Source organism: Pseudoalteromonas sp. CST2 (assembly GCF_028599385.1).
GTDB lineage: Bacteria > Pseudomonadota > Gammaproteobacteria > Enterobacterales > Alteromonadaceae > Pseudoalteromonas > Pseudoalteromonas atlantica.
Genome location: NZ_JAQREO010000003.1, coordinates 403,699 through 461,369, shown reverse-complemented (window position 1 = coordinate 461,369; position 57,671 = coordinate 403,699). Strand labels below are relative to the sequence as shown.

Genomic DNA, 57,671 nt, shown 5'->3' with positions numbered 1-57,671 from the left:
TTCTACCTGCCATTTATCGGGCTGAATATAATATTGTATGTCATTTGCATAAAGTAAAATGGCGCCGCTAATACTGAGTATTAACAAAAAAAGGCCACTTAGTAAGGCAAGGTATAAGTGAATTCGACGTAACCAGATTTTCAAAAGTAATCTCTATAATAAGCAGTTACAGCGATTGTAAGTGATAGAACAGGTGTTTATCAATTTATAAAATGTGACCCTTTGTGTAAGCAAACTACTGTATATAAAACAGCGAACAACACGCCAAGCTTTAGACCCTTAAATAAAGTTTAAAAATTTAGTGGCTTTAAGTCAGTAAAAGTTCGTATTAGTAATGCGCTTTAATTTTTATAATAATGAAATAAATACCAGCTAAAAATTAAAATATTCACGGTTTGCGTTCTTGCTTATTTTTGCGTGTAAATTTTAATTGCAACTTATTGATGTTTAAACTGTAATTAAGTGATGTATTTTAAACGCTTTGCGGGCTAAAACTTGCGTCTTTTAGGTTTTAGTGCATTAATATAGATAATAAATAATACAATTACAGTTATTGGATATATAGCATGGTTGAAGGAAAAAAGTATGGGCTGCTAAATGGCACAGCTCAGTCTGTGCGTAGTAAGCTGATCATTACTTTTTTAGTTATTGCTATTGTTCCACTTTGCTTGCTGACCTGGTTTAGCTTACAGCACGTTAATAATACCTTGCAAAAAAATGCAAATGCAGAGCTTCATGAATTAAGTTCTATCGCTTCAGAGTTTGCTAATTTATGGTTTGATGATCACCTTACTGATTTATATACCTTTAAAAATCAGCTTTCTAACTTCCCGCTTGAACAAAGCAAATTAATAAATCATTTCGTTAATCAATATGACTTTGTAAACAGTATAGAAATTATCGCTGCATCGGCACTTAAGCAGCCCTTTGATTCGCCTTACGGGCAGATAAAAAAAGGTGAGCTTAGTACGCTAATTAATTCGGTTAATACCTCAACGCCAGCCGCTTTTGGCTCTGTTATGTTAAATGGCAAACAGTTTAATATTGTGGCTATGCCTTTGCTTAATTCGGCGCAACAACTAGAGGGTGTAATTCTCACAGAAGTAAATATTAATGGCCTTTTAAAAAGCTTAAACACCATTCACAACATGCACAATGAAGTGAGTTTTTTTGTACTACATAATAATAAAATAGAGCGCTCTTCAGTAACAAATGCAGATGAGGCGCCTGTTTTTTCGCAAACGGCCCTTACCAGTAAGCAAGTGTTTGATTACGCCAGTGCCAACGGCACGACATACCATGCATATATTAGTGATTTAAATTTTTTAGGTGTGCAAGGGTGGCAACTTTTAGCAGCAAAACCTTTGCATATTATGCTCAAAGACTCTACTTATTATAAGCAGTTGGCTATTTTTACAAATGCAGTCTCTTTACTTCTCATTTTATGCGCAGCGTGGTGGTTAAGCCGGCGCTTAGCTAAGCCTTTAATTCAGCTTACCTCCGTAATGGCCAGAATTACCGATGGCGAGAAAGTAAAGGTGCCTACTTTAACTGATAGCCACGAGTTAAATAGGTTATCAGTAGATCTTCAAAAAATGGTGGCAGTTAAAGAAGAGCAGCAGAGCATATTGCAAAAGCAGCGCTCTGCTTTGCAAACTGCGTTTAAACAATTGGATGAGCAAAAAAGTGCCCTCGATGAGCATGCCATTGTTGCGGTAACAGATTTAGCGGGCACCATCACTTTTGTAAATAAGAAGTTTTGTGAAATTAGCGGCTATGAAGAACATGAGCTTATAGGCCAAAATCACCGCTTACTTAACTCAGGAAGGCACGACAAAGGCTTTTTTAAAAGCATGTATAAAACCCTTAAACGGGGTGAAGTATGGAACGGCCAAATATGTAATAAAGCAAAACATGGCGGCTTTTATTGGGTAGACACCACCATAGCGCCATTTTTTGATGAGCACGGAAAACCGCAAAGCTATATAGCCATTCGTACTGATGTCACGCCATTAAAATTACAAGAGCTTGAACTTGAGCAGCACAAAACCCAGCTTCAGTTAGTCATAGATACCACTGCCGTAGGAATATGGGATTGGTTTATAGATACCAGCAAAGTGACTTTTAATAATCGCTGGGCAGAAATAATAGGCTATAAACTCAGCGAGTTAGAACCTACTACTATTAATACTTGGTATAAGTTTGCACACCCCGATGATTTGGTTGTTTCAGAGCAAAAGTTAAAAGCGCACTTTAATGGGGACACTGATTACTATGTCAGCGAAGCGCGAATGAAACACAAAGATGGCCACTGGGTTTGGGTACTCGATACTGCAAAAGTAGTCGACTGGAACCTAGATGGGTCGCCTCGTCGTATGATTGGAACACATTTAGATATTACCGAGCGCAAGCAAATAGAGTCTGAGCTACAGTATAGCCGCGATCGCTTTGCTTCTTTGGTGGAAAATATTCCAGGGGTTATTTATCGATGTAAGTTCGATAAAGCCTGGACCATGTTGTACATGAGTGACCAAGTAAAAGACATAACAGGTTATACGCCTGATGACTTTATCAATAATAAAACTCTAAGCTTTGCCGCTATTATTCACGATGGCGATCAAGATGTTGAGCAGCAGGTAAGTACCTGTATTGCACAAAAGCTGCCTTGGACTATTGAATACAGAGTAAAAAGAAATGATGGCAGTATTCGTTGGGTACACGAAAAAGGCCAAGCAATTTATGGCGAAGACAACGAAGTTCTTTATTTAGATGGCTTTATTTTAGACATTACTGAGCGCCATAATACTCAAGTAGAAATTACCCGCCAACAAAACCTGCTTGAAGCAATGAGTAAACAAGGCCAAATTGGCGCATGGGAAATAAACCTTGAAAACCAAACCATGTATTGGTCAGACGAAGTAAAAGTAATACACGAAGTTCCCGATGGGTTTGAGCCTAGCATTGATACTGCCATTAACTTTTATAAGCCAGGAGAGCACCGCGATAAAATTAGTACGTTGTTTGAATGTGCGGTGACTTTAGGCGAAAGCTGGAGTGTTGAGCTGATAATTTTAACTTATTCCGGTAAAGAGCGCTGGGTTAAGTCGATGGGGCAGGCGGAATTTAAAGACGGCAAATGTGTGCGTGTTTTTGGCTCGTTCCAAAGTATTGATGCACATAAACGCCTAGAGTTAGAAAGCGAAAAAGCAAACGCCTATAACAAAAATTTAGCGTCATTAACGGTTTCGCCTGAGGTACAAAATAGCGATGTTGCGCAAGTTAAAAAGCTGACGATAAAGTCGATGGTAGAGGTATTAAATGTTGAGCGTGCCTCTATTTGGATACTTAACAAGCAGTGCGACGAAATGGCGTGCCATGGTTTATATACTCGACAAGATGGATTTGTAGATTTTGACGGCGTTCTTAAAAAGGCTGATTTTCCAAGCTACTATGAGGCTATTTTTGAGCAAAACCTAGTGGCAATTGAAGATGTATATACGCATAAAGCAACCATGGAATTTACGCAAAGTTATACTCAGCCATTAAATATTCAGTCGATGCTGGATGCGGTTATTTCAACAGGCGATGGAAATTTAGGTATTTTATGTGCAGAAACTGTAGGGGCTAAGCACACTTGGACGCAAAGTGAAGAAACCTACTTGCGTTCTTTGGCTACGTTAGTCGGTAGCACCTTGGTCTCGCAAAAGCGTAAAGAAACCGCTGAAAAGCTAAAGGTTGCTTTAGTGCAAGCACAAGATGCTGCTACAGCAAAAAGCCAGTTTTTAGCAACCATGAGCCACGAAATTCGTACACCGATGAATGGCGTATTAGGCATGTTAGAGCTGGTAGAGTTAGAGCCATTAAGTAAACCAATAGAAAAAAAGGTCGCTATTGCTAAAAGCAGTGCTCATTCTTTACTTGGCGTTATTAACGATATTTTAGATTTTTCTAAGGCGGAAGCAGGTAAAGTTGAGCTTGAGCATATACATTTTAATGCGCGCGACTTAATTGGCGAAATAGCCGAGGCACAGGCCTTTACCGCACAAGAAAAAGGCATTGAGATTATTTTAGATTTAGTCTCCTTGGAGCCTTCACATTTAATGGGCGACCCCGGGCGCATACGCCAAGTGGTAACCAACTTAATTAGTAATGCAGTTAAATTTACCAGTCAGGGTGAAGTGGTGCTGAGTGCATCTATAGAAAAAACCGACCAAGATCTACTGCTAAATATAAAAGTAAAAGACTCAGGAATAGGCATAACCAAAGCAAAACAACAGCAATTATTTACCCCTTTTTCGCAAGTGGATGCATCTACCACGCGAGAATACGGAGGCACGGGGCTGGGGCTTGCTATATGTAAACAGTTATGTGAGCTAATGAATGGTAAAATTTCACTGGAGAGCGAACCTGGCAAAGGCAGCGAATTTACTGCAACCATGCAAGTGGCTGAAGGCATCGAAAAAGAACGCACTATCCCTAATATAAATATGAGTTCGTTAAATGTACTCGTGGTTGATGATAACGAGACAAACCGCTTAGTTATCTCTCAGCAATTAGGGCATTGGGGGGCTAATGTTACGCTTGCTAGTAGTGCAAAACAGGCGCTTGAACTATGTGCACAGCGCATAGAAAATAATCAGCCTATGTTTGATATTGCTGTGCTAGACATGCAAATGCCAGAAATGGATGGAATGGAGCTGTGTAAAGTGCTTAAAGCACATGATGACTATAAAGCCATGCCATTAGTAATGATGACCAGTATTGCAGGTATGGAAGGCGCTCAGCGCTACTCAAAAATTGGTTTTCAGGCTTATTTTCCTAAGCCGGTTACAACCGCCGATTTAATTTCTGCGTTATCGGTTATTACAAGTTCAGACAGCACCGAGCCCCTTCCTTTGGTGACCCCAGGGTATATTTCGTCACTAAGAAAAGAAAAATCAGACACACCTGCAAAAATTTTATTAGTTGAGGATAACCCCGTTAATCAGCATGTTTCTACACTGATGCTTAAAAAGCTAAATTGCGAAGTGATACTGGCGCAAAATGGTCAAGAAGCCATAAATACCTTAAGCGAGCATAACGAGGGGTATTTTGATTTAGTGTTAATGGATTGCCAAATGCCGGTAATGGATGGCTTTGACGCCACGGCTAATATACGAGACGGTATGGCAGGGGATGAGCACAAAGCAATAAAAATAATTGCCCTAACCGCCAATGCAATGGACTCAGATAAAGAGCGTTGTATTAATGCCGGTATGGACGACTACTTAACTAAACCCATTCAGCTTGATATTTTAAAAGAAAAAATAGAGCAGTACTTTTAGGATTAATAACATGAGTAAGCAAATACAAATACGCGACGCTAAAAAAAGCGATGCGCCAACCATTTTACAGTTTATTACCGAACTGGCCATTTACGAAAAAGAACCCGATGCAGTAAAAACAGATGAGCAGGCAATTATAAAAACGCTGTTTAGTGAGGGGGCAACTGCACACAGTGTTATTTGCCTTGAAGATGATGAGCCTATTGGCTTTGCGGTGTATTTTTATAATTACTCTACCTGGCTGGGTAAAAATGGCTTATATCTGGAAGATTTATACGTAAGCCCCGATAGCCGTGGCAATGGTGCGGGCAAACTAATAATGAAACACCTTGCTAATAAAGCCATAAAAAACGACTGTGGACGTTTTGAGTGGGTAGTACTGGATTGGAATCAACCCGCTATAGATTTTTATAATAGCATTGGGGCAAAAGCCCAAAACGAATGGATAATCTACCGCCTAGCAGGCCAAGACTTGCTCGATTTTGCAGAGCAATAGTGATACTAAAACGCTTAATTAAGTGGGTTGGTATAATACTTTTTTAAAAGCAGATGAGTGCCGAAAACGGCCAGTATCTGCTTTAAAAATTGTTATGCTGAGGTACGTTTTATTGATTAAGACCCTACATGAATAATCAGTATTGGCAAAAAGCACGGCAAAGCCGCGATGCACGATTTGATGGCTTATTTTACGTTGCGGTAAAAAGCACCGGTATTTATTGTCGGCCAATTTGCCCCGCGCCCACCGCTCAAGAAAAAAATGTGGTGTATTATCAATATGCGCACAACGCAGCGCAAGCAGGCTTTAGACCGTGTATACGCTGCAGACCCGATAGTGCTCCGGGCAGCGCTGCTTGGCAGGGGGTAAAAACGACCGCGCTTAGAGCTAAGCAGTTAATTGATTTAGGTGATAGCTGTAATTGCGAAATGCTAGCTACTCGTTTGGGTATTACCAGTCGTTATTTGCGACGCATATTTAATCAGCATTTTGGTGTGTCTGTTACTCAGTATCGGTTATTTAACCAATGTCAGTTTGCTAAAAAGCTCATTCAAGAAACCACATTACCCATAACCGATATTGCATTTGCCGCTGGGTTTAAAAGTGTGCGACGTTTTAACGATGCTTTTTTACAACAATTAAATATAGCCCCATCAAAGCTCAGAAAATCAAAAAAAGAGGCAACCCCTGTGATTGTATTAACTCTCCCTTTTAGACCTCCTTACAATTGGCTGGCTTTGCACAGCTTTTTGTCAAAGCGGTTAATAGAGCCTATGGAGTGGATAACCCCAACCAGTTACGGGCGAACATTTAAGCTAAAAGGGGCGGTAGGTTATTTTAATGCGCACTTTAAGGCGCAACATAACCATTTTAAAGTTGAAATAGTAATAAATAATACCGAGCACTTACAAAAAGTAATTAATAATATACGCCGTGTACTTGATGTAGATGCCGATATAAACCCTATTGAAAGCCACTTAAAAAGCAGTATTAATGGGGCATTTACATTAAGTGAAGGGCTACGCTTACCTGGGATATGGTCAAGCTTTGAAGCGGGGAACCGGGCTGTATTGGGCCAACAAGTTAGCGTGGGGGCAGCGCACACTTTAGTAACAAAGCTGGTCGCAGAGCGAGGCGATAAACACGCAGATAAAGTGTATTTTCCACAGCCTGAGGATTTAGCGACATGCGACTTTGAATTTTTTAAAATGCCGCAAGCGCGCAAAAATGCATTAAAAAATTTATCTAAGTACTGCGCTGATAACCCAGATAACAGGGTTTTGGATAATTGGCTCGATATAAAAGGCATAGGCCCATGGACTGTTAACTACGCCAAACTGCGCGGGCAAAGTAACCCAGATATACTATTAGCCGGCGATCTCGGGGTAAAAAAGGCGCTGATCAATGCTAAGCAATTTAACCCAGAGCTGAGCGCTCCATTTCGCTCGTACTTAACGTTTCAACTATGGCAGCAACTTTCATGATTATACAGACCGCAATTTCGAGCCCGATTGACGATGTTATTATTCAAGCGACTGAAAACGGGGTGAGCTATGTTGGTTTTTACCCAAAAACACACTACACCCATACACCCGTTGAGCAAGTAACAAATGAAGCGGTTTTAATCTGCGTAAAGCAATTAAACGAATACTTTAATGGTCAGCGCAAAACCTTTAATGTGCCATTAGATACGCAAGGTACGCCTTTTCAAAATGGTGTGTGGCAAGCGTTGCTCAGCGTCCCTTTTGGCAAAACCATGACCTACGGCGATATAGCTAAAAAATTAAATAACCCTAAGGCGGTAAGAGCGGTAGGGGCTGCAAATGGCAAAAACCCCATTAGTATTATTGTGCCATGCCATCGAATTATTGGTGCAAACTCAAAGCTTACTGGGTACGCTGGTGGCCTTGAGAGAAAAAGTTGGTTACTAAAGCATGAAGGAATAATTTAACAGTTACAGTACTGGCAGCTTTATTATCACAAGCTACAATTTACATTATTTACTAATAAAAATTATTATGAGTATCAGCAGCTTAAATTATTTATTTATAATTGGTTTGATGTTTTCTTCAGCAGTGTTTGCTAACCCTCAAACACTTATATTTTGCTACGAAGATAAAGACGTTGCCCCTATGTTTTTGGGCATTGGGCAAGAGGTACCTATAGATAACCCTGGCGCCTCAATTGAAATTTTAAAGCAACTGGATGCCGACATACCCAATGTGGCTATTTCATTTGTTAGAAAACCATGGCGCAGATGCCTAAACGATTTAGAACTTAACCGTGTTAATGCCGTTATTGCCAGCTATCGTGATGGGCGTGAACGTTTTGCTGTGTACCCTACAAACGAAAAAGGGGTGTTGCTAGAAAAATTTGCAGTGAGTCGTTTTAGTAGCTGTTTAATAGGGCGGGCTCGTTTTCATAAACAATGGCAAACGCGTGAAGTATTTCAAAATAAAGCGTTCACTATCGCCATTCCTAATGGCTATGGCTTAAACAGGGCGCTAAAAGAAGAGCCTTTTTATATTCATAATACTTTTTCAAAAGACAAAGCTTTTGAATTACTTGATAAAGGAGTGGTGCAGGCAAGTGTTGATTTATGCCAAGTAGATGACTTAAAAGTGTCGAGCTATCAACATAAAGGGAGCGATGTAAAACCCCTTTACCCACCTTATGAAACAACAGACGGTTATTTAATTTTTTCAAAGCAGTTTTACCAGCAAAATAGCCAGCTTAGTAAAGAGATATGGCAGTGGTTAGCGCGCTTTGACAGTGCACAAATTTATATAAAATACTTGCAAGCTGTTGAGTAATAAGAAAATAAAAGCGCTTATTAACTAAAATAGCGATATGAAATTGGTATTAATCGCATATTAAGGTAGCATAAGCGCACTTTTTATCTTAAGGCACGGCAATGGCTCAATTATACTTTTACTACTCTGCGATGAATGCGGGTAAATCAACCACCTTATTACAATCTGCGTTTAACTATCGTGAGCGCGGTATGGAGCCAGTTATTTTAACGGCTGCAATTGATAACCGCTCTGGTGTAGGAAAAGTATCGTCTCGTATCGGGCTGCAAGCTGATGCGCATATATTTGATGCGTCAAAAAATGTTTTTGAGCTGATCCAAAATCTGCAAAACGAAAAAAAGCGCCACTGTGTGTTGGTTGACGAATGCCAGTTTTTATCTAAAGAACAAGTTATGCAGCTGACTGATGTGGTTGATGAACTTGGTATTCCGGTATTGTGTTATGGCCTGCGAAGCGACTTTAGAGGTGAGTTATTTATTGGCTCTCAGTACTTGCTAGCATGGGCCGATAAACTGGTTGAGCTTAAAACAGTGTGCCATTGCGGCCGTAAAGCCAATCATGTGTTGCGTACAGATGAAAACGGCAATGCTATTGCCGATGGTAACCAAGTAGAAATTGGCGGCAACGACCGTTATCTGTCGGTGTGCCGCAAGCACTATAAGGCTGAGTTAAATATGGGCCGCTAAGGCTCGTATAAAAGTATCTATATCATCTTGGTTTATATCAAGATGAGTGACTAGCCTAAGCTGTTTGCTTGGGCTAATTAATATGCCTTGTTGTGCTAATTGCTCGCTAATATGCGCTATATTTAACTCCCTTGAATAGCGCGCATACACCATGTTGGTGGTGTTACTCATATCAACGCTAAACCCATTGAGCTCATTAAGCTTACTTGCTAAATAACGCGCATTAGCGTGATCGTCTTTTAAGCGAGAGACGTTATTTTCAAGTGCGTATTGCCCCGCGGCTGCCAGCATTCCGGCTTGGCGCATGCCACCACCGAGTACTTTTCTCCAGCGCCGTGCTTTTGTGATAAGCTCTTTTGTGCCCAGTAATAGCGAGCCAACGGGAGCACCTAGCCCTTTTGATAAGCAAATTGAAACAGAGTCAAAGTGCTGGGTAATATCTGTAATATCAACGTTTAATTCAACCGCTGCATTAAACGCACGTGCGCCATCTAAGTGCAGAGCTAACGAGTGCTCATTTACAAAATGACGTGCTTTGGCTAAGTAGCTAAGGGGGAGTACTTTTCCGCCTATGGTGTTTTCAAGGCTAAGTAAGCGGGTGTTGGCAAAATGGCTATCATCTGGTTTTATTGCGGCGGCAATTTTATCAAAGCAGAGGCTGCCATCGGGTTCATTCTCAATCGGTTGTGGTTGAATAGAGCCTAATACTGCAGCGCCACCGCCTTCAAATTTATAGTTATGGGCATTTTGCCCGCAAATATATTCATCTCCGCGTTCGCAATGAGCCATAAGCGCAAGTAAATTAGCTTGCGTGCCGGAGCTGCAATAAAGTGCAGCTTCAAAGCTAAAACGCTCACATGCATAGGCTTCTAATTGGTTTATGCTAGGATCATCCCCGTACACATCATCGCCTACTGGCGCGCTATACATTACATCGCGCATGGCTTTTGAAGGTTTAGTAACCGTGTCTGAGCGAAAATCTATCATGGTTGTTATTCCTTTATTAAGTACTACAGGCTTTATTGTTTTATGGGTTTAAACAAGCTCTTCAAAAATTTGTTCACGGGTGGCTTTATCAAAATAACTCCAGGCAATAAAGCGACTTACTTTTTGCCCTTGTGCCATGTCTATAATTTTATATTCGGCAATAGGGAGGGGGCTTAATTTATTTTCTAACACTTTAAGTGTTTCTTTTTTTGAAACCAAGGAGGTAAACCATATTACTTGCTCTGCAAATTGCTCACTTTGAGTAATCATATTGCTAATAAACTGTGCTTCGCCGCCCTCGCACCATAGCTCATTATTTTGCCCGCCAAAATTAAGGGTGTTTTTAGGCGATTTCCCTAAGTTTTTCCATTTGCGCTGCGACCCTTTATTGGCGTCTTCTGCGCTTGCGTGAAACGGTGGGTTACACAGGGTTAAATGAAATAAATCTTTTTGATTTATAATGTTTTCAAAAATAGATGATGCGTTTTTTTGGTGTTTAAGGGTTATTTTTAAACCATTAAATTGGGCGATTTGTTTTGCTATTTTTATTGAATTTGCATCGATGTCGCTACCAGTAAAGTGCCAGTTGTATTCATGATTACCCGTTAACGGGTAGACCAAATTGGCCCCTGTGCCAATATCGAGCACTTTAATTTGCCTGCCCGTTGGAATATTTTTTTGGTTGTCGTCGCTTAATAAGTCTGCCAAGTAATGAATGTAATCAACGCGACCAGGAATAGCAGGGCAAAGATTATGCTCAGGAATATCCCAAAAATCTATTTTATAATGCGCTTTTAAAAGCGCTTGATTAAGCGTTTTTACTGCTGTGTTATTGGTAAAGTCAATGCTCTTACTCCCCGAAGGGGTGACGATGATGAAAGGGGTTAACGCATCATGCTTATCGCATAGCATGTCTAAATCGTAGCCATGTAAATGTTGGTTGCGTGGGTGGAGCTTGTTAGAGACTTGTTTTGATTTCATAGCATTAATTTAGCAATTAAATAATGGCGCAATTGTATCAAATGCACCACTAAAAAGTGCAACCATTTACTTTAGAATTAACAGCTGTACTGGTAGGATGAGTGGCTAAAAATAATAAAGGAAAATTTGTGGCAATTACACAGCACTCTCATTTTGTTCAACTAGGCAATCAGCAAACGCTGCATTTACGCCGTATAGCAAACGACAAGCAAGCGGGCCCCGTGGTGTTTTTTATGCACGGCGCAGTAGAAAATGGCAAAATTTTTTATACTCATAGCAATAAAGGGCTAGCCCCTTATTTGGCTGAGCAAGGCTACTGCTGTTATGTAGCAGACCTGCGCGGACGTGGAGAGAGCAAGCCGCTTATTTCGCCGCAGGCTAAATATGGTCAAACAGAGGCAATAGTAGAAGATATCCCCGCCTTTATTAATTACATTGAACAATTCGAGGGTAAAAAGCCAGACTATTGGGTTGCTCACTCTTGGGGGGGCGTTTTAATGAATAGCGTTTTTGCACGTTTTCCTAAGTATTTAAAAGAGGTTAAAGCGTGTGCTTATTTTGGCTCTAAACGCTCTTTGTTTAACAATCACCCTAAAAAGTTACTACAAGCAAATGTAATTTGGTACTTTATGGCGCCCATATTGGCTAAAAAACAGGGATACTTAAACGCTAAAGGCTATAAGTGGGGCAGCGATAACGAATCGCAAAAGTCGCATTATCAAAGCATGCAGTGGGCTAAAAAAAGGCCATGGATAGATAGCGATGATGGTTTTGACTATGCAAAAGCCTTAGCTAAAGTGCAGGTGCCTCCTACACTACATATTGGCGCTGTAAACGATAAGGCTCTTGCGCAGCCTATTGATATTAAAAAGTTTATGGCAGAGTCCGGACCTGGAAAACAAACCCTTAAAATTTATGGCAAGCGCCATGGTCATAGTGTGGATTACGATCATATTAATATGCTTACTCACCCGCAGGCACGGGATGAACAATTTAAAGATGTTGTAAGCTGGTTTAACGAGCACAGTTAGGCAATTAGGCTCATTCAAATTGTTTTAAAAGCGGTGTTTTATAGCGCTCCCAATGCGCGAGTGCCTGTGTATTAATTGGCTGCCTAATGGCTTGTTTGCTTAATGTGCTAACAGCAGCCTTACGCTTATAAAATGCTAAGCATTGCGGTTCATACTCACACCCTAAAAACGAAAATAAAGCACTTAGCTGCGACTCAGGCTCGGCAACTATTTGCTCATAATGAATATCGTATAGCGGTAATGAGGGCAGGCTGCGCCAATGGTTCATTAATTTTGCATACAACGCATGATAAAGTTTAAATTCTTTTAAATCACAAAAGTACGGCTCATTTTCGGCAAAGTAGTTACTGAACACCGAAAAAGCAGTGGCGTTAAAATCTCTACTTAAATTAATAAATTTAGTATTAGGGAACAGCAAGTAAATTAAGCCAATAGACTGATAGTTACTCGGTAGCTTATTAATAATGAAAGGGCGTATAGGCTGTGCTTTTTTTAACTCTTCAATATAAATATTGCGAGCTTTAGCGATTAAATCGTTACTAAGTGTGCTTAAGCATTGCGGGTAAGGGGTTTGCGTTTGCTGCTCTATAAACGCCACCACTTGGTTAGCGATACTGGTGTTTTCACCTAATGTGGCAAACTGTGAGTGGCAGGCCATCATTTGCTCAAGTAAGGTTGAGCCGCTGCGGGGCATACCAATAATAAACACGGGCGTAATAGTGCCGGTAAAAGTGTGATCGGCAAATGCAATTAGCTGTTGTGTATTATGCGTTATAATTGCTTCATAAAAAGGCACTAAGTCACTGGTTTTAAAGTGAGTAAGCTTTTTTTGAAGTTTGTTGGCAAGCACATAGTAGTTAAATGCTTGCTCTGTATCTTCTAGTTTGTCGTAGCTTTTACCTAACGCGTAGTAACACACCATTTTTAAACGCACGTTATTCGTTTGCGTTAAAAAGTGGTGCAGGTTGCTCACATAATTATGTTCTTTATTGAAACGGCCTAATTGTACTAGTTCAAATAAAATATAGGCAGTTACGGGGTATAGCCCCATGCTTAGTGCATACGCAAATGTGGTGTGTGCTTTGTCTAATTCGCCGTAGCTTAAATAATGCTGAGCTAAATAATAATGAGGCTCTGGGTTATGGCTTGCGAGACTTTTAGCATATTCGAGTACTTTAAGCGCATCATTAGGGGAATTAACACCGTTAAATGCATCGGCAAGGGCGTGCAGTGGCTCAAGCATATGGGGTAAACGTTCGCATGCTTTTTGTAATAAGTATACCGCTGCATCATAGCGCTCTAACCTAAGTGCTATCCTGCCTAAACCAAATAATGCTTCGCCGCTTTGCGGGTTACTATTTAAAATTGCTTTAAAATGAAACTCGGCTTCTTTAAGTTTATTTTCTTGTAGTAATTGATTGGCTTTTTTAATTAGCATGATGAGGCATTATTGTTTTTTAATTAATATAAAATAAAAAAGGCGAAATGTCTTAACATTTCGCCTTGGTTTATCATGAAAAAATATTAGAAAGTATAGGTTGCTTTCGCGTAGTAGAAGCCACCGTTAATACCGTATGGAGATGTTTCGTAGTATTGGCCACCCCAGTTATTGTTAGGGATACCCGTACGGTCTTCAAAATCAAGTTTTTCAGCGTCTTGGTCAAAGATGTTTTGTGCACCTACCGAGAAGCTAATAGACTCATTTAAGAAGTACGTTATTTCAGCGTCAATAGTTACTGCTGCATCAGCTGTTTTTGCTGTTGCATCGTAATCTACGTGAACACCTTGGTATTCGCCGTAGTAATTAGCACGGGTAAACATTGAAAAAGATTCCCACTGCTGTGCCCAAGTAAGCGTTGCACGGTGGTTAGGTAAATCTTCTTCTAAACGCTTAACTTTAAACTCACCGGTAATGTCGCTGAACTTAGTTACCTCAGTTTCATTCCAGTTGTAAGCAAGGCTAAATGTAGAGCTTCCGCCTAGCATGTCAGCTGTGTAGTTTGCTACTAAGTCAATACCTTGCGTTGTTGTATCAAAGTCATTAGTGAAAAAGCTTACTTGTGCATAGCTTTGCGCATTTGGTACGCCTGCTGCTTCTAACGTGTCTTTATCATCTTGGCTAAGTACAATTTTTTCAGATTGGCTGATACGGTCATCAACTTCAATATTGTAGTAATCAAGTGTTACAAATAAATCCCCAATAGTGTAAACCGCACCTAATGTGTAGCTTTGCGATTCTTCTGGCTCAAGCTCTGTACCACCTAATTGCACTGCAATTGGGTTTGTTGGTGGTAAAAGTGCTGAATCTTGTAGCACACCGTCACTTAAGTTGGTTTGTACGTTACTTACGTTAGCTTGGCCAACAGTAGGGGCACGGAAACCTGTGCTTACTGAGCCACGAATATTTAGATCTTCAGTTACGTGGTACTGCGCCATTACTTTGTAGTTTGTTGTTGTACCAAAGCTGTCGTAATCTTCAAAACGTACCGCAAGGCCCATTAAGAATTCTTCTGTAAATGGTGCTTCAATATCTACATAAGCTGCGTAGTTACGGCGTGTATATTCGCCTGCATCAGAAGGTTTGAAACCAGGGAAACCATTAGAGCCAATACCAAAACCTTGCTCTGTTAAAGGACCTGCAGTGAATGATGCTTCATCACCCGAAATTACAGTAAATGTTTCTTCGTGCCACTCTAAACCACCGGCAATATTTACATCGTACGCTAGGTCAAAATCAAAGCCTTTAGAAAGGTCAAAGTTAAAGTTTTTCTCTAGTTGCTCATATTTACCTGGGCTAAAATCACGTGGGCTGTCTGCACCTAACGACGCATTAACCGTGTCGTAAATAAAGTAGCGAGATTCGTTTAAACCCACCGTACCACTTAAATCGTAAAATGCATCTTTAAGGAAACCACCCGTAAACATACCCTTTGTACCAATAGTTAAAGAGGTATCTGTGATGTTGCCACCAAAGTTAGGTGTAAAACCACCAGGAATGGTTTCGTTAAATGCAAAACAATCAGGGTTATTAGCAACACCGCTAATGTAGTCTGGGTTATCTAGTACGTTGTCATCAATTGCGATAGTTGGACAGTTACCGCTCATGTCTTCTGTTAAATCGGCAACAAGTAGTGTTTCACCGCCGTCATTTGAGTATACACCTGGGCGAGTATGCGGGTTACGGTAGTAAAAACCACCACGTACGTCACGCTCAGAGTAGTTACCAAACATATAAAATTCTGAGTCGTTTGTTAGTTCTAAACCAAAGTTACCAAAAATTGAAATGTCGTCATCAACCTCTGGGGCACCCCAAACTTGCGCAAGCGAAGACACTTCTGGTACACCTGCAGCAGAAAGTGCGGCTGCATCAGGGCGTTGCTCTGAGCGACTTGTTGCATCTGCTGTTTTATATTGAAAACTTAAGTTAGCAAAACCGTTGTCTGTAAATGGTAGGCCTACGTTACCCGATATCTGTGTTGTATCACCGTCGCCTTCGTAGTATTGACCATGGCGTACTTCAAATTTACCGCCTTCAGAGGCATCTTTAAGTTGGAAGTTCATTACACCTGCGATTGCATCTGAGCCGTATTGTGCTGCTGCGCCATCACGTAGTACTTCTACTTGCTTAAGTGCAATGCTAGGAATAACTGAAATATCAGCGCCTTGTGCACCATCGTTAATACCACCACCTAAAAATGCAATAACAGAAGCACGGTGACGGCGTTTACCGTTTAAAAGGATTAATGTGCTGTCTGAAGGTAAGCCACGTAAATTAGCTGGGCGTACTAGTGATGCAGCATCACTGATTGGGTTTTGGTGAACATTAAAAGAAGGAACAGAGCCTTTAAGTAGCTCTAGCATGTCTGTGTTACCAGACTTTTCTAGCTCTTCACCGCCAATAATATCAATAGGAACCGGTGAATCACCAATAGAGCGCGGCGCTGAGCGAGTACCCACTACGGCAATTTTTTCAACGTTTTTATTAACTTTAGTTTCACTTTCTTCTGCTGCAACAGCAGAACCTGAAATAAACAAACCTGCGGTGGTTGTTGTTGCTAATGCAAATTTAATTGCTTGATTTAGCGCATTGCTTTTAATTTTCATTCTAATTTTCCCCAGTTAGAATATATTTTGTACGTAATGCAGTAATTAACATTACTTATTTATAATTTTGGACGTATTCACATGGGGATAAAGAGTCAACCTACTCGACTTCTTAAAGCTAAAAGCCCACCTCATGTGAAGTCCTATGTACAGCCTATACATAAAAAACTTTCAGGGCAATTAATAATTAACTCTTTAATAACAAAAAGTTCAAAATAAAATATATTTGCAACAATGGTGCAGTATGTAACTAATTTGAACTAATAAAGTGCGATTTTAACGCTTTTTCGAAGATTTAATGCGCGAAGTGGGTGGGTGAATGTTATCAACTTGTTTCTTTTGGTGAGGCCGGTGGTGTGTTTTGCGCTTGCCAATCACGATATTTTTGTCTGTATTCGTCCCACACGCAAGGGCTACAGCTACCTCCGCCGCAGCATTCATCAGGCTGTGGTTTTTGGGGTTTGGGGAGTACTATTATTTGTTTGTTTTGCATAAAAATGAGCTTGTGAGCACTGTTATGGTGCAAAAGAGTAAAGTATAGGGCGTATTAAGTAAATTATTCTTGTGTAAAACCCCTTATGTGTGAAAATAAAGGGTATGCGATTATATAAAGTTATTCACCGTGCGCCTTGGCGGGTAGTTAAAATTAGTAAAAAGCGCCAACAGCTTCGCTTTCGTCGTGCAATGGTGGCGCTAAAAATTGCTCTTGCGCAAGAAAGGCAAGAAACCATAGAAATGCTCACCATTTATAGGCGTTACACGCAAGGGCAAACCAGCAAAGAAGAGTTAAAGCGTGCTAATGAGCAGTTTGTAGATATTTTAAAAGGGCTTGGCTTAGGTGTATTTGCCGTACTGCCATTTGCCCCTATTACTATTCCATTGGTTGTAAAGCTAGGCAGAATGGTAGGTGTAGATGTATTGCCTAGCTCGTTTAACATTAATAAACCAGTTAAAGAGCTAGACGCCGAAATAGTTAAAGAGGATTTAAAACAACACACTAAAGCGCCAAATAAAGAATAAATCGGGCTAAAATTAGCTATACCTTTTAGCCGGTCTTATTGGTATGCTTTGAGCTACCATTTTTTATTATATGAGCTTTTCAATGAGTGCATTACTTCGTCATACTTCTTCTGGTATTCCTTTATCTTTTATTCTTAAAAACGAGTTAACTGACTGGCAATCACAACAACCGGCTTTTATCCAAACATGGTTAACAAATAGCGGCTTTGAAAAGCAAGGTTTAGCGCTTGTGCCTGACGCGCAAACCGGTGAGCTAAGCCACGTTTATTGTTTATTACAAAGCCAAAATGATTTTTGGGCTGCAGGCGAGCTTGCCAATAAATTACCGCTGGGCACGTATCAAATTCAAGGCGATGATGCCTTTATAGAGCAAGTCGCGCTTGGTTTTGTGTTAGGCGGCTATGAATTTAGTGAATATAAAGAAAAACCAACTGCCAAAGCACAATTAGCCATTGCCGATGAAGCGCTGTATCAGCGTATTAAGCAACAAGCTGATGCCATTTATTTAGCGCGTGATTTAGTAAACACACCTGCGGTAGATATGATGCCGCAGCATTTATCGCAAGTAATGGAAGATTTAGCCAATAATTACAACGGTGGATTTACCCAGTGGATTGGCGATGAGCTACTTGAGCAAAATTACCCAACAATACACATGGTCGGGCGCGCGAGCGAAAACAAACCGCGTTTACTTGATTTAAAATGGGGCGATGAAAACGCACCACTTATTACCTTAGTTGGTAAAGGGGTATGTTTTGACTCTGGCGGGCTTGATTTAAAACCAAGCTCGGGCATGCGTAACATGAAAAAAGACATGGGCGGGGCAGCGCACGTTATTGCTTTAGCACAGCTAATTATGGCGGCTAATTTACCAATTAGACTGCGCGTTTTAGTGCCTGCGGTCGAAAACGCGGTATCGCGAAATGCATTTCGCCCAGGTGATGTAATTAAAACGCGTAAAGGCATTATGGTTGAAATAGACAATACCGATGCAGAAGGGCGTTTAGTATTGTGTGATGCGCTTAGCGAGGCACAAAACGATAACCCTGAGCTAATTATTGACTTTGCGACCCTTACCGGTGCTTGTCGTGTTGCTTTAGGTACTGAGCTACCGGGCTTTTTCTCAACAGAGCGCGATGTAGCAAATGGTATTATTGATGCCGGTATGGATGTAAGCGACCCTGTATGGCAATTGCCTTTATTTGATCAGTACAAAAGCTTTTTAAAGAGCGATGTAGCTGATATGGCAAACTGTGCCAGCACACCATTTGGTGGTGCAATTACCGCGGCGCTTTATTTAAAAGAGTTTGTAGAGCCAAGCACACCCTGGGTACATTTTGATGTAATGGCGTGGAATTTACGTGCTTTACCTGGGCGCCCAACCGGCGGCGAAGCGTTAGGTATTCGTGCGGTATTTAATTACTTGCAAAGCCGTTTTAAATAAACCTTGTTATACGAGGGTTATACCTCGTATAACTCAAGCGGTAAGTTATCTGGATCGGCAAAAAAGGTGAATTTTTTGCCGGTTATTTCATCCACTCTTATCTCTTCCACAGTTATATTTTGTGACTCTAAATACTGCTTTGCTTGGGCAACGTTTTTAACTTTAAATGCTAAATGCCTTAAGCCTTGCGCTTCTGGGTAGCTTGGTCTTGCAGGTGCTCCATCAAACGAAAATAACTCTATTTGGCTGCCATCAGGCATCGCTAAATCTAATTTATACGAATTACGCGCGGCCCTAAAATGCTCGTTAATAACTTTAAGTTTAAGTACGTTACTATAAAAGTGCTTAGAGCGGGCGTAGTCACTGCAAATAATAGCAGCATGATGAATGCCTAATAGTTCCATGTAGATAGCTCCATGTAATTAGCTCCATAAGTTTGTTCTTCTAAAAAACAAAAACGCACTAAAAAGTGCGTTTAATTTTTATGTGCTTTAAAAACGTTTAGCTAGGCTCAGCGTCTTTGCAGGCTTTAACTGCGGGGGCTACAAGCTCAAGGCCTGTTAGCTCACACGGTGGCAAAGTTGCATCACTTACTTTAATCGGCGTAACACGCTCGCCCCATTTTATATAGCTTGCTGCCCACGTTAAACCTGCGCCAAACGCTGCCGACATAATATTTGAATGCGGCTTAATTAAGCCTTGCTCTACGGCTTCACATAACGCAATAGCAATCGTTGCGGCTGAGGTATTACCGTAGTCAGCAATGTTTACCATTACTTTTTCATCCGGCACTTTTAAACGATGCTGAATTGCTTGAATAATACGTAAATTAGCTTGATGTGGCACTAATACGTTTATGTCATCGAGGCTTAGGTTGGCTTGCGTTAATACATCATCACACGCTTCGCTCATACCTTTAACGGCACGTTTGAAAATTTCACGGCCTTCAAATAATAAGTCCGATGGGCCAATTGGCTCATATTTATTTAAATCACTACCAAAGTTGGTGATATGCAAAATGTCTCTGTCTTCGCTGTCGCAACCGGTTTTAGTACCTAGCAGGCCTGCGGGTGTGTCTGCGGCTTCTAGTACTACTGCGCCTGCGCCATCACCAAATAATACAGCGCTGTCACGGCGTGCCCAGTTTACATACCAGGTCATGCGCTCTGCAGCAATAACCACGGCCTTTTTAATCATACCCGCCTGAATTTGAGCGGTAGCTGCCTGAAGAGCATATAAAAAACCAGAACACGCAGCATTGGTATCCATAGCTGCAGCGCCGGTAGCACCAATGTTTTTTTGTACTAAAGAGGCGGTATTGGCCACTACGGTAGAAGGGGTACACGTTGCTAAAATAACTAAATCGATATCTTTTGCGTCAATCCCTGCACAATCGATGGCGTGCTTTGCGGCAACGGTTGCAAGTTCTGCAGTGCTAACATGGCTAACCCTACGAGATTTAATACCAGTACGTGTGGTGATCCACTCATCGTTGGTATCAACTATTTCGCTAATTTCATCGTTGCTAATGCTTGCTGGTGGAATACATTTACCCCAACCAGTAATATGTGCGTAGGCCATAGTGTGTTCTCTTAAAAAGGTGGTCTGACGTGTATTGCTAATGGGTGAGTTATATCAAAAATTGCCCTTTAAGAGAAGTTATTAACCTGTTTTGTCTCGTAAATAATAGTAATTGTGGGCAATTTAACGTAAAGCTTGTTTAAAGAGTAAGCAAGTATTAAAACTATACGTAGTGATGTGTTAAACAGCATATAATTGAATAGTGCATGATTTTGCGGCTTTACTTCAACGTAAGTGGCTTGCGTTTATGGCACTGCGTTCAAGCTGTTAGCTTAAGTGCATTAAAGTAAGCCGATATTATTAATTACTGCCCGTTTAACGTATAAACACATAAACACGTGGCAATTGCATACATAATAAGGAAGCCCATGAGCAATAAAATAAAAGTGTCGTTGTTTAATCACTTGATTGAGGCCGAACGACAGTTGCTCGACCCCGATGTCCGTCAATCAAGCCATGCATTAAATGCCTTACTTGATGATGAGTTTATTGAAATTGCAGCTAATGGCACCGTATTTGATAAGCAGCACGTACTCACACGTTTACCTACCGAGGTTGTTCCGCAGTTTTATTATCAGCACTTTAAAGGGCGAATGCTTAGCGATGATGTTGCGCAAATTAGTTACCAAGCGGCTTATAGGCGCTCAGCCCGAAGTGAGTTTAATTACTCCTTACGTATGTCGCTTTGGCGTAAAAGTAATGAGCAATGGAAAATGGTATTTCATCAAGGGACCCCGTGCGCGCTGTTTACTATATCAATGGATGAAGATTAACTTTTTTAACGTATTAAATTTTATAGGTACATCACACCTTGTTTATGCAAACCGACCCGACCATTAGCCGCCTTTTAATGCTGCGAAGTGCTGCTATTGCTGTGCAGTTAATTGCTGTACTGAGCGTGTATTTTTTATTAGAACACCAAATAGCGTTACTCCCTTTATTAGTGGTAATAGCTATAGAGGCGATATTTCAATTAGTAAGCGTATTCGCCTATCGAAATGTTAGCCAAGCGCGCCCTATAGGGATGTTAATGCAGCTCACTGCGGATGTCCTGTTTTTAACTATTTTGCTCTCATTAAGTGGCGGCGCAACCAATGCGTTTGTATCGCTATTATTACTACCTATCATGATTGCAGCGGTCACCCTTCGTGAAAAAGGACTCGCTTATATCGCCGTACTGGCAATTGCCGCTTATAGCTTTTTACTCATTAGGATGCCCGATCACAGTATGCATCAAATGAATATGAGCGGGCATTTTATAGGCATGTGGGTTAACTTTGTTTTAAGTGCAAGCGTTATCGCTTTGGTTATTGGTGCTATGAGCCGGGCATTAAAGGAGCGAGAGCGCACAATAGCTAAAGCTCGCGAGCAGCAATTGCGTAACGAGCAACTGGTAACTCTAGATGGCGCTGCTGCGCAAATAACCCATCAACTAGCCAGTCCTATCGCTAACTTACAATTATTATTTGAAGAGCTTTTAGAAGAGCAGCCAAATAACCCTGTCGTTGTGCAAATGCAAACGCCGCTTGAGCAATGTGCTAGGCAATTAAATGACTTTAGAAAGCTCTCTGCTCAGCTTCGTAATAAAAATACCACCGAGCACATTACAGTAAACCAGCTACAAAAGCAGATCACCGATACTTTATTACTGCAATACCCTGATCAGCACATTAATTGGTTAAGTGAGCCAATAGCAGTCATCTTAAAAAGTGATGCAATGCTATTGCCTGCTATTCTCAATTTGCTACAAAATGCATGCATTGCTAATCAAAAAAATAACCAAACCCAGTTAGAGCTAAGCTGGCAGCAAGATAATCAACACAGTGAAAGTATATATTTGCTAATTCGTGATTTTGGTAGCGGTTTTAGCCAATCACAATTAGCAGAGCTTGGCGGGCAACTTATGCCTAGCAGCCAAGGTATGGGGCTTGCGGTTTTACTTTCTAATGTAACGTTTGAGCGACTAAACGGCTCGTTAACTTTGTATAATCACGCTGGTGGCGGGGCAGTGGCTAAAGTAAAATTAGCCATAGCAAATAATGAGCAATCACTTTCATGAAATTACTTATAATTGAAGACGATATAAACCTAGCCAGTACACTTGCTCGGCGTTTAACAAAACAAGGCTTTAGTTGTGAAGTTGCGCATAACCAAAGTGATGCATTACTCAGTGCACATAAACACTTACCAGATTTTATTTTGCTCGATATGAAACTAGGTGACGACAACGGCCTTGCCTTAATTAAGCCACTTCGCAGCTTATTACCGCAAGCGTATATTGTATTATTAACAGGGTTTGCAAGCATAGCCACCGCTGTAGAGGCCATGCGTTTAGGCGCTAACGATTACCTTACTAAACCCGTTGATATGGCCACGTTATTAAAGGCCCTAAACGCAGATTTAAATACACAAAATGTTAGTGATGTTGCCACACCAGTTATGTCACCAGAGCGTTTAGAGTGGGAGCATATTCAGCAAGTGCTACATAGTAATAACGGTAATGTGTCGGCCACTGCGCGGCAACTCAATATGCACAGGCGCACATTGCAGCGTAAGTTACAAAAAAAGCCGGTTCAGCAGTAACCGCTTAAGGGGTATAAAATGAGTGATGATGCGGCTACATTAATGCGTAATCAAAAAATTATATTATTTGATGCACAGTGCAAATTATGTAGTGCGTGGTGTAATTTTATTATTAGGGCCTGTTTATTTTTCGAGGTTAAATTTACAGCAGCCTGTTTGGTAATTAGGCAAGACAGAGCCTATGTAGTGTGGTTGTTCCCCATAAATAGGAGATAACGTAGCATAAATGCCAAACAGGCGCTGCCCGAAGGGGTTCTGCCTAGGGGTCATTTACTCTTTGTTGCTCGGTTTTTACTTAGCCCACTAGGTTACAAACCTCGCGCCGCGATTAAATGGCCCCTAGATTGAACAAATTTTAATCCTGAAAGGTCAACAGGCCCTAGTAACGATGCCACTGCCATTTTTAAACTGTGCAGCGTGCAATCCCCAAAAGGTGTACTGCTATTAACTAATTTTGGTTTTTCAACCACACAATACGCCTCAATGGTTTACCTACAAAACGGCAAAGCGTACACGCAAAGCCATGCTTTTTTTGAAGTGGTTAAGCAGCTAGGTTACCCCTACAAACTAGCCACTGTATTTAGTGTTTTACCCAATACATTTAATAATTGGCTGTACGATAAAATTGCTTTAAACCGCTATACCTTATTTGGCAAATATCAGTATTGCAGAGTACCCAACCCAGAGGACGCAAAACATTATTTATAATTGGCTAAGTTAACTTAGCTATAAGTAGATGCTAGGTTTAGGTGGCTGTGCTAAAATCGCCGCGTTTTAAATTATCAGGGCTTTGAAATGGCAAGTACAGCGCACGCACTCCACATATTGGTTAAACACAAAGAAATAGCAGAAGACATTATTAAGCAATTAGGTAAAGGTGCCAAGTTTCAAACCTTAGCTAAAAAATACTCGTCGTGCCCATCAGGTAAAAAAGGCGGTGACCTTGGCGAATTTAGACGAGGGCAAATGGTTCCACAGTTTGACAAAATAGCCTTTAATGGCGCTATTTTAGAGCCACATTTAGTTAAAACTAAATTTGGCTGGCATGTAATTAAAGTGCTTTATCGTACTTAATAAGCTCGCTGACAAATAGTAAAAAGGCTGCACACTGCAGCCTTTTTAGTATTCAGTTTTTTTATTTAACAAACATCCAGATACCCGCAGCAATCATAAACAGGTTTTCGGTCAGAGAGACAAACCCCAGCGGTACATTACTATCTCCGCCAACACAGGCACATTTAAGCTCTCGTTTGTCTATGTAAACAGCCTTAATCACCGACACGGCGCCAACCCCCCCAATAAATAAAGAAATTGGTGCAACAATATAAGCTGAAATCCCTGCAATCATGCCAATACTTACAAATGCTTCTAAAAAGGGGTAAACATACGCATACCTAACAACTTTCATAGCCAATAGGTCGTAGGTGATAAACGAGTTTGTGAAGCTAAATAAATCGCGCAACTTTTGTATCGCCAGTACGCCCATTGTTAGCGCGACAAACAGCATAACTGTATGCATAGAAAAAAGTGCAAAGCCAGTCGAGTAGCTAAATGCAAAGGCAAGCAATAAGGTAACAGCAAAAATGGCCGTTACGGGAGTATAAGTAGTACCTTGTTGGCCAGGCTCTGATTTATTAAAGTAAGCGCGCAGGTCGTCATACCCGCCAATGCGTTCGTTATCGATAAATGTTTGTGGTGTGGTATCAACATTGTGCTTTTGTTGAAATGCATCGGTTTCTTCGCGCGAAGTCAGCGGCTTATCATCTACCTTATAGCCCTTTCGCTTAAGTAAATCTTTTGATTTGAGTCCAAATGGGCAAATATGCTCATCGGTTGCCATTCTATATAATGTTGCTGACTTAGCCATGCTTGCTCCTTATGCGTAATTAGTTACTCGATAGCCTTTAAGTAATAGTGAGTGAATGGCGGTCTGAAATAATTTAATGGCACGTTGTAATATTTACGTGGCACTTGAAATAAAATAGCGCGCAGCACACTCATTAAGAACACAAAATAGACAATGCACGTATAGTGCCAGCACTTTTATAAAAGCGCAGAGGGTGAAGTTTGAGTAGCAGAGGGTTTTTGTTAAAAGCTTATAGAAATATCGGCTCACGTAGGCAGTAAAGTTACACTGCACCCTTAATAATCATATAAGACTGCATTGCGCAGCCTTATATATGTTAAACAGCAGCTTACTTGCTAAGCGTCTTGCTTGGCTTCTTCTTCACTAATTTGTTTAAGTGCTTGAATAAACGAATCGCTTGGTTGTCCGCCACTGATTGCGTATTTATCGTTGATAATAAATGTAGGGACTGAAGTAATACCGAGTTGCTTAAAGCGGTCTTGCTCTTGGCGTACTGTTTGAACGTATTTATCTGAGTGTAAAATACTACGCGCCTGTTCTTTATCAAGGCCAACACTTTCTACTACATCAAGCAGAGCGTCTTCCTGATTTAAGTATTTTAAATCGGTGAAGTGTGCTTCAAACATGGCAAGCTTTAATTCGGTTTGCTTATCTTCTTCACGCGCCCAAGTAAGTAGGCGGTGTAAATCAAAGCTGTTGATCATGATGCGCTCACCATCAAAATTAAAGGTAAACCCGGCACGCTGACCTGCTTCGAACATGTTTTTGCGATTTTCATCGCCTTGCTCTTCAGTCAGGTTGTACTTTTGCATTAGGTGCTCGTTTAAATTTTGACCTTCAAGCGGCATGTCAGGGTTTAGCTCAAAAGGATGCCATGTAATATCTGCACTCATCTCGTCTTTAAGTTGGCCAAGCGCTGTTTCTAGGTTTTTATAACCTATTACGCACCATGGGCACATTACGTCTGACACGATATCAATTTTAAAGTTTTTCATATTCATCCTTTTGCGGATTGCTTTTGTATAACAGAGGATATTGGGATGATCTGTACTTTATCAACGAATAAACTAAAAAGAGCAGCTAATTGCTGCTCTTTATAAAGGGTTTAAGCGTTAAGCCCAAACGGGTCGTCAATACTATAACTTGGTTGTGTAAACCAATGCGGACCGTTGTCGGTCATATAAAAGTGATCCTCTAAACGTACACCAAACTCATCAGGTATAACTAGCATTGGCTCGTTACTAAAACACATGCCAGGTGCAAGTGGGGTTTTGTCTCCACCGACTAAATAAGGCCATTCGTGAATGTCTAAGCCAATACCATGGCCCGTACGATGCGGGCAGCCGGGTGTTTGGTACTGTGGCCCCAATCCTTGAGCCGCTAAATAGTGACGAGCGCCGGCATCAACTGCTTCACACGTAGCGCCAATTTTTGCAGCACTAAAGGCGGCGAGTTGCGCTGCTTTTTCATGATCCCAAAACATGCGCTGGCGCACTGTTGGCTCACCAAATACATAGGTGCGGGTTATATCTGAAAGGTAATCATGCACTTTGCAACCGGTATCTATTAATACCATATCGCCTTTTTTAAGCACTTGCGCATCTTTAACGCCATGTGGAAATGAGGTCGCCACACCAAATAAAACAATACAAAAATAGTTACCGGGGGCACCTACTTTTTGATGCGCTTTTTTAATGAAGGCTTCTACCTCTGTGGTGGTAATACCTTCGTAAAGCATGCTTGCAGTTGCTTGATGTACAGCTAAAGTCATATCCATTGCGCATTGCATGAGCGCTAATTCGTTTACCGACTTATGCATGCGGCAATGTGCAGTAACGCTCTGTGCATTAACTATATTTAGGCCTTTTTGCGCTTTGTTTATACCGTCGAATATAAAAAATTGGGCACTTTCATCAATGCCTATTGTGGCATTGTCATTAATGTTGAGCTGCTTGAGTACACTTACAAATAACGCATATGGACTTTCGTGTTCTTGCCATCCATGAATGGGGCCTTCAATCACTTTAAAGCCGTTTAGGGTGCCAATTTCAAAATAAGGGGCTATGTATTGTACATCGCCTATAGCGGGTAAAATGGCGCCAACCATGCGCTCACTTGCATACCATTTCATACCTGTGAAGTAAGTGAGGTTTGTACCTGCATTTAAATAAATTGCATCAATATTATTTGCTTGCATATAAGCTTGTGCTTTTGCAATGCGCTGTAAATATTCATCTGCTTGAATAGGGGTTACATTGGCGGTCATATTGCTTAATCCCGCTAATGCTTGCTCGCTTGTGTGTGTACCAACGCCTAGTGTGGCCATAAAAGTCTCCTTGGTTTCAATACCAAGCTGCATAAATACTTGAGCAATTGAACAAATTAAATTTCACTAAAATGTTAAAAAGCCCCAATAAGCAGATTGGTGTTAGGCATTGTGTTTAATGTAAAACCATAATTCAATAATATGCGACAACATGCATGCTAAGGTTTTTTAGCGTAAGGTAAACGCGATAATTTATTGCTAGTGTGGTAACTATCAAGCCCAGTTACAGCCACAGTCTCAATAGCTTGTAAATCTAAAAAGCCATCACTTTGTAGCGCCGCTTCATCTAAATACACATCAGTAATTTCACCTATAACCAGCTCGGTGCCATTAACGGCTAAGTGTTGGTGCTCAACGTATTTCACAGAGTATTTTAATCGCGACTCTTGAACAAAAGGGGCTGTAAATTCATTTAGGTATTCTGGCGTTAAACCTGTTGCGTCAAATTCTGACTCGCCTTTATCGTAGCGAGCTGATGTTTGATGAGCTTGCTTATATATGGCCTTATTAACTTGGTTAATGGTGTAACAGCCGGTTTCTATGATGTTTTCAAAAGTATGGCGAGGCACGCTATTAGGGCGCATTATCATGCCAACCAATGGCGGGTGAGCCCCTAAATGAATAACCGAGCTAACAATAGCTACATTTGTATTGCCTTGCTTGTCTTGCGTGCCAATTAAGTTGGCGCTTTTAAAACCCGAAAGTGAATTAATTAAATGAGTACGAGTGTGTTTTTCAAGTGCGTTTATGCGCTCTTTAGTAAAATGCATTAAAGGTCCTTACCAGGGTATGGCTTCGCCTTGCCAATCTAAATAGGCGGGCTCACCGTTAAGTTCTAAATGAGGGTTATTAAACGTAAGTGTAAAAAGCTGTTTAGCTACAAATTCAGCGCTAAAAAGCTTATCCGCAGGTACGTTTTTTTGAAATGGTTTTGAAAGCGCAGTATCGGTAGTGCCCGGATGAAATAACACCAGTTTAGTATTTTTAGCTCGGCGCGCCAGTTCTACCGCTGCGGTTTTAAATAGCATGTTTAAGGCCGCTTTAGATGCGCGGTATGTATACCAACCGCCTAATTTATTATCGTTAATACTGCCCACACGCGCACTGAGCGCCGTTATAGTGCACTGCGTTTTATGTGTTAACAGCGGTAAAATGCTTTGTAAGCATAGTAAGGGAGTGAGTGTGTTGGAATTAAATAATTCGTTAAAATAGTCTGCGTTTAGCTCTTCTAGCTTTTTTTCTGGCATGTGGGTTTTGTTGTGTAAAGTGCCATTAAACATAACGACTTGTAGAATATCGGCATTTTGCTCTTTTAAGTAAGTTGTAACCTTGGCTAAGCTTTGCGCTGTGTAATGGCTCTTTAGGTAAACAACATTACTATTTGTATCTGCCTTTTTTGAGCTGACACATATAACTTGCACTGTGGGGGCATTTATTTGTAGGTGCTCAATATAAGCTTGTGCTATTGCGCTGCTGGCACCAAATAAAACAATTGTTTTCATTGTTTGTCCTTTGTATTAACAGTGCATTGGCCGTTTAAACAGGAGGCGTTTGGCATGAGCAAACGGCTTATTTTTTGTCTGTGTTTTGCAAAAAACACATAGGCGGCATCAGCGAAGTAGCGAATTATTGGCAAGCGAAAAATTTTCAACCAGCGGTATTTTCCTACCGTTTTCCACGCTTGATAGGTAACATCTAAGCCGTAAATCATCTCGCCAGTTGGTAACTGTGCATGCAATATAGCCATGGCCTTGTTTTTATTAACACTTGGGTAACGTGCGCTAAAATCGTGGCTATTAAGGTCTTCTAAAACAATTTTATGTTTAGTATCAGCATCTTTAAGGTGCTGCATTTCGGTATTGCAAAGCGGGCAGCTGGCGTCGTAAAAAATGATCATAAAAGCCGTTTTCTAATAATTTACATATAGCTAATTACGATTCACCATTGCAAATGGATCTATTAAATCTGCGCTCATGATGATATTAATAGCATTCCATGAAACAAAGGAGACTGAGAAATGAGTGAACAATATGCCGCCTTGCGAGGTAATGTTAATTTACTTGGGCAGCTACTAGGACAAACTATTAAAGATGCCCAAGGCCAAGCGATTTTAGATAAAGTAGAGGAAATTCGTGCTTTATCAAAGTCATCTCGCAGTGGTAACGAAGACGACAGACAAGCGCTAATTGAGGTACTACATGCGCTTAGTGATGAAGAGCTTTTACCGGTTGCCCGTTCATTTAATCATTTTTTAAATTTAGCTAATGTAGCAGAGCAGTTCCACACTGTTTCGCGTTTTAATGATGTTGGTTTTTGCCAACTAAACCCTCTCACTCAAACATTAAAAACGTTAACTGCAAAAGCAAAAGAAGGCCAATTAGATAGTAATCATCTGGCCGAAACACTCTCAAAACTCCACATAAACTTAGTATTAACCGCTCACCCAACCGAGGTGACGCGCCGTACCATTATTAATAAGCACGTAGAATTAAGTGATTGTTTAGCCTCGCTTGAGCGCAAAGACAATTTACCACAAGAGCGTGAAGCTATTTTAAACCGTATCGCTCAACTTATCAGCCAAGCATGGCACACCGATGATATTCGTCGTTCTCGCCCAAGCCCAGTTGATGAAGCTAAATGGGGATACGCTGTTATTGAAAACAGCTTATGGCACGCTGTGCCACGCTTTTTACGTGAGTTTTCAGATCAAGTTAAAGAGCATTTAAGTTTAGAGCTCCCAATTGATTACAGCCCCATTGAGTTTACCTCTTGGATGGGCGGAGACCGTGACGGTAACCCATTTGTAACTGCACAGGTAACACAGCAAGTACTTGATCATGGTCGTTGGATGGCGCTTGATTTATACAGCCGTGATATTGACACGCTAAGCGCAGAGCTGAGCATGTCAGATGCAAGCGATGAGCTAATTGAGCTGGCAGGACAAGACTTTGAACCTTATCGCGCTGTACTTAAAAAGCTTAAAAACCAAGTCTCTGAAACAGTGGTGCATTTAGGTGCAAAAATCAAGAATAAGCGCAGCGATTCAGAAGACTTAATCACTGATATAAATCAAATCAAGCACCCAGTAGAAGTGTGCTATCGCTCTTTATTAAAGTGCAACATGAAAGTTGTCGCCGATGGTTTATTACTTGATTTACTGCACCGTATAAATAGCTTTGGCCTGCGTTTGGCAAAACTTGATGTACGCCAAGATTCAGACCGCCACAGCGATGTGTTTTCTGAGCTTACACGCCACCTAGGTTTAGGCGATTACAACCAATGGCAAGAGCAGGACAAACAAGCATTTTTGCTTACCGAGCTTAATTCTCGCCGTCCGCTTATTCCTAAAAACTGGCAACCAAGTCCAGAGGTGCAAGAAGTACTCGACACCTTTGATGTAATAGCTAAGCAAGATGAAAAAACATTTGGCTTGTACATTATTTCAATGGCGCGTACCGCCTCTGACATTTTAGCTGTACAACTGCTTTTAAAAGAAAGTGGCTGTCAGTTTAATTTACCAGTAGCGCCTTTGTTTGAAACGCTTGACGATTTAAACGCCGGTAGCGATGTAATTACCACGTTGCTTGATAACGTATGGTACCGCGGGCATATTAAAAATACCCAAAATGTCATGATTGGTTATTCTGATTCAGCTAAAGACGCCGGCATGATGGCCGCAGGCTGGGCACAGTACGAAGCAATGGATAAACTAGTGCAGCTTGCCGATAAGCGCGGCATTGAACTTGTTTTATTCCATGGTCGTGGTGGTACGGTAGGGCGCGGTGGGGCACCTGCTGCACAAGCACTGCATTCACAACCGCCTGGTTCATTAAAAGGCGGCTTGCGAGTAACTGAGCAAGGCGAAATGATCCGCTTTAAGTTTGGTTTACCTGATGTAGCACTGCAAAGTTTAAATATTTACGCGGGTGCCGTACTGCAAAGTAACTTATTACCACCGCCAGAGCCTAAGCAAGAGTGGCGTGAAGTGATGAAGTTGATAAGCGAGCAGTCGTGCGATCACTACCGTAATGTGGTTCGCCATGATGAAAACTTTGTTCCTTACTTTAGAATGGCAACGCCTGAGCTAGAGCTGTCTAAATTACCATTGGGCTCGCGTCCTGCTAAACGTAATCCAAATGGTGGGGTTGAGAGCTTACGTGCTATTCCATGGATTTTTGCATGGAGTCAAAACCGTTTAATGTTACCTGCATGGCTTGGCGCATTAACAGGCTTAAAAGCGGCACTTGATAAATACGGCATAGAAACACTGCACGAAATGAGCCTGCAATGGCCATTTTTCAGAGCACGTCTTGAAATGCTAGAAATGGTATTTAGTAAAGCCGATAGCTGGTTAAGTGAGCATTACGATAACGCGCTGGTGGAAGACATGTACAAACCACTGGGTACCTCGTTACGTAAAGAGCTAGAAGAAGCAATTAGCTTAGTGCAATCGCTTAGCCCGCAAAATAGCTTATTGGCAGATCAACCATGGATAAAAGAGTCGATTGCGCTGCGTAATCCGTACACCGATCCGCTTAATGTACTGCAAGTTGAGCTGCTGCGTCGTTCGCGCTCAAGCGATAAAGTAAGTGAAGGTGATATTGATAATGCATTAATGATCACCATGACAGGTATTGCTGCAGGTATGCGCAATACTGGTTAGTCTACTTTAACTTAAAAATAGGGGAGCACAGTGTGCTCCCTTTTTTTGCTGGCATTTAGGCGCCTAACCTTTTAAACTACTTAGCCATTAAATAATTATAATATGTTATGGCATCAGCAACTTTTACTGTGCAACAAGACACAGCACTCACAAATTCATATATCTCACTAAGCGTTACGCAAACTCAAGCATTACGCAGCCAATTAAAAGCCCAGCGTGGTATTTTACATCCTAACGATATTAGCCAATTGTGCGCGCAACTTAATGTATCTGATGACGCGTTATTACAAGGTTTGGTGCCTTTAGCGTCTGAATTTTCGGTGGCTCCTGTTTCTCACTTTCATGTGGGAGCTATTGTTAAAGCACTTGATGAGCAAGGTGATATAAATTTTTATTTTGGTGCTAATGTCGAATTTGATCACCAAGCGCTTAGTTTAGTCGTGCATGCAGAGCAGTCGGCGATTAACAATGCGTGGTTAAATGGCGCAAAAAAAATACTAAAAATAGCAATTAGCGATGCCCCATGTGGTTATTGCAGGCAGTTTATGAACGAACTGGCTGATGCAAAAGAGTTTGATATTTTACTGCCAGAGCAACATTTTAAATTAGCTGATTTATTACCGCATTCATTTGGCCCCACTGATTTAGGCAACGATTTTAGCCTGTTTAACCCAAAACAGCAGCAACACACATTTGCAGATACAGCCCTTGATGAAAAGCTAGCAGCCATGGCGCTAATGGCCTACGTACCTTACAGTAACAACTTTAGCGCAGTTAAAATAAGTACCTTTAATAATGGTGACTTTTACGGCAGTTACGCAGAAAACGCGGCTTACAGCCCAAGCCTTTCGCCACTTCAAAGTGCGCTTAGTCAATTGTTTTTAGCGGGTCTTAGCTTTAACGATAAAACGATTAAAGCAATTACACTGTTAGAAACCCAAGGTCATGAAAACCAAGGGGGAGTAGCACGTGCGGTACTTGCAAGCTTTAGCAATTTGCCAGAAATAGAAGTGATTAGCGCAAAGCTAAGGTAACCAGAATTTAGGGTAAGCTAAAAACAATAAAGCACAGCAATTGCTGTGCTTTATGCGTTTTATTAAAGCGCTAAAAAGGCATTAGCCTAATAGTACTTTTGCAGCTTCTAATACCACAGCCACTGATTTTTTCTCAATTTCACCGTGATCAACGTTTGGAATTTCTTGGCGAGTACGGTTAACCAATACACCGGCAACACACGCCGCTTTAAGGCCTAGCGCTGCACACATGGTAAATAAGGTAGCAGACTCCATTTCGTAGTTCATCACGCCTAGGTTTTGCCACTCTTCACAGCTACCTTGTAATGACTTAGGTACATAACCCGAATGCGTATCGTAACGCTCTTGCCCTGGGTAGAATGTGTCGCTTGAGGCAGTAATACCAATGTGGAAGTCGATATCTAGGTTTTTACACGCTTGCACCATAGCTTGAGTCGCAAAAAAGTCAGATACCGCAGGGTAGCTAAGTGGTGCAAAGTGTTGGCTTGCGCCATCTAAACGCACAGACGCTTGGCTTACTAAAATATCACCTTCATTAATATGTGGCTGAATTGCCCCAGTAGTACCAATACGTAAGAAAGTACGTACGCCAAGCTGTGCCAGCTCCTCTACAGCAATAGAGGTTGAAGGGCCGCCAATACCGGTTGAACAAATCACCACAGAGTGACCATTTAACTGGCCTAAATAAACATGAAACTCACGTGTTTGAGCAAGGCAGGTTGGGTTGTCTAGGAATTGAGAAATGCGTGCAGCACGATCTGGGTCACCAGGGACAATAGCAAGCTCAGCCCCTTTTAAATCGTCAATACATAATCCTAAGTGAAATACCTTTTCCATAACTAAGCCTTTTTATAAAAATTTGTTGTCAATCTAGCATCATTACGGCAAATGTAAACTAAGTACAGGACGTATGTCCGATGTTGAAAAATACTTATAAATGATGGCTTTATTCATTCACATTGAATATTAAATCAAAGGCTTAAAGTTCGTTAAAAGGCGGGTGGTTGACTTGTTTATTGAGAGTCTATATGTATTGATTATGGTGATAACTTAAATTTATCAATACGTGGTTTAAAGCGTTTTTAGTTATTTAATAACAAACAGTTACGGCTTTATTTTAGCTTTTTTTAACGGCTTTTATATAAGCGCATAAATAATGCTTGAGCAATAAGTGAGCGCATTGCGCGATATTTGCAAATAGGCCGATAATTTTAGTTTTTGCATAACTAATCAAAACCACATGAATAAAACACACAAGTATAGGATTTATTATGAGCACACAATTTGACGCGTTTAAACGTAAAGTAGAGCACTGTTTATGTGCACCTGGCGATGGTGTATTTACAGTTAATACCGCGAAAGAGCGTAAAGCGGCATTACGTAATAAATTGTATGGGCAAAGCGAAAATGTTGATGTTTTGTGGCGCGATTCTTTAACACAATTACCCGAATCTCCTCACAAAGCGGTTATGTTAGGTATTAGCTCAGATTGTGGCGGCGGTATTTTACGTGGCGCAAACTGGGGGCCATTATTTTTACGCTCAGCCTTGATTGATCAGCAAACCCAGTGCCGCTCTTTTGATTTAGGTGATGTACGCGTTATCCCGCATTTATTACATGATAAATACTTAAACGACGCCACAATTTCAAACTGCCAAAAAGCCCTATACGGCGATAAAAACGATGATTACTACGTAAGCCCGCTTTCTATTACCGAAGATGTGTGTGACAGCTTTTACGCCACATTTAAAGATAAAGGCATATTTGGCATTGGGGGCGATCACTCAATCAGCTACCCGCTAACTAAAGCGTATTTAAAAGCTAAGCGCGAGCAAGGCAAACGTACCGCTATTATTCATTTTGATGCGCATACCGATTTATTAGTAGAGCGCTTAGGGATAGATTTATGTTTTGGCTCGTGGTGTACGCATATATTAGAGTTTTTACCTGCACCTCATCATTTAATCCAGTTTGGTATTCGCTCAAGCGGTAAACCTAAATCGCACTGGGAAAGCACCTTTGGTGTAAAACAACATTGGGCTAATGAAATAATAGAGCGTGGTGCAAAAGCGGTTGCTGATGAAACCATTGCGCAGCTTAAAGCCGATAACGTAGATGAAGTGTATGTAAGCTTTGACATAGATGCACTCGATGCCGAATTTGCCTCAGCTACGGGCACACCAGAAGATAACGGCTTAACCCCGCAACATGCACTGGATATTTTACAAGCTATTGCCGATCAGTTTCCAATTACTGGCGCCGACATGATGGAAATAGCGCCATTTACCGACAGCTCATTAGTGGGCCAAGCAAGTTCAGAAACAACATTACGTGAAGGCGCTAAAATTTCAGCGTTCTTAATTAGTGCAATGAATAAATAGCAAGTTAGTCTTTAAAAAATCTAGTCCTATCAGCGTATAGGGCTAGGTTAAAAACTAGCGGTTCGGTTACCCTCGGCTATAGTTGGTGTATATCTGTTTTAGTTTTGAGGCGAAGCTAAATGAAGCTGTACTTATTTTTGTTGTGTTTTGCATGCATAAGGCTCAATGCAGCTGAAATTACAATAGTGACCGAAGTATTCCCCGATTTTCAATACATTGACGAAAACAACCAACTTGCAGGGCGCTCTGTAGATAAAGTGAGAAACGCGCTCGCCAATACAGATATTAAATACACTATGTTAGCGCACAGTTGGGCTGTGTCTTATAACGCAGTATTAAGAGATACGAATACCTGTATATTTTCTATTGTAAGGTTACCTAAGCGAGAAGATAAGTTTAGCTGGGTGGCTGAGCTTGAAAGTTTTGACTCTGCTATTTATGCCCTTAAATCACGTAACATTCGCTTAAAAACGCTTAACGATGCTAAAAAATATAAAACAGCGGTGCTTAGGGATAATTTTAGCCACCATTATTTGCTAGAGCGTGGCTTTAGTGAAGCTAAAAACTTATTGATAATTGATAGCTTCGACAAAATAGATAAATTAATAAGCACTCGGCACGATATTCTCGACTTTGTTATTTTAAGTAAAAAACAATTTAACTACCGCGCACAGTTTGAGCCAAAGCTTAAATTATTAGAGCCTATATTTACGCTCAATACACAACACTCCCCCCTTTACTTTGCCTGTAATAAAAACATGCCGCAAAGCCTACAAGATAGACTCGCGCTGGCATTCGATGAAGCAAAAAAGAAAAATAAACAACGCTAATTCAATGGCTTATTAATTAATCCTGTAAAAGCATAAATATAAATTGCCGCGTTTAAAAAAGCGTCTATAATCAGCTGCTTTTTATTGAAAAAGCGCTAACTTTTGGAGCGTTAAATGGGTGATTTAATCGGGATTAGCTTATTGATCTTGATCAGTGCGTTGTTTGCCATGTCGGAAATTGCTATTGCAGCATCGCGTAAAATTAAACTGCGGGTAATGGCCGATGAAGGCAGTGATAACGCGGCCGCGGTATTAAAACTGCAAGAAAACCCTGGGGCGTTTTTTGCGATGATCCAAATTGCCTTAAACGCGATTGCTATTTTAGGCGGAATAGTGGGCGAACAAGCGCTATCGCCTTATGTACAAAGTATCTTGGTGCTTTTTTATCAAGGTGTGCACCTCGAAAAAATTAGCTTTTTATTTTCGTTTTTTACCATTACCTCGCTGTTTATATTATTTGCTGATTTAATGCCAAAGCGTTTAGCGATGATCATGCCTGAAGCGGTGGCTTTGCGTGTGGTAACAATAATGCGATGGGTTACTTTTGCACTTACGCCATTAGTAATGTTTTTTAATGGTTTAACTAATTTTGTACTGCGTTTATTTAAAGTACCCGCAGAGCGAGAAGATATTGTTACCACCGAAGACATTGTGGCGATGATGGATGCGGGCGCAGAATACGGCAGCTTACAACAACAAGAGTATGAGCTAATTGGCAATGTGTTTGAACTAGAAGCACGCTTTTTATCAAGTGTAATGACCCCACGCGACCAAATAGTTTATTTTGACTTAAATGAAAGCAGCCACGATATAGCCACCAAAATTATTGAAAACCCCCATAATCATTTTTTAGTGGTCTCGGGTAATTTAGATAAATTACGCGGCTCTGTTGAGTCAAAAGATATACTACGACAAGTACTAAAAGGTGAGCCAGCTAATATTAAGCAAGAGCTGATTGAAACAGACGTGTTTTATTTACCAGAAACCCTAAGCCTGTCTGAGGCGCTAAATGCATTTAAAAGTGCTGCAAAACCGTTTGCTGTGGTAGTAAATGAATATGCCTTGTTAGTCGGTATTGTTACCGTAAAAGATTTAATGAAAGGGTTTATGGGGGATTTAATTACCCACCAAGGCGATGAACTTATTATTGCCCGCGATGAGCACTCGTGGTTAGTGGATGGTTTAACCCCGATTTCTGATTTAGCAAAAGTATTAGACATTGAAGAATTTCCCGATCAAATGCACTTTGAAACCGTGGCTGGCTTTTTAATATACACAATGAAGCGTATACCTAAACGTGCTGAGCACTTTACCTTTAATGGCTTTAAATTTGAGGTGGTTGATGTTGAGGGGATAAGGGTAGAGCAATTATTGGTGTCTCGTATAAGTAAATAGTTATAAATTTGTATTAAAGCCAAGCTTAGCTTGGCTTTTTTGTTGCAGGTTAATAAATAACGCACCGCAATAAAGTTTATTTTTCATACTTATCCGTTTTATTTTTCATCAAATTAACACCTTCTACAACCTATGGCGTAGTTTAATTTTGCAACTGTAAGTTAGTGTAAATTTGCACCCGTTTTAATTTATTCTCGTTTAGATTTACTTTAGAATGATCGTTCACTCTAGACATAAATAGACTAAAAGGTATTTAACATGCAGCGTTCTCGCATCGCTTTATTTGTATTAACAGCCCTCGTTGGATCTGTTGCTTTAACAGGTTGCGACCAAGCAGCTGACTCGCAACAAGCTTCAGCTCCACAAGCAGTACCTGTTGGTGTAATTACATTAAAAAGCCAAGCGCTTACACTAAAAAAGGAGCTTCCCGGTCGCATTAGTGCTTTTCAAATTGCAGAAATCCGCCCGCAAGTAAGTGGCATTGTGCAATCGCGTTTATTTACAGAAGGTGCTCAAGTTAAGCAAGGCCAAGCGCTTTATCAAATTGACCCCGCTACGTTTGAAGCTGACCTAGCAGCAAGCGAAGCAGCTGTTGCCCGCGCTGAGGCAAGTATTGCCAGCACTAAATCAAAAGCGTCGCGTTATAGCGAGCTTTTAAAAATTAAAGCCGTAAGTCAGCAAGACTTTGACGAAGCAGATGCAGCGCAAAAGCAAGCACAAGCAGAGCTATTAACGGCGAAAGCACAGCTTAAATCGGCGCAAATTAACCTAGACTACAGCCATGTATCTTCTCCAATCAGTGGCCAAATTAGTAAATCGAGCGTTACTGTTGGTGCGCTTGTTAGCGCTAATCAAACAACAGCACTGGCAACAGTGACCCAGCTTGACCCTATTTATGTTGATTTAACCCAATCAAGCAACGAGCTAACTCAACTTAAAAAAGCTATTTCTTCAGGTTCATTGAGCGTTGATTCACAATCGCAAACAGATGTTGAACTGCAAATGGAAGATGGCTCAACTTACCCACTTAAAGGCACGTTACAGTTCTCTGAAGTGACAGTAGACCCAAGCACAGGGTCGGTTACCTTACGCGCTAAATTCCCAAATCCTGATAAGTTATTATTACCGGGTATGTATGCACGTGCCTCTGTAGTTGAGGGCGTAAAACAAGACGCTATTTTAGTGCCGCAACGTGGGGTTAGCCGTAATACAAAAGGCGAGCCAACAGCCATGGTTGTTAGCAAAGAAAACACCGTTGAAAGCCGCGTTTTAAAAGTAGACAGAACGATTGGTTCAAACTGGTTAGTAACCGACGGGCTAAGCGATGGCGATAAAGTGATTATTGAAGGGTTACAAAAAATTCGCCCTGGAGCGCCGGTAACACCGACTGAAGTTTCACCATCAGCAACAGCTGACAAAGCGCAATAACGGAGAGTTTTAATGTCACGATTTTTTATCGACAGACCCATCTTTGCATGGGTACTTGCTATCGTGGTTATGCTTGCAGGTGTTTTAGCTATTCAAAGTTTACCAATAGCTCAGTACCCGTCAATTGCCCCGCCGGCAATTAGTATTACTGCAACATACCCGGGCGCATCAGCACGTACCCTAGAGGATACGGTTACCCAAGTTATTGAGCAAAAAATGAAAGGCCTTGATGGTTTGCTATATATGTCATCGACTTCTGAGTCGAGTGGTTCAGCAACCCTTACGCTTTCATTTAGCGCCGAAACTGACCCGGATATTGCACAGGTACAAGTGCAAAACAAGTTAGCCACAGCCACCCCTTTGCTACCTGAAGAAGTGCAAAGGCAAGGTGTATCGGTGGCTAAGTCTGCACGTAACTTTTTAATGGTACTGGGTTTTGTATCAAAAGATGGCAGCATGACGAATATCGATATTGGTGATTATGTGTCATCTAATGTTCAAGATATTGTTTCGCGTGTTGAAGGGGTAGGTGAGGTTCAGCTGTTTGGTTCTCAGTATGCTATGCGTATTTGGTTAGACCCAGCTAAGCTGCAAAACTACAAGTTAACCCCTGCTGATATTAGTGCATCAATCAGTGCTCAAAACGCCCAAGTGTCTGCTGGGCAATTAGGCGGCATGCCTGCGGTTGAAGGGCAGCAACTTAATGCTACCGTTACTGCACAAAGCCGTTTACAAACAGCAAAAGAGTTTGAAGACATTATAGTTAAGGCAAACGCCGATGGCTCGTTTGTACGCCTTGAAGATGTAGCCCGTGTAGAGCTTGGTGGTGAAAGCTATCGTGTTGTAGCGCGTTACGATGGACAACCAGCATCGGGCTTAGGTATTAAGCTTGCCAGTGGGGCAAATGCACTCGATACCGCAGAAGGTGTAAAAGCTGCTATTGAAGAGTTAAAAGCGTTTTTTCCTGAAGGCTTAGATGTTGTTGTTCCTTATGATACTACTCCGTTTGTTTCGTTATCGATTGAAAAGGTAGTGCATACGTTAATAGAAGCGGTCGTGCTGGTATTTGTTGTTATGTATCTGTTTTTACAGAACTTCCGCGCTACGCTTATTCCAACTATAGCTGTACCTGTGGTGTTGTTAGGTACTTTTGGTATTTTGTACGCGTTTGGCTATTCAATAAATACATTAACCATGTTTGCGATGGTACTTGCCATAGGTCTACTGGTTGATGATGCGATTGTTGTAGTAGAAAACGTTGAGCGTGTAATGAGTGAAGAAAAACTCTCTGCGCTTGAAGCAACACGTAAATCGATGGATGAAATTAAAGGCGCACTAGTAGGTATTGCCATGGTGCTGTCGGCTGTATTTATTCCGATGGCGTTCTTTAGTGGCTCTACCGGTGTTATTTATCGTCAGTTTTCTATTACGCTGGTATCAGCAATGGGGCTCTCGGTATTAGTAGCACTTATTTTAACACCTGCATTGTGTGCCACGCTTTTAAAGCCTAGCCACGTGCATGATAATAGCTCGTTGTTTGGCCGTTTTTTCAGTGGCTTTAACCGCGGGTTTGATAAAACAAATGCCGGCGCGCAAAGTTTTGTAAGCCGTATGATCCGCTTATCTAAGCGCTACCTTTTATGTTATGGCCTTATTGTTGCGGGCATGGTGTATATCTTTTCAAGCCTACCTACAGCGTTTTTACCTGATGAAGACCAAGGTATTTTGTTTAACCAGGTTTCACTGCCTGCAGGCTCAACTACCGAAGAAACATTAGAAGTGGTTAAAAAAGTAGAAAACCACTATTTAAACGATCAATCTGAAGCTGTTAACGGTATTTTTACGGTAACCGGATTTAGCTTTGCAGGTTCTGGTCAAAACTCAGCAATAGGGTTTGTAAACTTTAAGCATTGGGATGAGCGCGAACGTGATGATTTATCTGTGCAAGGTGTGGCAGGTAAAGCAATGGGCTATTTCTCAACGATTAAAGAAGCGTTTGTGTTTGCTTTCCCGCCGCCAGCCATTGTTGAGCTAGGTACTGCAAATGGTTTTAATATTTTCTTACAAGACAGGGTTGGACTTGGCCACGATGCTTTATTAGCAGCGCGTAATCAATTACTTGGTTTAGCGAGTCAAAGCCCAATTTTGGCGGGTGTACGCCCTAACGGACAAGAAGATATGCCCGAGCTGCAACTTGATGTTGACCTTGCTAAAGCACAAGCACTCGGAGTGTCTCAGGCAGATATTAACAGCACGCTATCAACTGCGTGGGGTAGTAGTTACGTTAATGACTTTATTGACCGTGGCCGCGTTAAAAAGGTCTACCTACAAGGTGAAGCGCAAGGACGTATGGTGCCAGAGGATTTAAACAAGTGGTATGTACGTAATGACAGCGGCGATATGGTGCCATTTTCAGCCTTTGCAAGTTCGTATTGGACCTATGGTTCACCACGTCTTGAGCGTTATAACGGCTTTTCAGCAATGGAAATTCAAGGTACTGCTGCACCAGGTTACAGTACTGGTCAAGCAATGGATGAAATGGAGCGCTTAGTTAAACAACTTCCTAATGGAATTGCCTCTGAGTGGACGGGTATTTCGTTTCAAGAGCGCTCTAGCAGTGGCCAAGCACCGTTACTTTACGGTTTATCGCTATTGTTTGTATTTTTATGTTTAGCAGCGCTTTATGAAAGCTGGTCTGTACCGTTTGCGGTTATGCTTATTGTGCCATTAGGTATATTTGGTGCGACGGTTGCCGCGGTAATGGCAGGTTTATCTAACGATATTTATCTTCAGGTAGGTTTATTAACCACCATAGGATTAGCCTCTAAAAATGCAATATTAATCGTAGAATTTGCGATTCATAAAATGCAAGAAGGCTTAGGGTTGGTCGATGCGGCTATTGCAGCAGTACGCTTACGCTTACGTCCAATATTAATGACCTCAATGGCCTTTATTTGTGGTGTTATACCGCTTGCTATTGCCTCAAGTGCCGGTTCAGGTGCGCAAAATGCACTGGGTATTTCGATTATAGGTGGTACGCTTGCCTCTTCTATTTTAGTGGTGGTATTTGTGCCGTTATTCTTTGTTTTAGTTCGTCGTGTATTTCCAATGAAAAACAGCGACGATAAAAAGGAGAGCGCACAATGAGCATTAAACGCTTCACTTTAAGCGCAATTACATTAGTTGTTTTAAGTGGCTGCCAACTAGCCCCTGAGCAACAAGACCTTGCTTTACCAGTGCCAGATACTTATGTATCTGACACTGAGCAAGCAGCAGCGCAGCAGTTACATTGGCAGCAATTTTTTAATGATGAAAAATTGCAAACCTTGATTAGCTTAAGCCTTGAGCATAATAAAGATATGCAAATCGCGGTATTAAATGTGCAGCGTGTACGAGGTTTATATCAAATTGAAGATTCGGGTTTATACCCTTCATTAGATTTTAATGGTGGGGCTACGCGCCAACGTTTACCGGCTGATTTAACCAGTACGGGTGAAGCAGGTATTAGCTCACAATACAGCGCAACGGTTGGTATTACCTCTTATGAATTAGATATTTGGGGTAAGGTACGTAACCAGTCTGAGCAAGCCCTGCAAAACCTCTATAACACTGAGCTTACGCAATACAGCACGCAAATTTCACTCATTGCTGAGCTTGCCAATGCTTGGTTAAACTACGCAACTGACTTACAGCTATTAGAGCTTGCTAAAGAAACATTAAGCTCGCAGCAGGAGTCGCTCTCGCTTACGCAAAAAAGCTTTGATTTAGGCGCTACATCGGCAATTACGCTTGAGCAGCTTAAAAGTACGGTTGCCACTGCAAAAGTAGATATAGCAACATATAAACGCTTGTTAAAGCGTGATAAAAGCGCGTTAGATTTACTGGTAGGGCGTCCTGTATCGAGTGATTTATTACCGACTAACTCGTTAACTAATTTACTGGATTTACCAGAAGTACCTGTTGGTTTACCCTCTGATTTATTAACGCAGCGCCCTGATATTAAAGCCGCTGAGCACGCTTTATTAGCCGCTAACGCGAATATAGGTATAGCGCGTGCGGCGTTTTACCCAAGCATTAGCTTAACCGCGACTGCGGGCAGTACGTCTAGCGATTTAAGTGGCTTGTTTGATTCAGGCTCAGGGACGTGGAGCTTTGTACCGTCAATCAACTTACCAATTTTTACTATGGGACGTAACCAGGCAAACCTTGATGTGGCAAAGGCCGAACAAGAAATTGCGGTGGCGACGTACCAGCAAAAAATTCAAAATGCGTTTCGTGAAACTGCCGATGCATTAGCAGATAGAGAAGGCTACAAAGAGCAACTTGATGCCCTCGATATGCTAATTAGTTCGCGTCAGCTAACGTACGATTTATCAAAAATGCGTTACGAAAAAGGCGCTGATAGCTACCTACAGGTACTTGATGCACAGCGTACGTGGTACTCGGCTCAACAGCAGTTAATAACAGGTCAGCAGGCTTACCTTGCCAGCCAAATTAATTTGTATAAAGCTTTAGGTGGCGGCTGGAATATAGCTAAAACACCTGTGCAAGAGCAGTAAATGAAAGGTGTTGTTAAGTTAAGCTATGCAATGAGCTTACGCTGTATTAAGTATACGCTTAATACCGGAGTAGGGTTATGAGCACGAAAGCTAAAAGGCATATAGACCCAGCATTAGCACAAGCTAGGCGAGAGCAGGTGCTTAGTGCTGCCTCAGAGTGTTTTAAACGCAAGGGATACCATGGCGCAGGCATGGCCGAAATATCCCGTACTGCAGGCATGAGCGCTGGGCATATATATAACTACTTTGAAAGCAAAGAGGCAATAATTGAAAGTATTATTGCTAAAGACATGGAAGAAATGTTTTCTATCTTTCAGGAGTTTGAAGATCACCCAGGTGATGTTCTGCAAGCGCTTATAGATGGCTTAAACATTGGTGTACAAAGGCATATGGATACCGGTGCCTGTGTGGTTGATTTAGACATGATGGCGGAAGCGGGTCGCAATAGTAAAGTGGCCTCGCTTTTACGAGATATGGATACTCAAGCACGGGGGCGCATGCGTCAATTGCTCACCAGTGAACGTAGTGCACTTAAAGACACTGATGAACACGAACTTGAAAGCCGCATTAACGTTATTTTTTCGATGATGGCGGGGTTACTGCTTCGTAAGATGCTCTACCCTGAGCTCACCGAAGAAACGGTGTTAATCGCGCTAAGGCCTGCGATGAAAACCTTGCTCATGCCGTTTGATAAAACCAAGTAATAGAAAACTAAAAAGCGAGTCAAAAGGCTCGCTTTTTTAATGCTAAATACGCTCTATGCACCACAATAGTGCCATTGCAGCGATAGCAAGGGAGCCAATTGGCATCACCCATTTTATGTAAATAGGTTTATTGCGCATGGTTAGTAACACCGGTAGTGCAATACACAGTATACTCAGCTGCCCAAGCTCTACGCCTAAGTTAAACGCTAAAATGCTGAGCAATTGATAATCGCTCGAGAGCCCAAGCTCACCAAGTACACTGGCAAAGCCCATTCCATGTAACAAACCAAACGCAAAAGTAAGCCAGCCAAGGCGTAATATAACCGGCCATACATTGTTTACAGCCGCAAATAATACCGAGATTGCAATACCTAGCTCTACCCAGCGGCTACTTGGCGAAACAAGATTAAGAGCCGTAGCAGTAAGGGTAAGTGAATGCGCAAGGGTAAACGCAGTCACGATCCACGCAGTGTGCTTAATAATGTGCTTTTTACTTGCTATTGCCTGCCAGTGACTATCATTGCGTGTTAAAACGCAGGTTAAAAGTAGTGCAATTAAAAATAAAATATGGTCAATACCAATCCAAATATGTAACACGCCTTGATAAACATATTGGTTAAAAGTCGTTAAATAACTCGATTGCCCAGTGGTAAAAGTGTGTTGTTGCTCATCTATAGTGAAAACCCGCGAAACCTGATTTACATTTACAATAACTTTGTGGTTTGCGTCTTGGTTAAAAAAAGCGCGGTACGTTAACGTTACATCTGCATCAGTGTTACAGCTAAAAACTAGCGGTAACACTAAATATGCTTCATTAAAATGATTATCTAATTGGTAGTTATCGGTGATTGTTAATAGGCAAGTTTGCTCATTTTGTAAAACCAATAGAGTATTTTGGGCATAGCGATTAATAGCTGATTTTTGTGATTTTAATTCGCCCCAGCTTATTTGTGTGTCTTGGTTAACATCAAGCGCAATGTGCTGTTCTAAATCGCTAATATTTATTTGCCAGGTGCCTGTATATTGTTTTTCGTTGTCGGTATTATCCAGTGAAATATAGCTTGTGCTCAACTGATGTGCTTGCACACTAAAGTTGGCAAATACCGCAACTATAAATAAAACAAATAACGCGTTTATTTTACTCATAAAGAATCCCTAACCATCGTATTTGCTTGGCTTAGTAAGTGTTTATCTGTACTCATTTTTGCTTGCTGCCAATTTATATTTGCCCAGTATTGTGCCTTGGCTTGGTTTGCTTGTACATGAATATAGTAGTTAGCTAAGTCGTTGGCATGGAAGGTATCTTGGCGTTGTTCACGTAATTTTACGCGCTGTTGCATGAGCGGTTGCCACACCGTATTAGTGTGCATATTACTGCGTTTTTCAGCTATGGCTAACTTGAGCAAAATAGCGTCTTCAAGCGATGAGTGGCTATTGGCAAGTTTACCGAGTGTATTAAGCACTTTTTCAGGGTTGTTTTGCTGCAGTTGAATATCGGCCCACAGCACAATGAGGCTCACCGGGGCTGTGTTTAAATCAATATTATTTATATGCTGCTGCGCACGGGTGAATTTATTGAGTCTAAACGCCATTTCGCTGAGCACATGTTTTGTCGCTAAGCTGCTGTTTTTGTTTTGCGTAAGCTTAACTAACGCGTGATAACTTTCACTAAGTTTGCCCTGTTGGCTTTGTACATCTAGCACACACGTGCTGGCCGTTAATAGGCTGGTGTTACCAATTAATGCCACGCAATGGCGCTTAGCTTGTTCAAATTTGCCTTGTGTCATCAACATATTAGCGAGTAATAAATGGGTGTTTACATGATCTGGCTGGGTTTTTAATACGTTATTAGCAACGTCTATGGCACGCGAAAACGCATGCTCCTTTTGAAGTACCCGTGCATATAAATAACCGCTTTGTGCAGTTGCAGAAGCGGTATATAGGTTTTTTAAGCGTTTTTTTAATACACCTTGATAACGCTCTGTTTGGCCTATGTATTGGCTATTTAGCACCAGCGCAGTGAGTCGCTCAAGGGTTAAATTAGCACTTAATGTTGCATTGCTTGAGGCAATAATTGCGTTATCTTTTGGGGTAATTGGTTTTGCAAGCACGTTATTTACACACAGTGCAGCGCAAAAAACAAAGAGCATTTTTTTATAATGACTGCGCATTGTTTTATCCTCTTAAAAAAGCCATCCATGGCCATCAGCTTAATTTACTTACTGAGTTAGTTACCAGAAGCGCCCGATGAAATACCGCTTACGTCTGTGTCTGTATTGATAAAGACACGTCCGTTGGTAGATAGCGGTTGCGCAGTGGGGCTTTGGTTAAATGCATCGCTTGCAAATTGTGCAAAGTCCACTTGCAGTGCTTCAATGGTTATATTTACCGCTGCAGTCACTTGCTGGTTAACACCGTCTGATACACCAAACATAAAGCTGTCGCTACCGGTTGCTTCTTTGTTTGGGGTATAGGTAAAGCTGCCATCGCTATTTACTACAGCGTTACCTAATGTCGGCTGCGAAGTTAATGTGTATGTTAATGTATCGCCATCAGCATCGGTGGCCACTAACATGTCGTTAATTTCAACTTCTGTTTGTGTAATTAACATTGCATCACTAGCATTGGGCGCAGAATTTACAACCGGTGTTGGCTGTTTGTTATCATCATCACTGCTACACGCGCCTAGTGCCAAAGCGCATAACAATATACTGCTATGGGTAAGGTTTAAATTACGCATACGTTACTCCTTATTTAGAGCCTGCAAGTGGGGTGGCTAAGTATGGGAAAGTGGCATCCATCATGCTCGCATCAACTGGAGCACCATCAGTGAATGGTACTGTACCTACATCAGCATCCTCTGGTGTACATAGACCTAAGTCGGTGTCTTCACCATTTACAGGAATAGGGTGACATAAACGCCCCATTACCACGCGAAGTGCAATATCAACGACATCGTCACCTGGACGGCGCCCGTTTGGAAAACCTGCTAAATCATCACCGGCTACACCAAATGCAGACTGATCAGTTTGTGCTGTCGCTGCAATTGCAGTATTTAAACGTAGCATTTCTGATGGCGTTACGGTGGCTTGTTGGTTTACCCCTGCAAAACCAGTTAAAAATGCGGTGATTAAATCAGTACGTGGAAAGTTAGTTGGAGCAAGAGTTTCTAAATTAGCGCCAAGTGTGGTATTTACTGCATCTTTAAATAAAATATTTAACAGCTCTGGTAAAGACGGGTGCGAAACGTAATCTAAAAACTGTGCATCGTCTTTAGGGTGAGCCGTTGAGAAGGTATCTTTGTCTTTAATACCAATAACTAGCTCATTAACTAATGGATTACCTAAGCGTGAAACCTGCGTTAATGCACCGCCATTTACCGCGTTATCTGCAAATTTAGCGTTAGGGTTTAAAATGCGTGCTTGAGGTAGGCTTGCTGTTGTCCATGAACCAATTACGCCGTTGCCTTCACCTACAATACAGCTTTTAGGCATTTCAACTGCAATTGAGGTGACGTTTTTATCTACGAGGTCGTCATTCTCACTGCTTTGTGTAATCCCTCCAGGGAAACCACCGCCATCCCCAGCACCTGGCGCACTATCACCTTCAACGGGAACGTAATTTACTAAATCGAATGTTTTACCTAAGTTAACGACAAATGGGTCTTTGCGCTGACCAACAAATACTTTGGCCATACTGTCACAGCCTGGTACCGAAACTTGATAAACAAACTGATCTGCATAGGTTTGGTAATCAGCCATTGAACCAAATGTTTTGTCACCAATATAATCAAGCGGTTTATTAAACGTGGTTGAACTGGTGGTGGTATTACTTAATGCTGTACTGGTACCCGTGCGTTGTGGACCGCTTATCATGCTGAGTGTGTATGACTCGCTAAAATTAGCGGCGCTATCATCACCTGCTGCTACACCACCAACGTTTTTAAGAGGTACAGATACAGTACGCTGATTATCTTCTGGGCCAACGGTTAATTGCACGCCTTGATTATCGTTTGGCAGCATACTGGTAAAATTAAAAGCAAAGGTAATATCCTCAACTGCATCACCGTCGTTATCAATATGAATACTGTAGGTTGCATCTGGGTCCATAGCAAAGTAGTTAGGGCCGCCGTAGGCATCTTGTAGAGGAATATAATTGGCAATAAATGTAACGTAGTCGTCTCTGCCTGCTTCATAACTATTAAATACGTAAAAGTCGGTAGAGTCTAAGGTTGGAAAGCGGCTAATGTTCGGCGCTTCACGATGACTTGATGCCTCGCTAGAGGTGCTTACTAAGGTACTGCATACTACTACTGCGAGTATAGATGGAGTTAAAGCTTTCATGACTTTTTCCTTTAGTTTTGATTGGAGTCATAACTAATAACGAAGCAAAAAGCACAATGGATGCAAAAAAGTTAAATGTTTTTTTATTATTGTTAATAAAGGGGTGTTTAACGTTCAAGATTAAATTTTCAGCAGGCTGTTTTGCATTTAGATAAGGAAGTGATAAGAGAGTGATAAAGAGGCTGAAGCGGTTTGGTTTTATACTTATTACAGGGGGTGTATGAAATTAAAATAACGCAGCAGGTATTGAGCACACAATATGATAAGCATCGCACTGCGATTAAGCCTACTTTAGTTTAATCAAATATTAATGGTTACCCAAGGTAAATAAAAAGGTTGGCCAAACAAAGTTTGACCAACCAGTCGCGTTTATTTAGTTATAAAATAACTAAATCTGTCGTGTACAGTACTTGTGTTGGTAGGCCGTTTGGCGAGCCACCTAAAGGCTCTAAGCTAACAGCGAGTAGGGCAATGTCTTGTGCCTTAAAGCGCGTGCCTTTGAGTAACTGTTTTTCACCGTTTTTAGGCAGTAGACCCAACGAAATTGGCGTGTCTTGCCCTTTTAAAATCATCCACAGCTCGTAGTCTTTATCGGTTTGCGCAACGAGTTTATCACTGGCTTTAACCGATAATGTTTGCTCATCTACGTTAATAAACCACAGTGATTGCTTATCTTGATTTTGTACTAAAGCAATTTGTTGGCTGTATTGGGGCTGAGTTGTGGGCTGAATAACCAAAAATGCTAAGATAATACAGGCAGCTGTGGCTATAAATGACCAATTGCGCCATAGCGATGTAGCTGGTTTGATCACCGTTTTAACGGGTTGGTTGGTGTGTTCTAATGTATTTAAAATATTCTGCCACACTTGCGCGCTGGGTGTTTGAGGCGTAATTGCACTGGCTAAATCATTTAAATTTTGCTCCCACATTATAGTGGCTTCTCGGGCTTGCGGTAAGCTGAGCATTAAGCGTTGAAAACGTTTTCGTGCCAGGCCTTTTAAAGTACCTAATACATACTGCCCTGCTAAAGCATCAAGTAATTCTGGTTTATTATAATTCATAATGTTAAACACCTCTGCAACTGCTGCAAACCACGCCTGATCCAGCTTTTAACTGTGCCTAAGGGCGTTTCTATGTGATTGACTAACTCACCATGGCTTAGCCCTTTGTAATAGGCTAAATGAATGGCTTGTTTTTGTTGGGGATCAAGTTGCTCAATACAATTAACAAGTTTGGTTTGTTCGTCGTAACTAACATCGACTGCTTGTTCATCGTATTCATCATCACCCATTGCCTGCTCTTTTCTTACCTTGTGATAACGCAATGCATCTAAGCTGCGGTATCTCACAATGCTTATCATCCAGCTAATAACTGTGCCTTTAGATGAGTTGTACTCTGACGCGTTATGCCAAATTTTTATAAATGCCTCTTGCAGTACTTCTTCTGCGTGCGCGCGGTTTGACAGCATATTTAAACTAATCGCAAAAAGCTTTGCGCTTGTTTGCTGATACAAATCAGCAAACGCGGCTTTGTTACCCTGTGCTGTTTTACACAAAAGAGGAAGTAAATTGTCGTTTTCCATAAGGTTCCTGTTGTTTTTATTATTACCGAGGTGTGTTGGGCTTCGTGAATTAAAAATTGTTTTATTTGAGCGCAGCTTAATCGCTTTGAAATAGAGATTAAACAGGCTGTTATAAATTTAACCAATAAAGATAAACACACTCTCAATAAACGTGTGAAAAGAGTGATTGGATGCGAAAACTTTTAAGCTGACATTTATATTAGCTGCTGTACACATTGAAACAAGTTTTAAATATAAACAGTTACCTTTGAGTAGTGAGAAAAAATGACCGATTACTGTGTAAAAAGCGCCTAATATGCGAATACAGCTAAAGCTAGCTACTTTTATTTATTTTATATCAGTTACTTAGTGTTGTTTTTGTTCCTAAAAAACAACTTTTGTTGGCGTGTAAATTGCTACTACACTTATACACAGCTGTAAAAAAATGTGCCAAAACAGTAAAAATAAAGGAGAAAATATGTGGGCTGCAACGAGTTATTTAATTTTAGCGTTAATTTTTATATTTATAGGGTGGGAGGTTAACTCGGTATATTTTGCAGTGGTATTTTACTGGAGTGCATTGTCGTTAATTCTTGTCAGTGGTGCTTACATTTTTAATTTGGCGAAAATTTTTAGAAAGCGTGAAAATGGTGTCATCCCATTTTATATTCGCTGGGCATTTGTGCCTTTTTTACTGGGTGTTCAAATTTACAATGCGTATTCTCGCAAGCACGATAAAGTCCCTCCCATTCAAAAAATTAACGACCATTTATTTTTAGCATGCCGATTGTTCCCCTCTGATATAGATACGTTAAAAGAAAACGGCATAACGGCAATATTAGATGTAACGTGTGAGTTTGATGGCTTAGAATGGAGTTCTACACAAGAAAATATTAGCTATTTAAATATTCCGGTGCTTGATCATAGTGTGCCTACCCATTCGCAATTAAACCAAGCCATTAACTGGATACATCATCATATTAAAGAAGACCGCCGCGTGGTAGTTCACTGTGCACTGGGCAGAGGGCGTTCGGTATTTGTTATGGCAGCGTATTTACTGAGCCAAGATAAAAACGCCGATGTTCACCAAGTGCTCGCGCAAATAAAAGAAACCCGCGAAACCGCAAATCTTAATAAGCATCAGCTTCGTCATTTAGCAAAGCGACATAAAAAGGGCGAGCTAGTTATTAAAAACAAAGCCGTTATTATTGCAAACCCTGTGTCGGGTACCAAAATGTGGCAAGACAAAGAGCATTTAATAGTGGCTAGGTTGTCGGCGTATTATGATTTAGAAGTATTAACCACCACCAAAGAAATAGACGGTATTGAGCTTGCTAAACAAGCCATTAAAGATAAGCCAGATATAATAATTGCCTGTGGCGGCGATGGAACCGTGACAGAAGTAGCAAGTGTGTTGGTAAACACTCAGTGCAAGCTGGGTATTATCCCAATGGGCACAGCCAATGCATTAGCGCATGTGCTTATGGGGATTAGCTCTAAAATCATTCCTGTTGAGCAGGCCTGCGATCTTATTATTGATGGGCAAACCCAAACAATTGATACGGCCTATTGTAATGACGAGCTTATGCTGTTGTTAGCTGGGATTGGTTATGAGCAATCAATGGTAGAAAAAGCAGATAGAGACTCAAAAAACGAATCGGGTCAGCTTGCCTATTTAAGTGGTTTTTTTCAGGCATTTAGTGAGCAAAAAGCGCAAACCCTTTATGTCACTCTTGATGATAATCAAACGCAGGAAGTAAATACAAATAGTTTTATTGTGGCTAATGCTGCGCCATTTACTACGTTATTAGCCCAAGGAGGTGGTCAGCCCGATCACGAAGATGGCCTATTAGACATTAATTGGCTGCTACCTAGTGATGAAAACACCACTCGCGTGTTAAGCATTGCTGAACTTATGTTTAGTAGTATTACACAAACGCATTTAGCAATTAGCTCGCATCATACCAACGCTAAAAAAGTAACGATAACCGCAGACGAAGAAATTAAGTATGTACTCGATGGTGAAATTAAAACAGCGGATACGCTTACTATTACAGTTGACCCCGCCTCGTTAAATGTAATTAGTAAGGAGTTATAAAATACAAAATGCACGTATTTAACGTGCATTTTTGTGTGTTACTTTTTAATGCTTGGCCAAACAAACCCACTGCTGTCGCTTTGGCTGGCAGGTTTAGGGCGCTGAGCGCTTTTGGGTTTACGCAGCGGCTTGTTACTTAACGTATGTAAGTAGAGAGCTTCAACTTTATCGCGTGCCCAAGGGGTTTTACGTAAAAATTTTAAGCTTGATTTAATACTCGGTGAGTCGGTAAAACATTTAATGTTTACTTGCTCGCCCATGGCTTTAAACCCTAAGCGCTGCTCAAGCTCTACTAAAATTTGTTCTAACGTTACCCCATGAAGAGGATTTTTTGGTTGATTATCCATAGCCATACTACTTATTTAAACTGTGCGCATTGTAGCGTAAATCCTGTTTTAGCGCTAATTGACAGTAATGGTTTTAGGCTTTGTGGGATAAACAATATTGCCTTTTTTATCTAATTTTAGCCAAATTAGCTCACTGTTATTATGCTGTGGGTTATTAGCTGCGCACACTAAGGTAAAAGTATGTACTTGCACCAGCGCGCCTTCACTATAACGTTTGTTGTCGTACCAACAAATATCACCATTATTAATAATCTCATTAGCGTCAATAATAGAATGCGTTTTGACTGTTTTTGCATAACTGCTAGGGGCTAAAGTGAACGCTATTAAAAAAATAAATAAAACCATAATATGGCGCATGAGCGACCTCGAATTTTGATAGTTTAAAAATAGTACACACGATTAAAAAACATGCTAGGGTAAGTAATAGCGTTAAACAACACTGACTTAAACACACAATTATAAAAAGGTGAACACATGCAATTTAATCAAACAATGATAGATGAATTTACGTTATTAGCTAAATTTCCACGTGAGAGCAAAATGCAAGGGATCAAGTTACATTCGGATGCTGAACCAAATTTATTAAGCGCGGCACAAAGGTTGTTTGATAAAGGCGTGATAGACAGCCCAGATGGCGGCTATTTAACCGAACTGGGCCTTGATTTAATAGAGCACGTGAGTGTTATTCACTGCGCATTAAAAAGTTAAACTGCATCGCGCTGATTTTGCGGCGCGGCGTCACTAAAAGCGGGTAATGCATTACAACGTGCATAAATGGCTGCAATTTTTGGATACGCAGCCATATCTACATTAAAACGCAACGCATTAAATACCTGTGGCACTAAGCATATATCAGCGAGAGTGGGTGTATTGCCTACGCAAAACTCATTGTTTTCACTTAGCATCAATTCAATTTTTTCAAATCCAAGCTCTACCCAATGCCTATACCAGGCGGCTTTAGCTTGCTCGTCTACCTCCAATTCGTTGCTTAAATACTTTAGCACTCGTAAATTATTTACTGGGTGAATATCACATGCCACTGCATAGCTAATATTACGAATTTGCGCTTTTTGCCATGCAGTGCCATAAATTAACGGCGTTTGCGGATAGCTTTCATCTAACCACTCTAAAATAGCCAGTGATTGCGCTAATACGCCTTCGTCCGTTTCAAGAGCAGGAAGTAAACCTTGCACATTTTTATCTAAGTAAGGCTGCGCTAGCTGTTCAGATTTAAGTAAATTAACGAATTGCATATCATGCTCAATGCCTTTTAAATTAAGTGCTATGCGTACACGGTATGCGGCAGATGAGCGAAAGTAGCTGTATAGTTTCATTGTTATTATTCCTCGCCTGTAAAATGTTTTGTGATACTACGCCAGCACTGAGTGTAATGAGTTTGGCGCTCTTTTCCTTCAAGGGCATATTTAGTGGGCGATATTATGTAACGAGACTCGAACATAAAGGCCAACGTGTTCTCGTATTTTTGCGGTGCAAGCTCAGCGTTAGATGCTTTTTCGAATACCTCGGCTTCAGGCCCATGTGGCGACATACAATTATGCAAACTAGCGCCTCCTGGTACAAACCCGTGCTCTTTTGCATCGTAAACCCCTTCTATTAAGCCCATAAACTCACTCATAATATTGCGATGATAGTAAGGAGGTCTAAATGTATTCTCTGCCACCATCCAGCGCGGTGGAAAAATTACAAAATCTACATTTGCCATGCCTTCAGTGGCTGAAGGGGAGGTAAGTACAGTAAATATAGAAGGATCTGGGTGGTCAAAACTCACGGTATTAATAACATTAAAACGTGCTAAGTCGTATTTGTACGGTGCGCTGTTACCGGTCCAAGCAACTACATCAAAAGGCGAGTGTGTGATAGGGCAACTAAATAAATGACCGTTAAATTTAGTGACTAATTCAAAGCTACCTTCTTTATCTTCAAATGCAGCAACAGGGTATTTAAAGTCTCTGTCGTTGGCGTAGCCATTTGCCCCGACGGGGCCGCGCTCGGCAAGTTCAAATGCATGACCATAGTTTTCACAAATGTAGCCACGTGCGGTTTCATCAATTAAATCAACCGAAAATTTAATCCCGCGAGGAATGACGGCAATTTCCCCCGGCTTTACTGTGAGCTTTCCACATTCAGTGTGTAATAACAGTTCGCCATGCTGAGGCACAAACAACAGCTCACCATCGGCATTACAAAAATAACGCCCTTGCATAGAACTGTTAGCAACATAAACATGAATACCCATACCGGTTTGCCCATTGGCACTGCCATTTGCAGCCATTGTAATTAAGCCATCAATAAAATCAGTAGGCTTTGTGGGAATATCAATAGGGCTCCAGCGCATCATTGTAGGTGGCGTAATTGCTTCAGTTATAGGGGCTGTTCTTATTAGTGCGTTATCTATAGCGGTGTATTCACCTTGTACCACCGATGGACGAAGGCGGTACAGCCACGTGCGACGATTAGCGGCTCGCGGGGCGGTAAAGGCCGTGCTGCTAAATTGTTCGGTGTATAAATTGTATTTCACCTTTTGTGGGGTAAATTGCCCAATAGGCAGTGCACCGGGTAGCGCTTCGGTTTCAAACTCATTGCCAAAACCGCTCATGTAGTTTATTTCGCTGGCCATATTTAGATCCTGTGAGAGTGACATTGTTTTATCTTTCTAGGGCCTGTTTATCTTTCGAGGTTGAATTTGCAGCAGTCTGTTTGGGAATTAGGCAAGGCAGAGCCTATGCAGTGTGGTTGTTCCCCATAAATAGGCCATAACGTAGCATAAATGCCAAACAGGCGCTGCCCGAAGGGTTCTGCCTAGGGGCCATTTACTCTTTGTTGCTCGGTTTTTACTTAGCCCACTAGGTTACAAACCTCGCGCCGCGATTAAATGGCCCCTAGATTGAACAAATTTCAATCCTGAAAGGTCAACAGGCCATAATTAGTTTAAAGTACTCTCAAGTGAGAGTAATTTCAAATGGGCGCATGTTTTAGCCTGTAAATAAAAATGCACAGTTTTCACAGTGTGTAAATGCGATGAGAAAGTAATAATGGAAATAGATCTAGAACAGTTTTTGCCCTATCAGTTGAACCAAATGGCAAATCTCATAAGCGATGATTTTGCGCGTGTTTATCAGCAAAAATACAACTTAACCATCCCTCAATGGCGGGTGTTGGCAAACTTAGCACAATATGGCAAAAGCAATGCAAAAGATTTATGTACTCAGGCCAATATGGACAAGTCAACGGTTTCGCGAGTTATAAAATCATTGCTGCAAAGAGGGTATGTTGAAGCACAACTAAATCAGCAAGATAAGCGAGTGACGCAGGTTATGTTAAATGAGCAGGGCAATGCAATTTACAAGCTCATAGCACGTGATTCACAAAATTGGGAAGGGCAATTAGCTGAAAAATTTAGTAAGCAGCAACAAGTCCAATTGCTAAATTTACTAAAAGAGCTTAAAGGTGCCTTATAAAATCAATCCGCAATAATACTTAATCATTTTGAGGGGATAAATAGATCATTTAATTAAGCTGGTTGGTAAAAAAAAGCCCATCAAAAGATGGGCTTTAATTAGTCGTTTTTTACGCTAATGCGATTAGAAAGTGTAACGAACACCTACACGCATTTGCCATAATGACGCATCAGATTGTACTGATGTATTTGCGTTGTTTTCATTAAAGCCTGAGTAAACGTAACGGCCTTGCTCATCAATCGTGGTTTTGATCATGCTAGCGCCAACGAAAGGACCTTTTTTAAGTACGCCCCAATCATCGTTTAATAGGTTAGTTAAGTTATCAATTACGAAGAACGCTTCACCTTTATGGCCATCCATAAAGCCTGGTAATTCTTGAGTAACTTTAAAGTTAAATTTAACAAACCAATCTGAGTTTTCAGCATTACGGCCAGTGATTTCACCACGCTCTAAACCGTTAGACGCGATAAAGTCGTTAAACGCGTTAATTTCATCAGCGCTCATGTCGTAAACAACGTTAGGATCGTTTTCAAGTGGTACGTAAAGTAACTGACGACTACCGTTCCAGTTGCTATCCCCGAAGTTACGATCGCTACCATCAAACGTGTAGCTGTATGGTAAGCCTTTGTATGCTTCACCGTATAGGTTAAAGCGAGTAGCAAAACCATCTACAAATTCATGAGAGTAGCCAAGCGTCATAGTAAAACGATGTGGAATTTCGTAATCAGATGATGCAACACCTGGGTTACCAGGATCAGTTAGCGCAATGTTACCGTAGTTTGAGCCAGCAACAGAGCTTGTCATTGGGTTAACATCGTCTGAATCTGTGTACGCGTAACCAAAATTAACGCTTACGCCATTATCAAACATTTTGCTTACTGCTAATGAAATAACCGATGAATCACCGCTATCGCCACTTACATTTGTAAGAAGGTACTCACCAGAGCGGCCTTCAATAGACTCGTAAAGAGGGCGACCATCAAATGTAGTTTCGCCCGAATCCTGAAGTGCGATGTCACGCATTAAGGCAGCATCTTTCTTCTTAGAGTATAAGTAATCAAGTGAAATTACATACTCGTTTTCAGTTGTGTATGTTGCACCAATTGAGTATTTCCACTCTGAAGGAATTTCAAAATCTGGGTCAACAGCGTTTGTTGCTGAATCACCCGAGCCGATAACAGTGTTAGCAACTTCATCAAACATCTCTTGCGGTACTTCAAAACCAGGCGCGCCGCCATTTACGTTTGGCGTATTGAATAAATCAACTGGGCTGCGGAATGTACCGATGTTTGTAATACCATCGTTAGAGTAAGAATTAGATAACCACACATTTGGGTTACCACCAGAGAATAAGCCAACACCGGCGCGTACTTCTAATTCGTCTGTTGCATACCACTGGAAGCCAACACGTGGTTGAAGTAAATCAATACCATCGAACGTGCTTTGGTTACTAAAGCCGTAGCGGTCAGTAAAGTTTTGGTTGAAGTTAGGTACGTCATCACTTGTGTATTTATCGTAACGTAAACCAAACGTGATGTTTGCATCTAAGTCTGTAAATGCGTATTCATCTTGTACATAAAACGTATGCTGAGCGTATGAAAAGCTT

General features: G+C 41.2%; 51 protein-coding genes and 1 pseudogene (2 of these 52 only partly in view). 26 read left to right on the top strand and 26 right to left on the bottom strand.

Going from position 1 to position 57,671, the window contains the following annotated elements:
* Positions 1 to 144 carry the start of a PepSY-associated TM helix domain-containing protein gene (locus PSH41_RS06865; protein ID WP_273588398.1) on the bottom strand. It extends 927 nt beyond the left edge of the window, so only the first 144 of its 1,071 coding nucleotides appear in the window; its start codon is at positions 142 to 144; the stop codon falls past the left edge of the window.
* Between the two features lie 422 nt (positions 145 to 566).
* On the opposite strand from PSH41_RS06865, the gene PSH41_RS06860 reads away from it, so the two are divergent.
* From PSH41_RS06860 to PSH41_RS06835, 6 genes are all read left to right on the top strand, one after another.
* A complete protein-coding gene (locus PSH41_RS06860) occupies positions 567 to 5,324 on the top strand; it encodes a PAS domain-containing protein (protein WP_273588399.1) in 4,758 nt (1,585 codons plus the stop codon).
* Positions 5,325 to 5,334: 10 nt separating this feature from the next.
* A complete protein-coding gene (locus PSH41_RS06855; protein ID WP_054981801.1) occupies positions 5,335 to 5,820 on the top strand; it encodes a GNAT family N-acetyltransferase in 486 nt (161 codons plus the stop codon).
* 128 nt (positions 5,821 to 5,948) lie between these two features.
* Positions 5,949 to 7,304, top strand: coding sequence for a DNA-3-methyladenine glycosylase 2 family protein (locus PSH41_RS06850; protein ID WP_273588400.1), 1,356 nt, complete (start codon positions 5,949 to 5,951; stop codon positions 7,302 to 7,304).
* On the top strand, positions 7,301 to 7,771 hold the full coding sequence (locus PSH41_RS06845) for a methylated-DNA--[protein]-cysteine S-methyltransferase (RefSeq protein ID WP_024031957.1): 471 nt from the start codon (positions 7,301 to 7,303) through the stop codon (positions 7,769 to 7,771). Before PSH41_RS06850 ends, PSH41_RS06845 begins: the two co-directional genes overlap by 4 nt.
* 109 nt (positions 7,772 to 7,880) lie before the next feature.
* On the top strand, positions 7,881 to 8,633 hold the full coding sequence (locus PSH41_RS06840) for an amino acid ABC transporter substrate-binding protein (protein ID WP_273588401.1): 753 nt from the start codon (positions 7,881 to 7,883) through the stop codon (positions 8,631 to 8,633).
* Positions 8,634 to 8,734: 101 nt separating this feature from the next.
* On the top strand, positions 8,735 to 9,319 hold the full coding sequence (locus PSH41_RS06835; RefSeq protein WP_273588402.1) for a thymidine kinase: 585 nt from the start codon (positions 8,735 to 8,737) through the stop codon (positions 9,317 to 9,319).
* Here the strand turns inward: PSH41_RS06835 and ltaE are convergent.
* Both ltaE and rlmF read right to left on the bottom strand, forming a co-directional pair.
* Positions 9,302 to 10,306, bottom strand: coding sequence for a low-specificity L-threonine aldolase (ltaE, locus tag PSH41_RS06830; RefSeq protein WP_273588403.1), 1,005 nt, complete (start codon positions 10,304 to 10,306; stop codon positions 9,302 to 9,304). The genes PSH41_RS06835 and ltaE overlap by 18 nt on opposite strands.
* 48 nt (positions 10,307 to 10,354) lie before the next feature.
* The gene (gene rlmF, locus PSH41_RS06825) at positions 10,355 to 11,287 is read right to left on the bottom strand and encodes a 23S rRNA (adenine(1618)-N(6))-methyltransferase RlmF (RefSeq protein WP_273588404.1); all 933 of its coding nucleotides are present in this window, start codon (positions 11,285 to 11,287) and stop codon (positions 10,355 to 10,357) included.
* Positions 11,288 to 11,415: 128 nt separating this feature from the next.
* On the opposite strand from rlmF, the gene PSH41_RS06820 reads away from it, so the two are divergent.
* Complete coding sequence (locus PSH41_RS06820) at positions 11,416 to 12,318, top strand: alpha/beta fold hydrolase (RefSeq protein ID WP_273588405.1); 903 nt, start codon at positions 11,416 to 11,418, stop codon at positions 12,316 to 12,318.
* A gap of 10 nt (positions 12,319 to 12,328) precedes the next feature.
* On the opposite strand, the gene PSH41_RS06815 is transcribed toward PSH41_RS06820, so the two are convergent.
* The 3 genes from PSH41_RS06815 to PSH41_RS06805 all read right to left on the bottom strand — a co-directional run bounded on the left by PSH41_RS06815 (position 12,329) and on the right by PSH41_RS06805 (position 16,915).
* A complete protein-coding gene (locus PSH41_RS06815; RefSeq protein ID WP_273588406.1) occupies positions 12,329 to 13,756 on the bottom strand; it encodes a tetratricopeptide repeat-containing sulfotransferase family protein in 1,428 nt (475 codons plus the stop codon).
* An 86-nt stretch (positions 13,757 to 13,842) separates the two neighbouring features.
* Positions 13,843 to 16,422 carry a TonB-dependent receptor plug domain-containing protein gene (locus tag PSH41_RS06810; protein ID WP_273588407.1) on the bottom strand — a complete coding sequence of 860 codons (2,580 nt, stop codon included), beginning with the start codon at positions 16,420 to 16,422 and terminating at the stop codon, positions 13,843 to 13,845.
* 325 nt (positions 16,423 to 16,747) lie between these two features.
* Positions 16,748 to 16,915 (bottom strand): oxidoreductase-like domain-containing protein, encoded by a 168-nt coding sequence (locus tag PSH41_RS06805; RefSeq protein WP_273588408.1) that lies wholly within the window; start codon positions 16,913 to 16,915, stop codon positions 16,748 to 16,750.
* Positions 16,916 to 17,019: 104 nt separating this feature from the next.
* Between PSH41_RS06805 and PSH41_RS06800 the strand changes: the two genes are divergently transcribed.
* Positions 17,020 to 17,442, top strand: a complete 423-nt coding sequence (locus PSH41_RS06800; RefSeq protein WP_024031949.1) for a hypothetical protein — start codon at positions 17,020 to 17,022, stop codon at positions 17,440 to 17,442.
* Positions 17,443 to 17,524: 82 nt separating this feature from the next.
* On the top strand, positions 17,525 to 18,886 hold the full coding sequence (locus PSH41_RS06795; protein WP_273588409.1) for a leucyl aminopeptidase family protein: 1,362 nt from the start codon (positions 17,525 to 17,527) through the stop codon (positions 18,884 to 18,886).
* 17 nt (positions 18,887 to 18,903) lie between these two features.
* Here PSH41_RS06795 and gloA2 read toward each other — a convergent pair whose 3' ends face one another.
* Together gloA2 and PSH41_RS06785 are read right to left on the bottom strand one after the other, a co-directional pair.
* Entirely contained in the window at positions 18,904 to 19,290 is a 387-nt protein-coding gene (gene gloA2 / locus PSH41_RS06790) for an SMU1112c/YaeR family gloxylase I-like metalloprotein (RefSeq protein ID WP_004588776.1), read from the bottom strand.
* Between the two features lie 97 nt (positions 19,291 to 19,387).
* Positions 19,388 to 20,467, bottom strand: a complete 1,080-nt coding sequence (locus tag PSH41_RS06785) for a ketoacyl-ACP synthase III (RefSeq protein WP_121638415.1) — start codon at positions 20,465 to 20,467, stop codon at positions 19,388 to 19,390.
* Between the two features lie 368 nt (positions 20,468 to 20,835).
* Here PSH41_RS06785 and PSH41_RS06780 point away from each other — a divergent pair, with 368 nt between their 5' ends.
* From PSH41_RS06780 to PSH41_RS06755, 5 genes and pseudogenes are all read left to right on the top strand, one after another.
* Positions 20,836 to 21,240 (top strand): nuclear transport factor 2 family protein, encoded by a 405-nt coding sequence (locus tag PSH41_RS06780; protein ID WP_248443914.1) that lies wholly within the window; start codon positions 20,836 to 20,838, stop codon positions 21,238 to 21,240.
* A gap of 44 nt (positions 21,241 to 21,284) precedes the next feature.
* The gene (locus PSH41_RS06775) at positions 21,285 to 22,526 is read left to right on the top strand and encodes an ATP-binding protein (RefSeq protein ID WP_273588602.1); all 1,242 of its coding nucleotides are present in this window, start codon (positions 21,285 to 21,287) and stop codon (positions 22,524 to 22,526) included.
* Entirely contained in the window at positions 22,523 to 23,050 is a 528-nt protein-coding gene (locus tag PSH41_RS06770) for a response regulator transcription factor (RefSeq protein ID WP_029771697.1), read from the top strand. Before PSH41_RS06775 ends, PSH41_RS06770 begins: the two co-directional genes overlap by 4 nt.
* Positions 23,051 to 23,443: 393 nt before the next feature.
* Positions 23,444 to 23,758 (top strand): annotated as a pseudogene (locus PSH41_RS06760) (thiol-disulfide oxidoreductase DCC family protein); the annotation flags it as partial.
* Between the two features lie 87 nt (positions 23,759 to 23,845).
* Positions 23,846 to 24,124: a peptidylprolyl isomerase gene (locus PSH41_RS06755; protein WP_004588770.1), complete on the top strand. Its 279-nt coding sequence runs from the start codon at positions 23,846 to 23,848 to the stop codon at positions 24,122 to 24,124.
* A 61-nt stretch (positions 24,125 to 24,185) separates the two neighbouring features.
* On the opposite strand, the gene PSH41_RS06750 is transcribed toward PSH41_RS06755, so the two are convergent.
* The 6 genes from PSH41_RS06750 to PSH41_RS06725 form a co-directional block, all read right to left on the bottom strand.
* Positions 24,186 to 24,917, bottom strand: a complete 732-nt coding sequence (locus PSH41_RS06750) for a MauE/DoxX family redox-associated membrane protein (protein ID WP_273588410.1) — start codon at positions 24,915 to 24,917, stop codon at positions 24,186 to 24,188.
* Positions 24,918 to 25,252: 335 nt separating this feature from the next.
* Positions 25,253 to 25,912 (bottom strand): DsbA family oxidoreductase, encoded by a 660-nt coding sequence (locus tag PSH41_RS06745; RefSeq protein ID WP_273588411.1) that lies wholly within the window; start codon positions 25,910 to 25,912, stop codon positions 25,253 to 25,255.
* Between the two features lie 110 nt (positions 25,913 to 26,022).
* Complete coding sequence (locus PSH41_RS06740) at positions 26,023 to 27,243, bottom strand: M24 family metallopeptidase (protein ID WP_138579137.1); 1,221 nt, start codon at positions 27,241 to 27,243, stop codon at positions 26,023 to 26,025.
* Between the two features lie 158 nt (positions 27,244 to 27,401).
* Positions 27,402 to 28,013: a flavin reductase family protein gene (locus tag PSH41_RS06735; RefSeq protein WP_004588763.1), complete on the bottom strand. Its 612-nt coding sequence runs from the start codon at positions 28,011 to 28,013 to the stop codon at positions 27,402 to 27,404.
* Positions 28,014 to 28,022: 9 nt separating this feature from the next.
* Positions 28,023 to 28,745, bottom strand: coding sequence for an SDR family NAD(P)-dependent oxidoreductase (locus PSH41_RS06730; protein ID WP_273588412.1), 723 nt, complete (start codon positions 28,743 to 28,745; stop codon positions 28,023 to 28,025).
* Positions 28,742 to 29,140 (bottom strand): thiol-disulfide oxidoreductase DCC family protein, encoded by a 399-nt coding sequence (locus PSH41_RS06725; protein WP_138684677.1) that lies wholly within the window; start codon positions 29,138 to 29,140, stop codon positions 28,742 to 28,744. The genes PSH41_RS06730 and PSH41_RS06725 overlap by 4 nt, the downstream gene beginning before the upstream one ends.
* 120 nt (positions 29,141 to 29,260) lie before the next feature.
* On the opposite strand from PSH41_RS06725, the gene ppc reads away from it, so the two are divergent.
* Positions 29,261 to 31,906 (top strand): phosphoenolpyruvate carboxylase, encoded by a 2,646-nt coding sequence (gene ppc, locus PSH41_RS06720; protein ID WP_248443906.1) that lies wholly within the window; start codon positions 29,261 to 29,263, stop codon positions 31,904 to 31,906.
* Positions 31,907 to 32,013: 107 nt separating this feature from the next.
* Positions 32,014 to 32,940, top strand: coding sequence for a cytidine deaminase (gene cdd / locus PSH41_RS06715; RefSeq protein WP_273588413.1), 927 nt, complete (start codon positions 32,014 to 32,016; stop codon positions 32,938 to 32,940).
* Between the two features lie 81 nt (positions 32,941 to 33,021).
* Here the strand turns inward: cdd and udp are convergent, their stop codons facing one another.
* A complete protein-coding gene (gene udp / locus PSH41_RS06710; RefSeq protein ID WP_004588758.1) occupies positions 33,022 to 33,777 on the bottom strand; it encodes a uridine phosphorylase in 756 nt (251 codons plus the stop codon).
* 434 nt (positions 33,778 to 34,211) lie between these two features.
* On the opposite strand from udp, the gene PSH41_RS06705 reads away from it, so the two are divergent.
* The 7 genes from PSH41_RS06705 to PSH41_RS06675 all read left to right on the top strand — a co-directional run bounded on the left by PSH41_RS06705 (position 34,212) and on the right by PSH41_RS06675 (position 44,237).
* The gene (locus tag PSH41_RS06705) at positions 34,212 to 35,321 is read left to right on the top strand and encodes an arginase family protein (protein WP_248443905.1); all 1,110 of its coding nucleotides are present in this window, start codon (positions 34,212 to 34,214) and stop codon (positions 35,319 to 35,321) included.
* Between the two features lie 119 nt (positions 35,322 to 35,440).
* Positions 35,441 to 36,151 (top strand): substrate-binding periplasmic protein, encoded by a 711-nt coding sequence (locus PSH41_RS06700; protein WP_273588414.1) that lies wholly within the window; start codon positions 35,441 to 35,443, stop codon positions 36,149 to 36,151.
* A gap of 114 nt (positions 36,152 to 36,265) precedes the next feature.
* The gene (locus PSH41_RS06695; RefSeq protein WP_273588415.1) at positions 36,266 to 37,546 is read left to right on the top strand and encodes a hemolysin family protein; all 1,281 of its coding nucleotides are present in this window, start codon (positions 36,266 to 36,268) and stop codon (positions 37,544 to 37,546) included.
* 258 nt (positions 37,547 to 37,804) lie between these two features.
* Complete coding sequence (locus PSH41_RS06690; RefSeq protein WP_273588416.1) at positions 37,805 to 38,974, top strand: efflux RND transporter periplasmic adaptor subunit; 1,170 nt, start codon at positions 37,805 to 37,807, stop codon at positions 38,972 to 38,974.
* A gap of 12 nt (positions 38,975 to 38,986) precedes the next feature.
* Positions 38,987 to 42,121 carry an efflux RND transporter permease subunit gene (locus PSH41_RS06685; protein WP_273588417.1) on the top strand — a complete coding sequence of 1,045 codons (3,135 nt, stop codon included), beginning with the start codon at positions 38,987 to 38,989 and terminating at the stop codon, positions 42,119 to 42,121.
* Positions 42,118 to 43,533, top strand: coding sequence for an efflux transporter outer membrane subunit (locus PSH41_RS06680; protein WP_273588418.1), 1,416 nt, complete (start codon positions 42,118 to 42,120; stop codon positions 43,531 to 43,533). The genes PSH41_RS06685 and PSH41_RS06680 overlap by 4 nt, the downstream gene beginning before the upstream one ends.
* A 77-nt stretch (positions 43,534 to 43,610) precedes the next feature.
* Positions 43,611 to 44,237, top strand: coding sequence for a TetR/AcrR family transcriptional regulator (locus PSH41_RS06675; RefSeq protein ID WP_273588419.1), 627 nt, complete (start codon positions 43,611 to 43,613; stop codon positions 44,235 to 44,237).
* A gap of 42 nt (positions 44,238 to 44,279) precedes the next feature.
* Here the strand turns inward: PSH41_RS06675 and PSH41_RS06670 are convergent, their stop codons facing one another.
* The 6 genes from PSH41_RS06670 to PSH41_RS06645 form a co-directional block, all read right to left on the bottom strand.
* Positions 44,280 to 45,383, bottom strand: a complete 1,104-nt coding sequence (locus PSH41_RS06670) for a HupE/UreJ family protein (protein ID WP_273588420.1) — start codon at positions 45,381 to 45,383, stop codon at positions 44,280 to 44,282.
* Positions 45,380 to 46,408, bottom strand: coding sequence for a tetratricopeptide repeat protein (locus tag PSH41_RS06665; protein WP_273588421.1), 1,029 nt, complete (start codon positions 46,406 to 46,408; stop codon positions 45,380 to 45,382). The genes PSH41_RS06670 and PSH41_RS06665 overlap by 4 nt, the downstream gene beginning before the upstream one ends.
* A 56-nt stretch (positions 46,409 to 46,464) precedes the next feature.
* Complete coding sequence (locus tag PSH41_RS06660) at positions 46,465 to 46,977, bottom strand: Ig-like domain-containing protein (RefSeq protein WP_054981834.1); 513 nt, start codon at positions 46,975 to 46,977, stop codon at positions 46,465 to 46,467.
* Positions 46,978 to 46,987: 10 nt separating this feature from the next.
* A complete protein-coding gene (locus tag PSH41_RS06655; RefSeq protein ID WP_029771656.1) occupies positions 46,988 to 48,580 on the bottom strand; it encodes a DUF4331 domain-containing protein in 1,593 nt (530 codons plus the stop codon).
* Positions 48,581 to 48,957: 377 nt separating this feature from the next.
* The gene (locus PSH41_RS06650; protein ID WP_024031923.1) at positions 48,958 to 49,641 is read right to left on the bottom strand and encodes an anti-sigma factor; all 684 of its coding nucleotides are present in this window, start codon (positions 49,639 to 49,641) and stop codon (positions 48,958 to 48,960) included.
* Positions 49,638 to 50,162, bottom strand: coding sequence for a sigma-70 family RNA polymerase sigma factor (locus PSH41_RS06645; RefSeq protein WP_024031922.1), 525 nt, complete (start codon positions 50,160 to 50,162; stop codon positions 49,638 to 49,640). The genes PSH41_RS06650 and PSH41_RS06645 overlap by 4 nt, the downstream gene beginning before the upstream one ends.
* 457 nt (positions 50,163 to 50,619) lie before the next feature.
* Here PSH41_RS06645 and PSH41_RS06640 point away from each other — a divergent pair, with 457 nt between their 5' ends.
* The gene (locus PSH41_RS06640; RefSeq protein WP_273588422.1) at positions 50,620 to 52,239 is read left to right on the top strand and encodes a diacylglycerol kinase family protein; all 1,620 of its coding nucleotides are present in this window, start codon (positions 50,620 to 50,622) and stop codon (positions 52,237 to 52,239) included.
* Between the two features lie 38 nt (positions 52,240 to 52,277).
* Here the strand turns inward: PSH41_RS06640 and PSH41_RS06635 are convergent, their stop codons facing one another.
* The gene (locus PSH41_RS06635; RefSeq protein WP_004588743.1) at positions 52,278 to 52,586 is read right to left on the bottom strand and encodes a VF530 family DNA-binding protein; all 309 of its coding nucleotides are present in this window, start codon (positions 52,584 to 52,586) and stop codon (positions 52,278 to 52,280) included.
* Between the two features lie 54 nt (positions 52,587 to 52,640).
* The gene (locus PSH41_RS06630) at positions 52,641 to 52,943 is read right to left on the bottom strand and encodes a DUF1496 domain-containing protein (protein WP_055253951.1); all 303 of its coding nucleotides are present in this window, start codon (positions 52,941 to 52,943) and stop codon (positions 52,641 to 52,643) included.
* A gap of 117 nt (positions 52,944 to 53,060) precedes the next feature.
* On the opposite strand from PSH41_RS06630, the gene PSH41_RS06625 reads away from it, so the two are divergent.
* Positions 53,061 to 53,294 carry a TIGR02647 family protein gene (locus PSH41_RS06625; protein ID WP_004588741.1) on the top strand — a complete coding sequence of 78 codons (234 nt, stop codon included), beginning with the start codon at positions 53,061 to 53,063 and terminating at the stop codon, positions 53,292 to 53,294.
* Here the strand turns inward: PSH41_RS06625 and maiA are convergent.
* Together maiA and hmgA are read right to left on the bottom strand one after the other, a co-directional pair.
* On the bottom strand, positions 53,291 to 53,920 hold the full coding sequence (maiA, locus tag PSH41_RS06620) for a maleylacetoacetate isomerase (protein WP_064386614.1): 630 nt from the start codon (positions 53,918 to 53,920) through the stop codon (positions 53,291 to 53,293). The genes PSH41_RS06625 and maiA overlap by 4 nt on opposite strands.
* Before the next feature lie 5 nt (positions 53,921 to 53,925).
* Entirely contained in the window at positions 53,926 to 55,224 is a 1,299-nt protein-coding gene (hmgA, locus tag PSH41_RS06615) for a homogentisate 1,2-dioxygenase (RefSeq protein WP_273588604.1), read from the bottom strand.
* 415 nt (positions 55,225 to 55,639) lie between these two features.
* On the opposite strand from hmgA, the gene PSH41_RS06610 reads away from it, so the two are divergent.
* Positions 55,640 to 56,065, top strand: coding sequence for a MarR family winged helix-turn-helix transcriptional regulator (locus tag PSH41_RS06610; protein WP_273588423.1), 426 nt, complete (start codon positions 55,640 to 55,642; stop codon positions 56,063 to 56,065).
* A gap of 123 nt (positions 56,066 to 56,188) precedes the next feature.
* Here PSH41_RS06610 and PSH41_RS06605 read toward each other — a convergent pair whose 3' ends face one another.
* Positions 56,189 to 57,671 carry the 3' end of a TonB-dependent receptor gene (locus tag PSH41_RS06605; protein ID WP_273588424.1) on the bottom strand. Its footprint extends 1,634 nt past the window's final position, so only the last 1,483 of its 3,117 coding nucleotides appear in the window; its start codon lies off the right edge, out of view; the stop codon is at positions 56,189 to 56,191.

Coding starts and splice junctions, on each gene's coding strand:
- PSH41_RS06860 (WP_273588399.1), top strand. CDS start 567: ATGGTTGAAGGAAAAAAGTATGGGCTGCTAAATGGCACAGCTCAGTCT.
- PSH41_RS06855 (WP_054981801.1), top strand. CDS start 5,335: ATGAGTAAGCAAATACAAATACGCGACGCTAAAAAAAGCGATGCGCCA.
- PSH41_RS06850 (WP_273588400.1), top strand. CDS start 5,949: ATGAATAATCAGTATTGGCAAAAAGCACGGCAAAGCCGCGATGCACGA.
- PSH41_RS06845 (WP_024031957.1), top strand. CDS start 7,301: ATGATTATACAGACCGCAATTTCGAGCCCGATTGACGATGTTATTATT.
- PSH41_RS06840 (WP_273588401.1), top strand. CDS start 7,881: ATGTTTTCTTCAGCAGTGTTTGCTAACCCTCAAACACTTATATTTTGC.
- PSH41_RS06835 (WP_273588402.1), top strand. CDS start 8,735: ATGGCTCAATTATACTTTTACTACTCTGCGATGAATGCGGGTAAATCA.
- ltaE (WP_273588403.1), bottom strand. CDS start 10,306: ATGATAGATTTTCGCTCAGACACGGTTACTAAACCTTCAAAAGCCATG.
- rlmF (WP_273588404.1), bottom strand. CDS start 11,287: ATGAAATCAAAACAAGTCTCTAACAAGCTCCACCCACGCAACCAACAT.
- PSH41_RS06815 (WP_273588406.1), bottom strand. CDS start 13,756: ATGCTAATTAAAAAAGCCAATCAATTACTACAAGAAAATAAACTTAAA.
- PSH41_RS06810 (WP_273588407.1), bottom strand. CDS start 16,422: ATGAAAATTAAAAGCAATGCGCTAAATCAAGCAATTAAATTTGCATTA.
- PSH41_RS06805 (WP_273588408.1), bottom strand. CDS start 16,915: ATGCAAAACAAACAAATAATAGTACTCCCCAAACCCCAAAAACCACAG.
- PSH41_RS06800 (WP_024031949.1), top strand. CDS start 17,020: ATGCGATTATATAAAGTTATTCACCGTGCGCCTTGGCGGGTAGTTAAA.
- PSH41_RS06795 (WP_273588409.1), top strand. CDS start 17,525: ATGAGTGCATTACTTCGTCATACTTCTTCTGGTATTCCTTTATCTTTT.
- gloA2 (WP_004588776.1), bottom strand. CDS start 19,290: ATGGAACTATTAGGCATTCATCATGCTGCTATTATTTGCAGTGACTAC.
- PSH41_RS06785 (WP_121638415.1), bottom strand. CDS start 20,467: ATGGCCTACGCACATATTACTGGTTGGGGTAAATGTATTCCACCAGCA.
- PSH41_RS06780 (WP_248443914.1), top strand. CDS start 20,836: ATGAGCAATAAAATAAAAGTGTCGTTGTTTAATCACTTGATTGAGGCC.
- PSH41_RS06775 (WP_273588602.1), top strand. CDS start 21,285: ATGCAAACCGACCCGACCATTAGCCGCCTTTTAATGCTGCGAAGTGCT.
- PSH41_RS06770 (WP_029771697.1), top strand. CDS start 22,523: ATGAAATTACTTATAATTGAAGACGATATAAACCTAGCCAGTACACTT.
- PSH41_RS06755 (WP_004588770.1), top strand. CDS start 23,846: ATGGCAAGTACAGCGCACGCACTCCACATATTGGTTAAACACAAAGAA.
- PSH41_RS06750 (WP_273588410.1), bottom strand. CDS start 24,917: ATGGCTAAGTCAGCAACATTATATAGAATGGCAACCGATGAGCATATT.
- PSH41_RS06745 (WP_273588411.1), bottom strand. CDS start 25,912: ATGAAAAACTTTAAAATTGATATCGTGTCAGACGTAATGTGCCCATGG.
- PSH41_RS06740 (WP_138579137.1), bottom strand. CDS start 27,243: ATGGCCACACTAGGCGTTGGTACACACACAAGCGAGCAAGCATTAGCG.
- PSH41_RS06735 (WP_004588763.1), bottom strand. CDS start 28,013: ATGCATTTTACTAAAGAGCGCATAAACGCACTTGAAAAACACACTCGT.
- PSH41_RS06730 (WP_273588412.1), bottom strand. CDS start 28,745: ATGAAAACAATTGTTTTATTTGGTGCCAGCAGCGCAATAGCACAAGCT.
- PSH41_RS06725 (WP_138684677.1), bottom strand. CDS start 29,140: ATGATCATTTTTTACGACGCCAGCTGCCCGCTTTGCAATACCGAAATG.
- ppc (WP_248443906.1), top strand. CDS start 29,261: ATGAGTGAACAATATGCCGCCTTGCGAGGTAATGTTAATTTACTTGGG.
- cdd (WP_273588413.1), top strand. CDS start 32,014: ATGGCATCAGCAACTTTTACTGTGCAACAAGACACAGCACTCACAAAT.
- udp (WP_004588758.1), bottom strand. CDS start 33,777: ATGGAAAAGGTATTTCACTTAGGATTATGTATTGACGATTTAAAAGGG.
- PSH41_RS06705 (WP_248443905.1), top strand. CDS start 34,212: ATGAGCACACAATTTGACGCGTTTAAACGTAAAGTAGAGCACTGTTTA.
- PSH41_RS06700 (WP_273588414.1), top strand. CDS start 35,441: ATGAAGCTGTACTTATTTTTGTTGTGTTTTGCATGCATAAGGCTCAAT.
- PSH41_RS06695 (WP_273588415.1), top strand. CDS start 36,266: ATGGGTGATTTAATCGGGATTAGCTTATTGATCTTGATCAGTGCGTTG.
- PSH41_RS06690 (WP_273588416.1), top strand. CDS start 37,805: ATGCAGCGTTCTCGCATCGCTTTATTTGTATTAACAGCCCTCGTTGGA.
- PSH41_RS06685 (WP_273588417.1), top strand. CDS start 38,987: ATGTCACGATTTTTTATCGACAGACCCATCTTTGCATGGGTACTTGCT.
- PSH41_RS06680 (WP_273588418.1), top strand. CDS start 42,118: ATGAGCATTAAACGCTTCACTTTAAGCGCAATTACATTAGTTGTTTTA.
- PSH41_RS06675 (WP_273588419.1), top strand. CDS start 43,611: ATGAGCACGAAAGCTAAAAGGCATATAGACCCAGCATTAGCACAAGCT.
- PSH41_RS06670 (WP_273588420.1), bottom strand. CDS start 45,383: ATGAGTAAAATAAACGCGTTATTTGTTTTATTTATAGTTGCGGTATTT.
- PSH41_RS06665 (WP_273588421.1), bottom strand. CDS start 46,408: ATGCGCAGTCATTATAAAAAAATGCTCTTTGTTTTTTGCGCTGCACTG.
- PSH41_RS06660 (WP_054981834.1), bottom strand. CDS start 46,977: ATGCGTAATTTAAACCTTACCCATAGCAGTATATTGTTATGCGCTTTG.
- PSH41_RS06655 (WP_029771656.1), bottom strand. CDS start 48,580: ATGAAAGCTTTAACTCCATCTATACTCGCAGTAGTAGTATGCAGTACC.
- PSH41_RS06650 (WP_024031923.1), bottom strand. CDS start 49,641: ATGAATTATAATAAACCAGAATTACTTGATGCTTTAGCAGGGCAGTAT.
- PSH41_RS06645 (WP_024031922.1), bottom strand. CDS start 50,162: ATGGAAAACGACAATTTACTTCCTCTTTTGTGTAAAACAGCACAGGGT.
- PSH41_RS06640 (WP_273588422.1), top strand. CDS start 50,620: ATGTGGGCTGCAACGAGTTATTTAATTTTAGCGTTAATTTTTATATTT.
- PSH41_RS06635 (WP_004588743.1), bottom strand. CDS start 52,586: ATGGATAATCAACCAAAAAATCCTCTTCATGGGGTAACGTTAGAACAA.
- PSH41_RS06630 (WP_055253951.1), bottom strand. CDS start 52,943: ATGCGCCATATTATGGTTTTATTTATTTTTTTAATAGCGTTCACTTTA.
- PSH41_RS06625 (WP_004588741.1), top strand. CDS start 53,061: ATGCAATTTAATCAAACAATGATAGATGAATTTACGTTATTAGCTAAA.
- maiA (WP_064386614.1), bottom strand. CDS start 53,920: ATGAAACTATACAGCTACTTTCGCTCATCTGCCGCATACCGTGTACGC.
- hmgA (WP_273588604.1), bottom strand. CDS start 55,224: ATGGCCAGCGAAATAAACTACATGAGCGGTTTTGGCAATGAGTTTGAA.
- PSH41_RS06610 (WP_273588423.1), top strand. CDS start 55,640: ATGGAAATAGATCTAGAACAGTTTTTGCCCTATCAGTTGAACCAAATG.